This window comes from Bradyrhizobium sp. URHC0002, assembly GCF_054059515.1.
This window is the reverse complement of the sequence record NZ_JBSSCF010000001.1, coordinates 7,361,269-7,418,939: the sequence shown is the minus strand read 5'-3', so window position 1 is coordinate 7,418,939 and position 57,671 is coordinate 7,361,269. Positions and strand designations below refer to the sequence as shown.

The following is a 57,671-nucleotide window of genomic DNA, read 5'->3' as shown; positions in this document are numbered from 1 at the left end:
GCAAGGCCATGCCGCGGATTTGCGTCTTGCGCTTTGGCGCTACGGAAGGAATGCTGCTTGCCAAATCAAAGAGAATATCAGGGAGCCCGCATTCATGTCCGCAATACCGTCCACCGCCGCAAAACCCACTGAGACTTACGACGTCGTCGTGGTCGGTGCGGGCTTCGCCGGTATGTACATGCTGCATCGGCTGCGCGGGCAGGGAATGACGGCGCGGGTTTTTGAACAGGGCTCGGGCGTCGGCGGCACCTGGTATTGGAACCGCTATCCCGGTGCGCGCTGCAACGTCGAGAGCATGCAGTATTCCTACTCGTTCTCCGACGAGCTGCAGCAGGAATGGGATTGGAGCGAGCGTTACGCGCCGCAGCCGGAGATTTTGAAATACGCCAATCATGTCGCCGATCGTTTCAACCTGCGGCCCGACATCCAGTTCAACACCCGCGTCGACAGCGCCGTCTTCGACGAGCCGACTTCGCTGTGGTCGGTGACGACTTCCGACGGCAAGATGGTTGCTGCAAAATTCGTCGTGCTCGCCACCGGCTGCCTGTCCAACGCGCGGATGCCCGACATCGAGGGACTCGATCGCTTCAAGGGCAAGGTCTATCACACCGGCCATTGGCCGCATGAAGAGGTCGACTTCACCGGCCAGCGCGTCGGTGTCATCGGCACCGGATCGTCGGCGATCCAGTCAGTGCCTGTCATTGCCGGGCAGGCGAGCCAGCTGACGGTGTTCCAGCGCACCGCGAATTTTTCCATTCCCGCGCGCAATGCCGCGCTCAGCGGGCAGGAGCGGGAGAAGTTTCGCGCTAACTATCCCGAGATCAGGCGCTTTGCGCGCGAGGTGGCGAGGAACGGCATCTATACCGAGATGCCCGATCGCGGCGCGCTCGATGACGGCGACAACGAACGCCGCGCGAAATACGAGGCGCGCTGGAACCACGGCGGGCTTACCTTCATGTCGGTCTACAACAATCTCGGGCTGGATCAGGCGGCCAACGACACCGCCGCGAATTTCGTCCGCGAAAAGATCGCCGAGATCGTCAAGGACGAGGAGACCGCGAAACTATTGCAGCCGAACAGCCATCCGATCGGCTCGAAGCGCATCTGCATCGACACGGATTATTTCGCGACCTTCAACCGTCCCAACGTGACGCTGGTCGACATCAAGTCGAACCCGATCGACGAGATCACGGCGAATGCCGTGCGCGTAGCCGGCAATGACTACGAAGTCGATGCGCTGGTGCTGGCGACCGGTTTTGACGCCATGACAGGGTCGGTAGCGAAGATCGACATCAAAGGTCGTGGCGGGCAGACGCTGAATCAGAAATGGTCGGCGGGCCCACGCACCTATCTCGGCCTGATGAGTGCAGGTTTTCCCAATCTCTTTGTCATCACCGGCCCCGGCAGCCCGTCGGTGCTGTCGAACATGATCGTCTCGATCGAGCAGCATGTCGACTGGATCAGCGATTGCATGGCGTACATGCGCGATGGCGGCCTCGATACCATGGAGGCGGCTGTCGACGCCGAAGACAAATGGGTCGCGCATGTCAACGAGGTCGCCTACACCACGCTCTATCCGCAGGCCAATTCCTGGTACATGGGTGCCAACGTCCCCGGCAAGCCCCGGATCTTCATGCCCTATATCGGCGGCGTCGGCCCTTACCGGCAGATCTGCAACGACGTCGCGGCCAAGGGGTATGAGGGATTTGTGATGGAGAGAGCGGAGACGCCACGTAAGGTGGCGGCGTCCTGACGCCTTCGTAGGGTGGGCAAAGCGAAGCGTGCCCACCCTCAGCATGTTCGGATTGAAGATGGTGGGCACGCTACGCTTTGCCCACCCCACAAGTCAGCCCCGCAGCCGCCGCGTCAGCACTTCAACAAACCGGTCGGCATCGGCCTCGTCATTGTACACGTGCGGCGACACACGCATCCGTCCCAAACGCGGTGCGACATAGACGCCTTCGCTGGCCATTCCCTCGATCAATCCCGCCGGCATTCCACCCTTGAAGGCAAGGCTCAATATATGCGGCGCCCGCAGATGAGCTTCGGGAACATGGACGCCGAGGCCGCGCACGCCCGCCGCGATCCGCTCCGTCAGCATCGTAAGGCGTTGCACAATGGCCGGCGCGCCCCATTCGACCATTATTTCCATCCCGATCGAGGCCATCTCCATCGAGACGAAGTGGTCGCGCTCGCCCATGTCGAAGCGCCGCGCATCGGGAACGTAACTGACATCTGTGAAATAGACCGCGTTCTCGGCGCGCACGTTGCAGCGGCCGGCGGAAGTCTGCTCCAGCGGGATGCCACTCTGGTGTCGTTTGGCGACGTAGAGAAAAGCGCGGCCATATGGTCCGAGCAGCCATTTATAGGTTGGGAAGATCACGAAATCCGGATCGAGGCGCTGCACGTCCATTGCCAGCACGCCGGCGCCTTGCGTCGCGTCGATCAGGAAAGCCGCGCCCTGCTGCCGGAGTGCCGCGCCGACCTTGTCGACATCGATCGACCCGCCATCCGACCAATGTACCGATGAGATCGAGGCGAGGCTGACCGGCGGCGCACCGGATCGCTCGACCGCCGCGAGGACTGCCGATGTCCAGTCGCCATCGGTCGGTGGCTTGATCGTCTCGACGGTGAAGCCTTGCGCATCGGCCCGCGTTTGCCATTCCAGTACTGGAGAGGAGTGATCGTCTTCCAGCACGAGGACGCGCGTGCCGCGGCCGAGCGTCAGAAGCTTCGCTGCGGTTGCCACGCCATAGCTGATCGAAGGGATCAGCGCGATATCGGAAGGTTCGGCATGGATCAGCCGGGCGGCAGCGGTCCGCGCACGTTCATGCTGCGCGTTCGCAAAACCGGCCTCGAGCGTCCATGGCGTGCCCTTGCGTCCCACCGCGGCACGGCCGGCTTCCTGAGTCCGGAGCGGCAGCGGGCTGTAGGAAGCCGCATTCAGGTAGCAGATCTGGCGCGGTATCTCGAACAAGGCGCGCTGTGATGGGAGCATCTGACGGTCTCTTTGGTAGCGATACTTCCATTATGGCCGATCTCGACCACGCCAGCCACAGCAGCATTGCTCCGAGTACACCCGCCACGCCGTGCGGGTACGGCGAGCGCAGCATGGCGCATTCCTCCCCCGACTTTTGCGCGCTTTTTGTTTGGTTGCAGTGCTGATACGAAACCTTACATGGATTGCGCCGGCCGCCGCACGACAGATCACTTAAACCGCGAGATAGCCGAAGAAGCCTGGAGTCAACCCGAATGACCGACGCCCCCGTCACCGAACCCGCCGCTTACGAGCCGCCGAAAGTCTGGACCTGGAACAAGGAAAGCGGCGGGCGCTTTGCCAGCATCAACCGCCCGATCGCTGGCCCCACGCATGACGCCGAGCTGCCGGTCGGCCGCCATCCGTTCCAGCTCTATTCGCTGGCGACGCCGAACGGCGTCAAGGTCACGGTGATGTTCGAGGAGCTTTTGGCGGCCGGCTTTGGCGGCGCCGAGTACGATGCCTGGCTGATCAGGATCGACGGCAACCAGTTCGGCAGCGGCTTTGTCGACGTCAATCCGAACTCGAAAATTCCGGCGCTGATGGACCGCAGCGGGCCGACACCGATCCGCCTGTTCGAGTCCGGCGCGATCCTGGTGCATCTGGCTGAAAAGTTCGACGCCTTTCTGCCGGCGGGCGGGCCGGCGCGGGCCGAATGCCTGTCCTGGCTGTTCTGGCAGATGGGCAGCGCGCCGTTTCTCGGCGGTGGTTTCGGGCATTTCTACGCCTATGCGCCGACCAAGATCGAATACGCCATCGACCGCTATGCGATGGAGGTGAAGCGCCAGCTCGACGTGCTCGACCGTCGGCTGGCCGACAACGAATATCTCGCCGGCAAGGACTATACGATCGCCGATATGGCGACGTGGCCGTGGTACGGCGCGCTGGCCAAGGGTCTGGTTTACGGCGCCGGTGAATTCCTGTCGGTGCAAGAATACAAGAACGTGCAGCGCTGGACCGATGCGATCGCGAAACGCCCGGCGGTGAAGCGCGGCCGCATGGTCAACCGCGTCTCGGGCGATCCGGCGAGCCAGTTGCACGAGCGGCATGACGCCAGCGATTTCGACACCAAGACGCAGGACAAGATCGGCGAGCCCGCGAAGGCATAGGGTGCGGGCAGAGGGAACGTCATGAGCTTTTTCGAAAGGGGCGGCGTTCGCATCCATTATGAGGAAGCCGGCTCCGGCTTCCCGCTGCTCTTGATCGCCGGCGGCGGCTTGAACTCGAACATATCAGGGATTACCGGCGACTATCCGCCCTTCAACGCCATCAAGGAGTTTGGCGACGAGTACCGTTGCGTCGCCTTCGACCTGCGCAATGCCCCGCCCGGCCAATCCACCGGCCCGCTCGAGCTCGACCGCCCCTGGGATTCCCACACCGACGATCAACTTGCGCTGATGGATCATCTGGGCTTCGACAAATTCATGGTGCTGGGTTTTTGCATCGGCGGTCCCCTGATCTGGAATTTGCTCAAGCGCGCGCCGGATCGCGTGGTGGCCGGCGTGCTCGCCATGCCATCAGGCTCGCGTCCCGAAATGCGCGACCTGTTCTATGACAACAACATGAAGGGCTGGGCGCCGGAACTGACAAAACGCCGGCCCGACATCACGATGGAGCAGGCCGAGAAATTTCTGACGCGAATGTATCGCACCAATCCGGATTTCGTCTTCACGGTCACGCGCGATTTTGTGCGGAACTGCCAGACGCCGGTGCTGATCCTGCCCGATGACATCCCGGCGCATCCCTACGCCGTCGCGATGGAGAGCGCGATGCTGGCGCCGAACGCCGAAGTCAGCCTGTTTCCCTGGAAGGAGCCGAAGGAGAGGGTGCCGCTCGCGGTCCGCCAGATCCGGTCTTTCCTGCGCGCGCACCGGCCGGACGCTAATTCGTAGGGTGGGCAAAGCGAAGCGTGCCCACCATTCTATCCACGTCTCCGCTTGGAGATGGTGGGCACGGCGCAAGCGCGCCTTTGCCCACCCTACGAACTAGACCGCCGTCTTCACTCCCTCCGCCGGCGGAAACACCACGCGGTCGTCCGTCCGGCAATAGCGATCCGCGAACATGCGGCCAATCGGGTGGTAGCGATCCATATGCACGCGCATCGCGGCGTGGTCCCACAATTCGTCGCGGATGTGGAAGTGGATGCCTTCGCCCATGATCAGCAGCCGGTCGCCGTTGACGTCGATCTCCTTCCAGGTCCTGCACTCCATCGCGAACGGCGCATCCGCCAGCCGCGGCACGGCGATTTTGGTCGAGGGCGCGAGTTTGAGTTTCAAATAATCCGGCTCGCCGATCTCGGGCGGAAAGTCGCCGCTGCTCTCGTGCATCGCATGCGCCAGCGCTTCATCGGTCATGTTGACCACGAACTCATTGGTTGCGCGGATGTTGATCACCGTATCCTTGACGCGGCCGTCGGGGCGCAGATTGGCAGCGAACATGCAGAGCGGCGGATCCTCGCAGAACACGTTGAAGAAACTGAACGGCGCCGCGTTGACTACGCCGGCAGGTCCCACCGACGTCACCCACGCGATCGGCCGCGGCAGTACGAACGAGGTCAGCACCTTGTAGCGCTCGCGGGGTTTCAGGTCGCCGGGGTCGTATTGCATGGGGAGACTCGTGGTGGGGCGGGTGTATGTTCTCCGTCATGGCGAGCGAAGCGAAGCAATCCATGTCTCCGAGCAAAGAAAGAATGGATTGCTTCGTCGCTTTGCTCCTCGCAATGACGGTTGTGTCCGGCGTTACACAGATCGACGCTACGGCATGCTCAGCTCATGCCTTCCGACCACCATCCAGTGCACTTCATCGGGGCCGTCGGCGAAGCGCAGATGCCGCACGTCCTGGTACATTTCGCCGAGCGGGCTCCATTGCGAAATGCCGGTGGCACCGTGCATCTGGATCGCCTGGTCGATGATCTTGCAGGTGCGCTCCGGCACCATGGCCTTCACCATGCTGACCCAGATCCGCGCTTCCTTGTTGCCGAGCACGTCCATCGCCTTCGCCGCTTTCAGCACCATCAGCCGCATCGCCTCGATCTCGCAGCGCGCTTGGGCAATGATCTGCAGGTTGCCGCCGAGATGGGCGATTTTCTTGCCGAAGGCTTCGCGGGTCAGCCCGCGCGACACCATCAGGTCGAGCGCCTTTTCCGCCTTGCCGATCGTGCGCATGCAGTGATGGATGCGGCCCGGTCCGAGGCGGACCTGCGAGATTTCAAAGCCGCGGCCTTCGCCGAGCAGCATGTTCTCTTTCGGCACGCGGCAATTGTTGAAGCGCAGATGCATATGGCCGCGCGGCGCGTGGTCGTGGCCGAACACGTGCATCGGGCCCAGAATCTCGACGCCGGGCGTGTCGATCGGCACCAGGATTTGCGATTGCTGCTTGCTCGGCGGCGCGTCGGGATTGGTCTTCACCATCACGATCATGATCTTGCAGCGCGGATCGCCGGCGCCGGAAATGTAATATTTTTCGCCATTGATCACCCACTCGTCGCCGACGAGTTTTGCGGTGGTCGAAATGTTCTTGGCGTCGGATGAAGCGACATTCGGCTCGGTCATCGCGTAGGCCGAACGGATTTCACCCGCCAGCAGCGGCTTCAGCCACTTTTCCTTCTGCGCCTTGGTGCCGACGCGCTCCAGCACCTCCATGTTGCCGGTATCCGGCGCCGAGCAGTTCATGGTTTCGGAGGCGAGGGGATTCTTCGCGAGCTCGACCGCGATATAAGCGTAGTCCAGGTTCTTCAGGCCCTGGCCGGTCTCGTCATCGGGCAGGAAGAAGTTCCACAGGCCTTCTTCCTTGGCCTTGTCCTTGGCCTTCTGCAGCACCGCGAGCTGTTCCGGCGTAAAACTCCAGCGATCCTTCTTGTCCTGGCCGAGCCGCACGAACTCGACCGACATCGGGTCGACGGTCTCGCGGATGAATTTCTTCACGTGCTCGTACAGCGGACGGACCTCGTCCGACATGCGCAGATCGTTGAGTTCTTCGCCCGGATTGAGATTGTAGGTCGTCGTTCGCGGGATATAGGCGTGTTTCATGGATTATTTCCTCCCATTTGCGCAAGAACGTCATCTTGCGGGCGCGCACTCGGCTCGTTGGCCGGCAATGTAGACGGCGGGAAGGGGCTTGTACAAGCGCGGGCGGAAGGGCGCGATTTTCCGCCTCATGGCAAGCCGGGCCGGTGTCCCGAAATTGGCGAATTACGTTTCCGCCGCGCTCACTTCCGCCGGGCCTTCTCGAACGCACCAATTACCGCGAGCGTCATGGCGGTGACGCCGGTTTCGATGGTTGGCTTCGGCACCGGCGCAAACAGCGGTGAATGATTGGACGGTATTGGCGGGCCGCTGCCATTGCGTGCCGCGTCGATACGTTCCTGGTCATAGGCGCCGATGTTGAACATCATCGACGGCACGCCGGCGCCGGCGAATTCGGAGAAGTCCTCGCTGGCGGTGCCTGGCGGCGAAATCCTGAACCTGTCGCCGAGTGCCGCCTTCAACACATGGGCGACAGCTGTGACCACGTCGGGATCGTTCATGACGGACTTGGTGCCCTCGACGATCTTGATGTCGGGCACCGGCGCCCCCGACATCGCGGCGGCCGCCTTTGCGGTTCGTTCGATCCCGGCATGCATTTTGGCGCGGACCTCGGGCTTGAAGGAGCGAATGGTGCCGGAGAGTTGCACGGAGTCGGGAATGATATTTGGGGCGGTGCCGCCGTGAATGGCGCCGATGCTGACGACGCCGAATTCGGCCGGGTCCTTTTCCCGGCTGATCACGCTTTGCACTTCGACGATGAAACGCGCCGCAATCCCCACGGGATCGATCGTCGTGTGCGGCGCCGAGCCGTGACCGCCGCGGCCCTGGAATGTTATCTCGAGGCCGTCGGCGGCGGATGAGCCGACCCCGCTACGATAGAAGACCATGCCATGAGGACCCGGACCATCATGCAGGGCGAGGGCGATGTCGGGCTTGGGAAAGCGCGTGAAAAGTCCTTGCGCCAGCATGGCACGGGCGCCGGACACAATCTCTTCCGCCGGCTGGGCGATGAACATCAGTGTGCCACGCCACTGGTCTTTCAGGCCAAGCAGTGTCTTCGCCGTTCCGACCCAGCTCGCCATGTGGATGTCGTGGCCGCAGCTATGGGCGACGAACACCTCCCGCCCGTTCCAGTTGGTCTTGTCGCGGCTCGCATAGTCGAGGCCGGTCTTCTCCTCCATCGGCAACCCATCGAGCTCGGTGCGCACCATGATGGTGGGCCCGTCGCCGTTCCTGTAGATCGCAACCAGTCCGGTTATGCCTACGCCTTCGGTGACCTCGAAGCCGAGTGCGCGCATCTCGGCGGCGAGCCGGGCAGCGGTTTTCACTTCCTGAAAGGCAAGCTCGGGATGGGCGTGGAGTTCCTTGTAGAGCACGTCGAGCTTTGGATAGTCGCTCGCGAGCGACGTTTCGATCGCCTTCTTGAGATTGATAACGTCGAGCTCTGCGTGGGCCGGCAGCAGGCTGGCCGCAACGAGTGCGGCGGACACCGCCAGGGATTTGGCAAATCGACTCATGGCGTGGTCTCCCTTGAGTGCGTCGCAACCACTAGCTTGTCATGCCCGGCCTTGTGCCGGGCATCCACGTCTTTCCTTGGTTGCAACGAAGACGTGGATGGCCGGGACAAGCCCGGCCATGACAGAGGAAGGGAAGCTACGACACGATCCGGTGCATCGCGCAGATCTTGTTGCCGTCGAGATCGCGCAAATAGGCGAGGTACATTTTGCCGGCAGAGCCTTCGCGAATGCCCGGCGGGTTCTCGCAGGTCTTTCCGCCATTGGCGATGCCGGCCGCGTGCCAGGCGTCGGCCTGTGCGGGAGACTCGGCCGCAAAGCCGATGGTGCCGCCGTTGGCGTGTGTCGCCGGCTCGCCGTTGATCGGCTTCGACACCGAAAACACGCCGGTCTTGGTGAAGTAGAAAATACGGTGGCCATCGACCTTTGCCGGCCGGACACCCAGCGTGCCGAGCAGCGCGTCATAGAACGCCTTGGCCTTTTCGAGGTCGTTGGTGCCGATCATGATGTGCGAAAACATTTCTTCAATTCCTCCCCAGTGTTTCGGACGGGCAGCCGTGATTGCCTTTTTCGCGGAGCGGAACAACCCCGCGCGCTGCCCGTTGCCGGACAATGTAGACGGCACCCTCAGCGTTGTACAAGCAGGCCCAGGCAGGCCCACGGGCAACCGGCGGGAGGTACGGGAGCCTCCCGCCGGCGCCGGATTACGGTTCGGTAATCCGGCCCGAGAGGGTGGTTTCCGCCGGCAAACGCGGCGCCTCGACGCACCCCGGCATCTTGAAGCGCCGCCAGGGCAATTCTTACCTCTGGGATGCCAGCCTCGGCCTATCCGCCGCCGCCGGCAGGGAGACGACAATGAGCTATCTGAAGACTGCCATTCTGCTGGCCGGTCTTACCGGCCTCTTCATGGGCGTCGGCTATCTGATCGGCGGCGCCAGCGGCGCCGTGATCGCGCTCGCGGTCGCGGCCGCGACCAACCTGTTCGCCTACTGGAATTCGGACCGCATGGTGCTGTCGATGTACGGCGCCCATGAGGTTGACCGCAACAGCGCGCCCGACCTCGTCCATCTCGTGGCCGAGCTGGCCGGGCGGGCGGGCCTGCCGATGCCGCGCGTGTTCGTGATGGACGAGGCGCAGCCCAACGCGTTCGCTACCGGCCGCAATCCGCAGAATGCGGCGGTCGCCGTCACCACGGGCCTGATGCAATCGCTCAGCCGCGAGGAACTCGCCGGCGTGATCGCGCACGAGCTCGCGCACGTCAAAAACCACGACACGCTGCTGATGACCATCACCGCGACGATTGCCGGCGCGATCTCGATGCTGGCGCAGTTCGGCATGTTCTTTGGCGGCAACCGCGACAATAACCACGGCCCAGGCATCATCGGCTCGATCGCCATGATGATCCTGGCCCCGTTCGGCGCCATGCTGGTGCAGATGGCGATCAGCCGTACCCGCGAATATGCCGCCGACGATCTCGGCGCGCGGATCTGCGGCCAGCCGATGTGGCTGGCGTCGGCGCTGTCGAAAATCGCCAATGCCGCGCATCAGGTTCCGAACCCGGAAGCGGAGCGCAATCCGGCAACGGCGCACATGTTCATCATCAACCCGCTTTCGGGTCACGGCATGGATAACCTGTTCACGACGCACCCGGCGACGGAGAACCGCATCGCCGCGTTGCAGCAGCTCGCGGCGGAAATGGGTGCGAATGGCGGGACGCCTTCCGTCAACGCCCGCGGCAACTATCCGCGCCGCAGCCCGTGGGGCCGAACGTCCGCCTCGCGCGGACCGTGGGGATAAATTCGCGTAGGGTGGGCAAAGGAGCGCAAGCGACGTGCCCACTACCACAGTCAGACCTCATCCTGAGGAGCGCGTCTTCGCGCGTCTCGAAGGATGAATGGCACCGGCGGGGCCACATGGTTCGAGACGGCGCTCGCGCGCCTCCTCACCATGAGGGTCGAATGTCTAATAGTTGCGTCGCACTGTCATCACCCGCGAAGGCGGGTGATCCAGTATTCCAGAGACGCTCATGATTGAACCGATAAGCCGCGGCGTACTGGATGCCCCGCCTTCGCGGGGCATGACGGCTTGGGTGTAGCGAGACTTCTCACGCCACACCCAATCGTCAAAACGCCGTGTATCCGCCATCGATCACGAAACAATCCGCCGTATGATACGACGACGCCTTGCTCATGATGTACACGGCGATGCCGCCAAAATCCGTCGGCTCGCCGAAGCGGCGGACCGGGATGCGCGGCATCACATTGGCGACGAATTTGTCGTTGCCCATGATGCCGGCGGTCATGTCGCTCTTGATCCAGCCCGGCAGGATTGCGTTTGCGGTGACGCCGTGGCGCGCGAGCTCAACGGCGAGCGCGCGGCACAGCGCGTTCAGCGCCGCCTTGGTGCCGGCGTAATGCTCGTTACGCGCGGTGCCGAACAGCGACGCGAGGCTCGAAGTGGCGACCAGCCGGCCGAATTTGTCGCCGGCCTCGGCGCGTTCGGTCATATGGCGGGCGGCGACCTGGAACACATGGAAGACGCCATCGAGATTGGTTGCGAACATTTTTCGCCATTCCTCCTCGGTGCGGTCGATGAAGGCGCGCCGTCCACCGCCGCCGATGCCGGCATTGGCAAAGCAGCCGTCGACCCGGCCGAATGTGTCGAGGGTTGCCTGCATCGCAGCCTTGACGGAGGCGGGATCGGTGACGTCGCAGACCTGCGTATGCACCTTGCCGGGACCAGCCGACATGGTTGCCGCCGCGCGCGTGTTCTTCTCCGCGTTGCGGCCCCAGATTGAGACGTTGCAACCGGCAGCATTCAGCGCTTGCGCGATGCCAAGGCCGATACCGCCGTTGCCGCCGGTGATGACGGCCGTGCGGCCGGAGAGATCAAAAATGCTCATGGGATGTTTCCATTTCGTTTGGCGCAAGCTAAGCCGTGCGCCCAGTGGCGGGCAGATGTTCTGGTGCAACCATGGACAAGCGCCGCTGGAAAATCAAATATGGGGCGAGACATCCGATCTTCCGCGTAGCGAAATAGCGCGTAAACACAAGTCATGAGGAAGCAATGCAGTTCAAGCACGTCACGCTCGATTTCGATGGCCCGGTCGCCATTCTCAAGCTCGACCATCAGGAGGTCATGAACGCGGTCTCGATGGACATGCTGGGCGGTCTCGGCGAGGCGCTCGATGCGATCGACGACAAGCGGGAGGAGGTGCGCTGCCTGGTGCTGACCGGCGCCGGACGCGCGTTCTGTACCGGCGCCAACCTGCAGGGCCGCAACAGCCAGAAGCCCGGCAAGAGCAATGCCGGGCAATCGCTGGAGATCGGCTTTCATCCGTTCCTGCGGCGGCTGCGCCGGCTGCATTGCCCGATCGTGTCGGCGGTCAATGGCCCCGCTGCCGGCGCCGGGATGAGTTTTGCTTTGATGGGCGACATGATCGTGTGCGCGCGCTCGTCCTATTTCCTGCAGGCGTTCCGCCGCATCGGCCTGGTGCCGGATTGCGGCTCGACCTGGCTCTTGCCGCGCATGATCGGCAAGGCGCGTTCGGTCGAACTGTCGCTGATGGGCGAGCGGCTGCCGGCGGAGAAGGCGCTGGAATGGGGCCTCGTCAACCGCGTCTATGACGATGCGGTCTTGATGGAGGAGGCAATGAAGCTCGCGCACGACCTCGCCAACGGGCCGACGATCGCGCTGTCCTTGATCCGAAAACTCTATTGGGACAGCCCGGAAAATTCCTTCGAGGAGCAGCTCAACCTCGAATTCGAATCGCAACGCATCGCGGGCGCAGCGGAAGACTTCAGGGAAGGCGTCACCGCCTTCCTGGAAAAGCGCCCGGCCAAGTTCAAGGGCAAATGATCGAGGACCAACTCGGACGCTGCGTCGCCTCCTGGTATCCGGGGGCGAGCGGCGTTGCCGGGGCCGCAAAACTTTCCGGCGGCGCCAGCCAGGAGACCTGGACGTTCGACATTGTGCACCCGAGCGGCAATGTCGGGGCCATCCTGCGCCGCGCGCCGCCGGGCTATGGCGCGTCGCCGGGACGGGCCGCAGGCCTCGATGCCGAGGCGACGCTGATGCAACTCGCACATGATGCCGGCCTGCCGTCGCCGCGCGTGATGCATGTACTGAAGCCCGAGGACGAACTCGGCACCGGCTTCATCATGCAACGCATCGAGGGCGAGACCATCGCGCGCAAGATTCTGCGCGATGAGCAGTTCGCCAAGGCACGTCCGATGCTCGCGCGGCAGCTTGGCTGCGTGATATCAGGCATTCACGGCTTGCCGGCTTCGAGGCTGCCAAAACTGCGCGAGATGAGCGCGACAAAGGAAATCGCCGACCTCGAACGCGAATACCGCAGCTTCAACTGGCCGCGGCCGGTGTTCGAACTGGCGCTGCGCTGGCTGCGCGAGCACGATCCCGGACCGTCCAAGGAAGTGACGCTGGTGCACGGCGATTTCCGCCACGGCAACCTCATCATCGGTCCCGATGGCGTGCGCGCGGTGCTGGACTGGGAGCTCGCGCATTTCGGCGACCCGATGGAGGATCTCGGGTGGATCTGCGTCAATTCCTGGCGTTTCGGAGAGATCGACAAGCCGGTCGGCGGCTTTGGGTCGCGCGAGGATTTGTTCGCGGGCTACGAGGAAGCCGGCCGCAATGTCGACCCCGATCGCGTGACGTTCTGGGAAGTGATGGGCACGCTGCGCTGGGGCATCATGTGCTGCGGCATGATGCAGCGCTTCCGCTCCGGTCCCGATCATTCGATGGAGCGCGCCATGATCGGGCGGCGCTCGTCGGAGACGGAAATCGATTTGCTGAGACTGCTTGCTCCGAGAGGAGGATAAAGTGCAGGACGAACCGACACCCACCGAACTGATCAAGGCGGTCGCCGATTTCCTCCGCAACGAGATCGCCCCCGTCATCAAGGGCCATAACGCCTTCAAGCTCCGCGTCGGCATCAACGCGCTGGATCTCGTGACGCGGCAACTGGCGCTGGAGCAGGGCAACGATGCTGCGGAGGCGGCGCGGCTGAAGCAGTTGCTTGGTTCGGATGGCTCGTTGATCGAATTGAATCGCGCGCTATCGGACAAGATCGCCAAAGGCGAGGTCGATCTGCAGACGCCGGGGCTGGCAGAACATCTCTGGCAGACCACGATGGACAAACTCGCCGTCGATCAGCCGAACTATGCGTCATACAAAAGGGAGTTGGGGAATAAGTAAGTGACTCTCTCCGTCATTGCCTGCGACAAACGCGAAGCGTTTGCGCAAGGAAGCGTAGCGACGAAGCAATCCACACTTTCTTTGCGGCTCGATGGATTGCTTCGCTTCGCTCGCAATGACGGTGAGTCACCGCCCCAGCCATTTCGGCGGACGCTTCTCCGAAAACGCCTTCGGCCCCTCGATGTAGTCCTGCGAGGCCGCCATCGCCTTCACGGCCGGGTACTCGCGCTGCTCGGTGATCGCCTGTTCCAGCGAGCCTTCAAGCCCGCGCTGGATCGCCTGTTTGGAGGCACGGATCGACATCGGCGAATTCTTGGCAATCGTCTCCGCCCAGCGCTCGGCGGCGGCCAGCGCTTCGCCGGCGGGAACCACCTCGTTCACAAAGCCGAGTTCAAGGCCTTCCTTGGCCGACACGTGGCGCGCGGTGAGGATCATGCCCATGGCGCGCTTCAGCCCGATCTGGCGCGGCAGGCGATGCACGCCGCCGGCAAGCGCTGCGAGGCCGACGCGCGGCTCGGGCAGGGCGAAGGTGGCATTCTCCGAGGCGATGATGAGGTCGCAGGCCAGCGCGATTTCAAAACCGCCGCCCATCGCGACGCCGTTGACGGCGGCGATGATCGGCTTGTCGCAGTCGAACCGCGAGGTGAGGCCGGCGAAGCCGCCCTTGTCCCAGCCGCGCTTGCCGCCCGCTGCCTGCCATTTCAGGTCGTTGCCGGCGCAGAACGCCTTGTCGCCGGCGCCGGTGACGATCGCGACCCACTGCTCCGGATCGGCGGAGAAATCGTCGAACACCTTGTTGAGCTCGAAATGCGCGTCGATATGCAACGCATTGTACACTTCGGGCCGCGACAGCGTGATGATCGTGATCGGGCCCTTGCGCGTCACCTTGGAGAATTTCAGGTCCATGTTTGCTCCCGTTTCGATTTTCTGCGGCGAAGAATATTGGCTGCGATCATAGCGCCAGCGCGGCGTCCGATACCATCCAATTACGCAAGGCCCCCGCGCGTGCCAAGCCTCATTCACTTGCTTGACTTGGGCGCGGTCTTCCAACCTTAATCGATCCCTGCAGGAGCGCGGCATAGCGCCTAGACGCAAACCAAAAACAAACGACATTTCCGGGAGAGACCGCCTTGGATTTCAACCTGCCTGCCGACCTCACAGCCTATCTCGACGAACTCGACCGCTTCATCGTGCGCGAGATCAAGCCGCTGGAGGAGGCCGACGACAACATCCGCTTCTTCGATCACCGCCGCGAATGGGCGCGCACCGATTTTGAGAACGGCGGCCTGCCGCGGCACGAATGGGAGGCGCTGCTGCGCAAGGCCAAGAATCTCGCCGACGCCGCCGGCCACCTGCGGTTCGCGATTCCGAAGCGCTATGGCGGCAAGGACGGTTCCAATCTCTGGATGGCCGTGATCCGCGAGCATTTCGCGTCGAAAGGTCTCGGTCTGCACAATGATTTGCAGAACGAGCACTCGATCGTCGGCAATCTGCCCATCGTCACCATGCTCGACCGCTACGGCACCGACGATCAGAAGGCGATGATCGATGGCTCGATCACGGGCAAGTATCGCATCACGTTCGGGCTCACCGAGCCCGAGCACGGTTCCGACGCAACGCATATGGAAACCAGGGCCGTGCCGGCGACCCGCGACAACGTGAAAGGTTGGATCATCAACGGCCAGAAGATGTGGACGACCGGCATGCATGTCGCCACCCATTGCGCGCTGTTCGCGCGTACGTCGGGAAATGACGGCGACGCGCGGGGTATTACCTGCCTGCTGGTGCCGGCCAAGAGCGAAGGCGTCAAGGTCGAGGAGTATATGTGGACCTTCAACATGCCGACGGATCATCCGCGCGTCAGCTTCACGGATGTGTTCGTGCCTGACGATGCGCTGTTCGGCGAGGTCGGCCGCGGCCTGTCGCTCGCGCAATGCTTCGTGCACGAGAACCGCATCCGGCAGGCGGCGAGTTCGCTGGGCGCGGCGGTCTATTGCATTAATGAAAGCGTCAAATATGCGCGCGAGCGAAAGCCGTTCGGCAAGGCGCTGGCCGAGAACCAGGCGATCCAGTGGCCGCTGGTCGAGTTGGCGACGCAGGCCGAGATGCTGCGGCTGTTGATCCGCAAGACCGCATGGGAGATGGACCAGCTCACGCAAGCGCAGGTCGAGCACACGCTCTCCGACCGGGTGTCGATGTGTAATTTTTGGGCCAACCGCCTGTGCTGCGAAGCCGCCGACCGCGCCATGCAGGTCCATGGCGGCATGGGTTATTCACGCCACAAGCCGTTCGAACACATCTACCGCCACCACCGCCGCTACCGCATCACCGAGGGCAGCGAGGAGATCCAGAAGCGCAAGGTCGCGGGATTCCTGTTTGGGTACATGGGAGCGGGGAAGCATTAGCGATTTCGAATCGTAGGGTGGGCAAAGGCGCACTTGCGCCGTGCCCACCATCTATCCGGATCGTAACAGCGGATGGTAGGCACGCTTCGCTTTGCCCACCCTACGGAGCGAGCTCAATTCACCTGCCGGTCCTTCCCCGCCCAATACGGGTCCCGCAAATTCCGCCGCAGAATCTTTCCCGACGGATTGCGCGGCAGTGCTTCCAGAAAGTCGACCGACTTCGGCGTCTTGAAGCCGGCAATGCGTTCGCGGGCAAAATTGATGATGTCGGTGGCGGTTAACTGCTTGCCCGGCTTCATCACCACGATTGCCTTCACCGCTTCGCCCCATTTGTCGTCGGGGATGCCGATCACGGCGGCTTCGGCGACGTCAGGATGATCGCAGATCGCACTTTCGACCTCGGCCGGATAGATGTTCTCGCCGCCGGAGATGATCATGTCCTTGATGCGGTCATGGATATAGAGGTAGCCGTCCTCGTCCATGTAGCCGGCGTCGCCGGTGCGCAGCCAGCCGTCGCTGCCGAGTGTCTTCGCGGTCGCCTCGGGCAGGTTCCAGTAGCCGGCCATGTTGGAGCCGGAGCGGGTGGCGATCTCGCCGACTTCACGCGGCGGCAATCGGTTGCCGTTGGCGTCGAGGATCGCAAGCTCGATGCCGGGCAGCGCCTTGCCGGCGGAGCGCATGCGCTCCAGCCCCTCGACATGATCCTCGGGCGGCAACGCGACGATGGTGCCGGTCGTCTCGGTCATGCCATACAGCTGCACGAAGCCGCATTTGAACACCTCGATGCATTCCTTGAGCAGCGCAGCCGGAATCGGCGAGGCGCCGTAGAGCATGTATTTCAAGCGGGAGAAATCCATCTGCCGCGCCCGCGGTTGCCGCACCACGAACTGCATTGCGGCCGGCACCATGAACAGTTTGGTGATCCCGGACTGCTCGAAGAAATCCAAAATCCTGGTCGGATCGAACTCGCGCGCGATCACGCCCCTGGCGCCGTGGTAGAGGCTCATGACGCCCCAGCCGGAGCCGCCGATATGAAAGATCGGCATCGCCACCAGCGAGACGTCGTCGCTGGTCCATATGTTCCACTCGGGCTTCTCGGCCTCGTTGCCAGCGTGCACCAGATTGAGGAAGTTGGCGTGCGACAGCATCGCGCCCTTGGGCTTGCCCGTAGTGCCCGACGTATAGAGCTGGATCGCGATGTCCTTCGGGCTGATCGGCACCTTCGGGTCGCTGCCGTCGGCCGCGTCGCGCCAGGCCGCAAAATCCTGCCATTCCGGGGCGCCGCCTTCGGTGGTGATCACGTGCCGTACGTCAGGCAGTTGCGCCTTGATGTTGCGGGCCTGGGTGATGAATTCGGGGCCTACGAACAGCACCGGCGCCTTGCAGTCGGCGACGATGAAGGCGACCTCGGGGCCGGCGAGGCGCCAGTTGACCGGCGCCATCACCACATTGGCCTTCATCGCGCCCATCAGCAGCTCGAAATAGAAGTCGCTGTTCTTGCCGAGATAAGCGATGCGCTCGCCCGGCTTGACGCCAAGCCCGATCAGCGCGTTGGCAACACGGTTGGTGTTGATGTCGAATTCGGCGAAGCTGGTCTGGCGTCCCTCGAATTCATAGGCCAGCGCATTGCCGAGCGTCTTGGCGCGATCACGCACCATGTCGGCAAGGTTGGTCAGTTGCTGCGAAGCGGACATGTCTCTCCCGTGGCGTCTTGTTTTCGTTACGCGGAGTTTGGCGTCATCCGGCAACAAAGACAATACGGCACTGTCGTCCCTGCGTTCGCAGGAACGACGGCAGAGGTCACCCCCTTGCGGCGCGATCCTTCTCGTTCTGTGCCTTGATCGAGTCGCGCGCCGTGTTCCAGTCGTCGTCGCTCCAGTCGCGCAATTGATAGAAATTGCCGCCCATCGCGAGTGCCTGCGCGCCGTCCATGGCGATGGTTTCGCCGTTGATCCAGTCGCAGCCGCCGGAGATCAGGAACACCGCAAGGTTCTGCAATTCCTCCATGGTGCCGACCCGGCCCATCGGGTTCTGCGCCCGGGTGCGCGCGCCGGCCTCGTCGCCGGGCTTGATGCGCTTGCTCATGCCCTCGGTCGGGATTTCGCCCGGCGCGATGGTGTTGAGACGGATGCCGTGCTTGCCCCATTCGACCGCCAACGACATGGTCATGGCGTGGATCGCCGATTTGCTCATCGCCGACGGCACCACGTAAGGAGAGCCGTTGCGCACCCAGGTCACGGTGATCGACACCACGTTGCCGGGCAGCTTGGCGGCGATCCAGCGCCGTCCTACCGCGTGTGTCACATAGAATGTTCCATGCATCACGATGTTGGCGACGGCATCGAAGCCGCGCGGCGACAGCTCTTCCGAGCGCGAGATAAAATTGCCGGCCGCATTGTTGATGAGATCGGTGAGGGGACCTTCGGTCCAGATCGCTTCGATCATCTCGTCGACGGCCATCGCATTGCGGATGTCGACGCCGTGGCTGATCACACGCCCGCCATGAAGGTCCATCAATTCAGTCGCAGTCTCGTCGCAGACGATCTTGCGGCGGCCGCAGATGTGGACCTCAGCTCCCAGTTGGAGAAACCGTGCGGCCATGGACTTGCCGAGGCCGGTGCCGCCTCCGGTCACGAGAATGCGCCGCCCGGCGAGAAGCTGATCGTTGAACATCGTTTCCACCCAGGGGATTGTCTGTTAATTGGTCGATTGACTAAAACCGGCAACGGCCGTTCTGTAAAGCGCCAAGAAGGAAGTGTGGAGGAGAATTCTCATGGAACAACGCGTCTCGATATCGATTTCGGACGGCATCGCTGACGTCCGGCTGGTGCGGGCGGACAAGATGAACGCGCTCGATGCCGCGATGTTCGAGGCGCTGGTGGCCGCGACCGAGCGGCTTGCCCATGAAAAAGGCGTCCGGGTGGTAGTATTGTCCGGGGAGGGGCGGGCGTTCTGCGCCGGCCTCGATATGGGGCGTTTTGCTGCGATGAAGGAGAGCGGCGGTAACGGGATCGCCGGTGGCGAGAAACGGGACCTCGCTGCACGCACGCATGGGCTGGCGAACTTTCCGCAGCAGGCGGTATGGGGCTGGCGTCAGCTCCCGGTGCCGGTCATCGCCGCGATCCAGGGCGTGGCCTTTGGCGGCGGCTTTCAGCTCGCACTCGGCGCCGACATGCGTTTCCTGACGCCCGACGCGCGGATGTCGATCATGGAGATCAAATGGGGGCTGGTGCCCGATATGGCCGGCACGCCGATCCTCGCGAGCCTGGTCCGCGACGATATCCTGCGCGATCTGACCTACACCGGGCGCATCTTCTCGGCGCAGGAAGCCATGAGCTACGGTCTCGCGACGCGGATCTGCGACGATCCACTTGCTGCGGCCTTCGAGGTCGCGCGCGAAATCGCCGGCAAGAGCCCGGACGCGATCCGCGCCGCCAAGCGCATGCTGAACAATTTGTCCGTCGACCCGGGTCCGGCGCTGCTTGCCGAATCCGTCGAGCAGCAGAAGTTGCTCGGCAGCCCCAACCAGACCGAAGCCGTGCGCGCCAATATGGAAAAGCGCGCGCCGCGGTTTGCGGAGGCGGGATAATTTGCCGTCATCACCGGGCTTGTCCCGGTGATCCACGTCCTTTGTAACCCGAGCAAGATCGTGGATGGCCGGGTCACCTAGCGCGAAGACGCGCTTCGCGCTTTTGCCCGGCCATGACGATCTGAGAAGTCCTCGTAAGAAAAAGAAGGCAATGACCGAAACCTCATCCCCCTTCCTCGGCATCATCAGTGGCCCGCGCAGGCGCGGCCACGACGAGATCGCCGATCGCGCCGACCGCATCGCCAGCGGCTTGCAAAAACTCGGCGTCAAGCAGGGCGACAGCGTCGCCATGCTGATGCGCAACGACATCGCCTTCATCGAGGCGGCCTATGCCGCGATGCGGCTCGGCGCCTATGGCGTGCCGGTCAACTGGCATTTCAAGCCGGAGGAGATCAATTATGTGCTGAAGGATTCCGGCACTTCGGTACTGATCGGACATGCCGACATGCTGCATCAGTTGCGCGAGGCGATACCGCAAGGCGTCACTGCGCTCAGCGTGCCGACGCCGCCGGAGATCCTTGCCAACTACAAGATCAATCCGGATCACCTTGCCACGCCCGATTTTGCGATCGACTTCGAATCCTGGCTCCTGCAGCACCCGCGCTATGACGGGCCGGCGGTGCCGCAGCCGCAGAACATGATCTATACCTCGGGCACGACAGGCCATCCCAAGGGTGTTCGTCGTTTCGCCCCGACGCCGGACCAGACCGCCAACGCCGAACGCATGCGAAGCCTGATCTACGGCCTAAAGCCGGGCGCCCGCGCGCTGCTTCCGGGGCCGCTGTATCATTCCGCGCCGAACTCATTCGGCCTGCGCGCCGGCCGACTTGGCGGCGCGCTGGTGATTCAGCCGCGCTTCGATGCGGAAGAATTTTTGCGTGTGGTCGAGACCGAGAAGATCGACACCATCTTCATGGTGCCGACCATGTTCATCCGGCTGATGAAGCTGCCGGAAGAGGTCCGCAGGAAGTACGACATGTCCTCGCTGCGCCACATCATCCATGCCGCTGCGCCATGTCCGGCCGACGTCAAGCGCGCGATGATCGAATGGTGGGGGCCGATCATTTACGAATTCTACGGCTCGACCGAATCCGGCGCCGTCACCTTCGCCACTTCCGAAGATGCGCTGAACAAGCCCGGCACGGTCGGCAAGATTTCGCCCGGCGCGGAGCTGCGTTTCATCGGCGACGACGGCAAGGAATTGCCGCAGGGCGAGATCGGCGAAATCTATTCGCGGATCGCGGGCAATCCTGATTTCACCTATCACAACAAGCCGGAAAAACGCACCGAGATCGATCGCGAGGGGTTCATTACCTCGGGCGACGTCGGTTACATCGATGCCGACGGCTATGTCTTCATCTGCGACCGCAAGCGCGACATGGTGATTTCGGGCGGCGTCAATATTTATCCCGCTGAAATCGAGGCCGCGCTGCATGCTATCCCCGGCGTGCATGATTGCGCGGTGTTCGGCATTCCCGACGCGGAGTTTGGCGAGGCGCTGATGGCGGTAGTGGAGCCGCAGCCAGGCGTGACGCTCGACCTGGTTTCGATCCGCGGTCAGCTCAGGGTGTCGCTCGCCGACTACAAGGTGCCAAAACACATCGAAATCCAGGCCAACCTGCCGCGGGAAGATTCCGGCAAGATCTTCAAGCGCCGTCTGCGCGATCCCTATTGGGAGCGGGCAGGGCGGAGGATTTAGGTAGGTTCAGCCGTCATGCCCGGCCTTGTGCCGGGCATCCACGTCCTTGCTTGCCGAGCGAAAGACGTGGATGGCCGGGACAAGCCCGGCCATGACGGATTCATCGAAATCATCGCTGTCCCATCTTTATCTTGCACTGCGGCAAAAAACTTGCACACTCGGAATTGCCGGGCAATTTCTGAGGTAGCCAGCCATGTCTTCCCAGATAGTGTCTTCCCAGACCATGCCTTCCGAGACCGAGGCCCGGCCCAATCGCAGCGACGAGGCGCTGGCGCTGGAGGAAGACGCGCAGCTGCGGACGGATATCCGACTGCTCGGGCGAATTCTCGGCGATACCGTGCGCGACCAAGAGGGCGCCGACGTGTTCGACCTGGTCGAGCGCATCCGGCAGACCTCGATCCGGTTCCACCGCGACGAGGACAAGCTGGCGCGGCGGGAACTCGAGACCATCCTCGATAGCATGTCGACCAGCGACACCGTGCGGATCGTCCGCGCCTTCAGCTATTTCTCGCATCTCGCCAACATCGCCGAGGACCAGAACAACATCCGCCAGATGCGCGGCCGTGGCCCCGGCGGGCCGCGGCCTAACGCGCTCACCCAGACCTTGGCGCACGCAAAGGCGGCCGGCTTCAGCGCCGCCGACCTGGGCCGCTTTTTCAGGGAGGCGCAGGTCAGCCCGGTGCTGACCGCGCACCCGACGGAGGTTCGCCGCAAGAGCACGATCGACCGCGAGATGGAAATCGCCGCGCTGCTCGACCGCCGCGAGCGGGTGCAGCTCACGCCGGATGAGGTTGAGGCCAGCGACGAGCAGTTGCGCCGTGCCGTGCTGACGCTGTGGCAGACCAACCTGCTGCGCCGGACCAAGCTGACCGTGCTGGACGAGGTTTCGAACGGCCTGTCATTCTACGACTACACGTTCCTGCACGAGGTGCCCCGGCTGCATTGCGAGCTGGAAGACCGGCTCAACCGGGAGGAGGGCGGCACATCCGGCGAGCTGGCATCGTTCCTGACCATGGGAAGCTGGATCGGCGGCGACCGCGACGGCAATCCGTTCGTCACGTCGGACGTGATGCGCGGCACGCTGCGGCTGCAGTCGAGCCGGGTGATGAACTTCTATCTGGAGGAGTTGCACGTCCTCGGTTCGGAACTGTCGCTGGCCGCGCATCTTGCCGACGTCTCCGACGAATTGCGCGCGCTGGCCGGGCGCTCGCCCGACACCTCGCCGCATCGAAGCGGCGAACCGTATCGCCTCGCGGTATCCGGCATCTATGCCCGCCTGACGGCGACTGCGGTGCGGCTGGAGGTCGAGACCACCCGCCGGCCGGTCGGCGAGGCCGCGCCCTATGCGAGCGTGAAGGAATTCAAGGCCGATCTCGACGTGCTCGAGCGTTCGTTGATTGCGAACAATTCCGGCGTGATCGCGCGCGGCCGGCTGCGGTCGTTGCGCCGGGCCGTGGATTGTTTCGGCTTCCATCTCGCCCGGCTCGATATCAGGCAGAATTCCGCGGTGCATGAGCGCACGGTGGCGGAACTGTTCGACGCGGCGATCCCCGGGATGTCCTATCTGGACCTCAACGAAGAAGCCCGCATCAATCTACTGCTGAGCGAGCTGCGCAGCGCAAGGCCGCTCACCTCGGCCTTCGTCAAGTACAGCGAGGAGACGCTGGACGAACTCGCGGTGTTCCGCGCCGCCGCCGAGGCCCATGCCAGGTTTGGCACCGACGTGATCCACCAATGCATCATCTCCATGTGCAAGGGGATGTCGGACATGCTGGAGGTGGCGGTGCTGCTGAAGGAGGTCGGCCTCATCAACCCGTCCGGCCGCAGCGCCATCAACATCGTGCCGCTGTTCGAGACCATCGAGGATTTGCAGGCCTCATCCGGCATCATGGACCGGATGCTGTCGCTGCATGATTACCGCCGGCTGGTGGACAGCCGCGGCGGCATCCAGGAAGTGATGCTCGGCTATTCCGACAGCAACAAGGATGGCGGCTTCGTCACCTCGGGCTGGGAGCTCTACAAGGCCGAAATCGAGCTGGTTGAGGTGTTCGAACGCCACCATGTGCGCTTGCGGTTGTTTCACGGCCGTGGCGGATCGGTCGGTCGCGGCGGCGGTCCGAGCTATGACGCTATCATTGCACAGCCGGGCGGGGCGGTGAACGGCCAGATCCGCATCACCGAGCAGGGCGAGATCATCTCCAGCAAATATTCCAACCCGGAAGTCGGCCGCAGCAATCTGGAAATCCTGGCCGCGGCGACGCTGGAGGCGAGTCTCTTGCATCCCCGGCAGAGCGCGCCGCGCAAGGAATATCTGACCGCGATGGAGCAGGTCTCCGCGCTGGCCTTCAAGGCGTATCGCGGGCTGGTCTACGAGACCGAGGGTTTTGCCGATTATTTCTGGGGCTCCACCGTCATCACCGAAATCTCGACGCTCAACATCGGCAGCCGCCCGGCGTCGCGCAAGAAGACCCGCGAGATCGAAGACCTCCGCGCCATTCCCTGGGTATTCAGCTGGGCGCAGTGCCGGCTGATGCTGCCGGGCTGGTACGGATTCGGCTCTGCGGTCGAGACCTGGATCGCGGAACATCCGGAGCAGGGCATGCCGTTCCTGCAGGAGCTCTACCGCGAATGGCCGTTCTTCCGCACGCTATTGTCCAACATGGACATGGTGCTGGCCAAGAGCTCGATCGCGATCGCCTCGCGCTACGCCGAACTGGTGCCCGACGTGAAATTGCGCGAAAGCATTTTTGGCCGCATCCGGCGCGAATGGCATTCGTCGATCGAGACGCTGCTCGACATCATGGGACATGAACGTCTTTTGCAGGGCAACCCGCTGCTGGAACGCTCGATCCGCAACCGCTTCCCTTATCTCGACCCGCTCAACCACGTGCAGGTGGAATTGCTAAAGGAGCACCGCGGGCACAGTCCGGACGAACAGGTGCTGCGCGGGATTCAGCTCACGATCAACGGGATTTCGGCGGGGTTACGGAACAGCGGGTGAGGGGTCCCAAACTCAGCCGTCGTCCCGGCGAAAGCCGGGACCCATACCGCGTGATCTGTCGATAAGGCAGGATGGGAGACATCCTTCTCCAGCACGACGCCCTGCGGTTATGGATCCCCGCGCCGGTGCGCAATTGCGCGGGGACGACGAGTGGTGATGATGCGCTTCAACAATTATGCGCGCCCTGCGTCTCCACATAGACCGCGTACAGCGACTGGCTTGCCGTCATGAACAGCCGGTTTCGCTTCTTGCCGCCGAAGCAGACATTGGCGCAGGTCTCGGGCAGTTTGATCTGGCCAATGCGCGCGCCGTCGGGGGCGAAAATGTGCACGCCGTCGTAGCCGTCGCCGACCCAGCCGGCGCCGACCCAGGCATTGCCGTCGGTATCGACACGAAGGCCATCCGGAAAACCTGATTTGCCGTCGAGCGTCATGTCAGCGAACATGCGTGGATTGGAAAGCTTGTCGCCGTTGAGATCGTATTGCCAGACGATGTTCTTGGCGTTCGGGTAGTGGGTGATGCCGGTATCGCAGACATAGACCTTCTTGTAGTCGTGGCTGAAGGCGATGCCGTTCGGCTTGAACGGGTCGTCGGCAACCTTGGTCACCTGGCCGGTCTGCGCGTCGACACGGTACACCGCCTCCTTCTGGAAGGGTTGGTTCGAGCCGTTTTTAACGTTCTGCCCCTCATAGAGGTTGATCGAGCCGTAACCGGGATCGGTGAACCAGATCGACTTGTCATTGGGGTGAACGACCATGTCGTTGGGCCCGTTGAGCGGCTTGCCGTTGGCCTGTTCGGCGAGCACCGTGAGCGAACCGTTATGTTCGAAGCGGACCAGGCGGGTCCGCTCGGCGGTGATCTGCCGGCTCTCGAAATCGAAGGTGTTGCCGTTGCTTTCGTTGGATGGTTTGCGGAACTGCTGCGAGATATGGCCGTCATCGTCGAGGTAACGAAGCTGACGATTGTTGGGAATGTCGCTCCATACGAGGTATTGGCCAACCGTGTTCCAGGCTGGACCTTCGGCCCACAGACACCCCGTAAACAAGCGCTTGATCGTGGTGTTGCCGACCTTGGCTTTGAAGCGCTTCTCGTCGATCACGACAATATCGGGATCAGGGTAGCGCTGTGGTTCGGTGCCGGGCCCGTAATTGCGGGCGAGTGCTTCCGGCGCGGCGATCGCGGTTGCCGCGAGCGCGGTTGCACCGCGCAACAGCTTGCGGCGGTCGAGTCCGCTCGCGCCGCCGTCCTGGTGGTCGGGTGAGATGGTCAGACGCGTCATGATTTCCTCCCACGTTTTTATTGTTGGGAGGCAATCCTGTGCCTGCATTCAGGCATAAAGCGGGCGAGTTGCGATGGAACCGGCGGCCGGCACGGCTCCATCCGGATTACGAGATCCTCAAATCGGATCCCAGGGGAAAATGTCCGCGGAGCGGTCGAGCTTGTAGAACGATCCCTTGAGCGCCGGCATGCCGTGCTCGGCGATGGTCTGTGGCGTCCAGCCTTCGCTCCGCTGCACTGAGCGCAGCGGACGGTTCTGGCTGAACAGGAAGATCTCGTTCATCCGCACACCGAAGATCTGCCCGGTGACGTCCTTGGCGGCATCGGAAAGCAGATAGGCGCACACCGGCGCGATCTTCTCCGGGCCCATCTGCTTGATCTTCTCGACGCGCGCCTTCTCCGCATCGGTCTCGGTCGGGATGGTGCCGATCATGCGGGTCCAGGCGAATGGCGAGACGCAGTTCGAGCGCACATTGAAGCGGCCCATGTCGAGCGCGATCGACTTCGACAGGCCGACGATGCCGAGCTTCGCTGCGGCGTAGTTGGCCTGGCCGAAATTGCCGATCAGGCCCGAGGTCGAGGTGAAGTGCACGAAGGAGCCGCTCTCCTGTTCGCGATATATCCGCGCCGCGGCGTGAGAGACGTAGAACGAGCCCATCAGATGCACCTTGATGACGGCTTCGAACGCTTCCACGCTCATCTTGTGGAAGATCATGTCGCGCAAAATGCCGGCATTGTTGACGACGCCGTCGAGCCGGCCGAAATGATCGGTCGCGGTCTTCACGATCTTGCTCGCGGGGATCGCTTCCGCCACCGACTCGAAGTTGGCAACTGCAGTCCCGCCGCGCTTCTTGATCTCCTCGACCACTTCCTCGGCGGGTGCCGCGTTCGAACCGGCGCCATCAGCGGCAACGCCGGGATCGTTGACCACGACCTTGGCGCCTTCGGCGGCGCAGAGCAGCGCGATCTCGCGCCCGATGCCGCGGCCCGCGCCGGTGACGATGATGACCTTGTCTTGCAGTGATTTTGTCATGGGGAGTTCTCCTGTTGTCCTTGATTATTCCGGGGCGCGCGGAGCGCGAACTACGATGCGCAATTGCGCATCTGAGAATCGAGATTCCGGTCTGGTCCTTCGGACCATCCCGGAATGACGGAGGTTGTTACTTCTCGTTCGTAAAAATAATCGTACCACTTGCCGCGAACATGCCGCCGACACCATGGCAGACCGAAATTTTCGCGTCCTTGACCTGCGCCGGCGCGATGCCGCGCATTTGCCGCACGCTCTCCTGCAGCGCGTACATGCCGTACATGCCGGAATGCATATAGCTCAATCCGCCGCCATTGGTATTGAGCGGCAGCTTGCCGCCGGGGCGGGTGTTGCCGTCGGCGATGAACTTGCCGGTTTCCTCGTGCGGCATGAAGCCGAGATCGCCGAGGCCGAACAGCGGCAGATGCGCAAAGGCGTCGTAGATCATCAGGTGATCGACGTCCTTGTGGGCGATGCCGGCCTCGCGGAACGCGGTGGGACCCGCGACCTTGAAGGCCCGCGAGGAGTTGAACGTCTCCATCTGGCTGACCATCGGCGTTTCCACGCTCTCGCCGGTGCCAAGGATATAGACCGGCTTGTTCGGAAAGTCCTTGGCGCGATCGGCAGAGGTGAGGATCAGCGCGCCGCCGCCGTCGGTAACGAGGCAGCATTGCAGGATGCGGAACGGATAGGCGATCATCCTTGAATTCAGGACGTCCTCGACCGTGATCGGCGCCTTCATGGTGGCGCGCGGATTCTTCGCGGCCCATTCCCGCTGCACCACGGCGACCATGGCGATCTGCTCATGGGTGATGCCGTAGGTCTTCATGTAGCGCAGCACCGGGATCGGGAACATGCTGGGCGGGCCGTAGACGCCGAATGGCGACTCGAACTGGCCGTTCAAACTGTCAGGCGGCGTCGAGCGCGGCAGTTTGCCGATCATCGACTTGCCGCTTTCGGCGTGCGTGATCAGCACGGTCTTGCAGAGGCCGGCCTCGATCGCGGCTGCGGCATGGCGGACGTGCAGCATGAACGAGCAGCCGCCGACGGAGGTGCCGTCCACCCAGGTCGGCGTGATGCCGAGGTAGTGGGCGATCTGCTGCGGGGTTTCGACCGCAGTGGCGATGCCGTCGATGTCGGAGAGTTTCAGCCCGGCATCGGCGATGGCGTTGAGCGCCGCATCCGCGTGCAACTGGATCTGCGACATGTTCGGGATGACGCCGAGCTCGGTGGTCTCGGCTGCGCCGACGACGGCGACTGCATTTTTGCGCATGGTGCTTAGCCCTTCGCCGGACGGAACAAGGGAAGGGTGATCTTGTCGTCGAGTTTCTCGAATGCGACTTCGAGCTTCATATCGAGCTCGAGCGCCTCCGGCGTCTGCGGGCAGTCGATGATGTTGCTCATCATGCGCGGGCCTTCGTCGAGTTCGACGACCGCGATCGCGTATGGTGGGGTGAAGCCGGGCGCTGCCGGGCGATGGTTGATGACGTAGCTGTAGAGCGTTCCCTTGCCGCTGGCCTTGAACACGCTGACCTTGCGCGAGGCGCAGGAGGGGCAGAACGGGCGCGGGGGAAAATAGACATTGGCGCAGGCGTCGCAACGCTGCAGGCGCAATTCACCGGCCTGCGTTCCATCCCAGAAATGTTGGGTTTCAGGCGTGGATTTTGGTTTTGCGCGCGCGGGCTCCGCCATATCGGCTATTCTCCTTGGGCGCGGGCGTCCACCCGCTTGTTGCGGTCTTGATGCGATATTGACCGATCTCCGTCAACGGTCCCAGCAGCGGTGCTGTCGCATGGCCGCATTCCCTGCGCGTGAGAGCGCTTGTATGCCAGCCCGTCATCGGAGATAGTCCGCGCCACGGTAAATCGAACAGGTAATCAAGAACGCCATGCCGAACCATCCGACACTCGCCAGCCTTGCCGCCGACCTCGCCACTGGGCGCACCACCGCGCGCAAACTGGTCGATGAATGTCTCGCAAGGATTGCCGATCCCGCCGGCGAGGGCGTGCGGACCTTTATCCACGTCGACAAGGCCGCAGCGATCGCAGCGGCCGATGCGATGGACCATCTGCGTAAAGCCAACGCGGCGCCGTCGCCTTACGCCGGCATTCCCGTCTCGATAAAAGACCTGTTCGACATCAAGGGGCAGGTGACACGCGCCGGCTCGCGCGCGCTGGAGGAGGATTGCACGCCGGCCGAGGCCGATGCACCCGTTGTGGCGCGGCTGCGCCGGGCCGGCTTCATCGTGATCGGCCGCACCAACATGACCGAATTCGCCTATTCCGGCATCGGCATCAATCCGCATTACGGCACGCCGAAAAGCGTCTGGAATCGGAGTGTCGGCCACGTGCCCGGCGGCTCGTCCTCGGGCGCGGCAGTGTCGGTCGCCGATCGTATGGCGCATGGGGCGCTCGGCACCGACACCGGCGGCTCCTGCCGGATTCCGGCAGCCTTTAACGGCATCGTCGGCTTCAAGCCGACGCAGGCCCGTGTGCCGCTCGACGGCGGCGTGCCGCTGTCGTCTTCGCTCGACAGCTTTGGGCCGCTGGCGCGCACCGTTGGCTGCTGCGCCGTGCTCGACGCCGTGCTAGCGGATGAGGCCATGCAGCCGTTGCAGCCGCGCCCGGTCAAGGGCATGCGGCTGGCGGTCCCGACCACGATCGCGCTGGACGATCTCGACGACGAGGTCGCGACGACGTTCGAGCGCGCATTGGAAACGCTGTCGCGGCAGGGCGCGTCGATCGAGCGGATCGAGGTGCCGGAATTCCACGACGTCGCCGTGATGAACAGCAAGGGCGGATTTGCCGCTGCGGAAAGCTACGCCTGGCATCGCTACCTGATCGTCAGCCATGGCGACGTCTATGATCCCCGCGTCCACGTCCGCATCCTGCGCGGCGAGGGCATTAGCGCTGCCGACTATATCGATATCCTCAACGCGCGCCGCTCGTTCATCGCCCGCACCGAAGCGCGCATCGCGCCCTACGATGCGCTGGTGCTGCCGACCACGGCGAATGCGCCACCCAGAATCGCCGATCTTGCCGATGACAAGGCCTTCGCCACGCAAAATCTGCGCGCCTTGCGCAACTGCACGCTGATCAACATGCTCGACGGCTGCGCGATCTCGCTGCCGGCGCATCGCGAAGGCGAGATGCCGGTCGGGCTGATGCTGGCGGCGGCCGGCGGATCGGACCGCCGCATCTTCGAACTGGCCGCCGGAATGGAGAACATCATCCGTGTTTGATCTGACCTTCAATGTCGACGACAAGGGCATGTTGACGCCGCTGACGCTTGCGATCGATCAGGCCGTCATCGCCGGCTGGACCGGCCGCGATCCGGTGGCGCGCGACAAGCACATCGCCGAACTCGAAGCGATCGGCATCGCGCGGCCAGCGTCGACTCCGATCTATTACCGCTGCTCGGCGCGGCGCATTACACAGGCCGACCGCATCGAGGTTTCGGGCGAAAACTCCAGCGGCGAGGTCGAGTTCGTGCTGATCGGCTGGCAGGGCCGCATCTTCGTCGGCTGCGGCTCCGACCATACCGACCGCAAGGTGGAAGCCTACAGCGTCACGGTCTCAAAGCAGATGTGCGACAAGCCGGTGGCCTCGGTGCTGTGGGAACTCGAGGACGTCATCGCTCACTGGGACAAGATGGTCCTGCGCTCCTGGGCCGTCATCGACGGCGCGCGCGTGCTTTATCAGGAGGGCACGCTCGATGCCATGTTGCCGGTCAAGGACCTGATCGACCGCGGCTTCGGGGGGAAGGGACTGCCCGACGGCTGCGCCATGTTCGGTGGCACCTTCGCCGCCAAAGGCGGCATTCGCCCGGCTGATCGCTTCGAGTTCGAGCTGGAAGATCCCGTGCTGAAGCGGAAGATCAGTCATGTGTATGATGTGATTACGATGCCGGTGCTGGGCTGATCCTGTCGTCCCTGCGAACGCAGGGACCCATTCGCCGCGGCACCAATTGTTTTGGAAGACGTTAGCCATCTCGCTTTTATCGATAGGACAACGCGGTATGGGTCCCTGCGTTCGCAGGGACGACGTGGTAAGGGCCTGCCGGAAATCGGGTGGCGAATGTCCGGGTGGTTTGCGAGACTGCCAGCATGAAAGCAACCGCAAGAAATATCGACCGTTCGACCGACGTCGCCGCCCGCGTCGATGCCATCGACTGGACGCAGGCGACCGCCGACCTCGACGCGCAGGGCTGCGCGGTCCTGAAGGGACTGCTGTCGCCGGAAGAGTGCGCCGCGCTGGCCGCGCTCTATCCCGACGACAAGAATTTCCGCAGCAAGATCGTGATGGGGCGTCACGGCTTTGGCCGCGGCGAATACAAATATTTCGCCTATCCGCTGCCCGATCCGATCGCAGAGTTGCGGCCCGCGCTCTATGCGCGGCTTTGCGGCACAGCCAATCGCTGGAACGAGACGATGGGGATCGACATCCGCTATCCCGACCGGCACGAGGCGTTCCTGAAACGCTGCCACGACGCCGGACAGACGCGGCCGACGCCGCTGCTGCTGCAATATGGCGAGGGCGATTACAATTGCCTGCATCAGGATCTCTATGGCGAGCATGTGTTTCCGCTGCAGGTCGCGATCCTGCTGTCGGAACCGGGGCGCGATTTCGAAGGCGGCGAATTCGTGCTGACGGAGCAGCGGCCGCGGATGCAGTCGCGGCCCGAGGTGGTTCCGCTGAAGCAGGGCGACGCGGTTGCCTTTGCTGTGCATCACCGGCCGGTGCAGGGGACGCGCGGGCCCTATCGCGTTAACCTGCGCCATGGCGTGAGCCGGATCCGCTCCGGCCACCGCCATACCGTCGGCGTGATCTTTCACGACGCCAAATGAAGAAGTGAGTGCAGGCTGCATTGACGGCTGATCTGTTCGAAACCGTTCCCGATGTGCGTCCGTCGCGCGAAGCGATGGCCGATGGCGCCGTGTTGCTGCGCGGTTTTGCGCGATCGTTCGAAGCCGAACTGCTTCCGGCACTTCGTGCGATCGTCAAACAGGCGCCGTTCCGGCATCTGATTACGCCGGGCGGCCACCGTATGTCGGTCGCGATGACCAATTGCGGCAGTGTCGGCTGGGTGTCGGACAGCACCGGCTATCGCTATGACGCCATCGACCCCGAGTCCAGACAGCCATGGCCGGCGATGCCGACCGTGCTGCGCAGACTAGCGGCCGACGCTGCGTTGGACGCCGGGTTCAACGTGTTCGAGCCGGAAGCCTGCCTCATCAACCGCTATGTGCCTGGCGCGAAGCTGTCGCTGCATCAGGACAAGGACGAACTGGACCTTGCCGCGCCCATCGTCTCGGTCTCGCTGGGGTTGCCGGCTATCTTCCTGTTCGGCGGCGCAAAGCGCGCCGACAAGCCGAACCGTTACCGGCTGGAGCATGGCGACGTCGTGGTGTGGGGCGGCCCGTCACGGCTGTTCTTTCACGGCGTGGCGCCGCTTGCAGACGGCGAGCACGCCGTGATGGGCCGCCAACGCATCAACCTGACTTTTCGCAAAGCGCGGTGACTTGGCTTCCATTCCTGCGGAAAGGCCGATGAAGGATTTCCGCTGCGCAACATTCATTGGCCGGCTCTGACCAATGTTGCGCGCTTGATGTGTGAGCTAACTCATACGACCGCCACCCTATTCAGCCTACCGTTGCAATGGGAAATCGTAGCTACCGCAAAAGATTTGGAGGTGACGGAAAGTCGATTCCTCCGACTTGGGGTAACGGCCTTCTTCACCTCGGATGCGTGCGACAATCTCTGGTTACAGAGGTAAGCCCATGGCAGAGAGCGGCTGGAAGGGTCTGACGGTTAACGCCCCCGCAGAGCCCGTGCACCTGAATAAAGTGCTTGAGGACGAATTTCGTGAGCTCCACGGGAGTGAGGAAATGTCCTCCGCGCCTCCCGAGAACGGAAAGCCACAGATACTTTGGGATAGGGTACACAACCTGCCGTGCGACGGCCGCACTGCCCTGTGCCTTTCAGGTGGTGGGGTGCGAAGTGCTGCATTTAATCTGGGCGTCCTTCAGGGCTTGGCCCGACTGGAACTGCTGAACCGCTTTCATTATCTATCGACTGTATCTGGCGGGGGTTACATTGGATGTTGGTTGAGCGCATGGCGTCGTCGCTCCGACGACGGAATTGCAGAAGTAGTCCGCGGCCTCTCCTGGCCTGATCGCATTGACGATGCGGAAGTGTCTCCGCGAGTCCCGGATGCAATAGGAAATCTGCGGTGCTTTACCAACTATCTAACTCCCACCGCGGGACTTCTGTCAGGCGATAGTTGGGCATCCATCGTCATTGTCGGCAGAAATCTCATCCTCAATCACATTGTCATCGTGCCTCTGATTGCCGCGCTTTTGGTGCTCGCCAAGCTCTTTGGTGCTGTTGCCCACGAACATTGTGTTGTGAGCTTGTGGGAGTGGTGGAACGCGAATATTCCGACCTTGTTCGAATGGTTCCTTGCGGTCATCTTCGCTGGCAATTTTCCTATACCGGGAACGTTTGCCAGCTATATCGGCAGCTTCTTCATACCGGGTGTGTTCGCAGCTTTTGGCTGGATCATTCTTTCGATCGCGCGTCCATCATGGGACGGCCGGCGCTGCTTCGTGGCGAGGCAGTCACGCGCTCGCCTGGCTGAACTCTGGCCACCTCGCGTGGGCATCGTGTTGGTGCTGGTTGGAGCAATCCTGTTCGGACTGATCGCTTCCAAAAACTTTCCAATAGGGCCCGGCTACTCCTGGGACCGCGGCCGATTCTGGGCCTTTCCGATCGGAGGTCTTGCAGGCGCCCTTGTTGGTTTTGGGTGCGCCGTCGGAATTGCAATGCTCAAGCTTGCCCTCTGCAGAACGCCGAGTGTTGCCCATCGCGCGGCGCGCATTCTCGGGTATATACCCAGGGATCAGGTGACGGTTCCAACGGCCGGCTTTTGGGCGATCACGATGCTTGCTGTTGCAGCCGGCGCGTCCGGCTTTGCTGGAGGACTGGTCCTTGGAGCAGGCGAGGAGCTGGCTGCGCATCTCCCGGCCGAAAACCCCGTCAGCACCGCCCTTGTGCTATCGATTGCGCCTCTTTGGTTTGTGATCAGCTACAACGCGGGCGACGCCGTCTTTCTGGGTTTGACGGCCCGCAGGCCAAAGCCGAGGCCTCCCGTATTGGGCGAAAAAAAGCGCGAATGGGCTGACAAATGGGGCGACGAAGAGCGCGAATGGGTAGCGCGTACCGCTGGCTGTCTCACGTTGAGTGCGATCAGCATCAGCATTCTTCTGCTCCTCTCGCTCTTCGGTGCGTACCTGTTCGACGTGGTGATGAGCGGTGAGTGGAAAGGACTGGTGCTTGGAACGGCTGTCATATTATCGGCCGTCGCATCAGTTGGCCTTGCAGCAAGTCCTTTCAGTAGCCATTTCGGAACCGCCCTGCATGGTGCTCGCCTGCCTGTGCGAACGATCCTGGTGGTCGCTACTCCGATCTTTGCTGGCCTGTTGGCGTCCTTGCTTTCCAGCGCCATTGACCTGATCCTGTTTACAAAGCCGCTCTTGATACTCCTTCAGGAGCCGGAACGGAGAGCACAACTGCACCTCTGGTTCGATCCCACGACGGGGTTCGGTCAAGGATCGCTCGTCGCGCTATGTGCTATTTTGGTGATCTTCAGCTGCTGCGCGGCCCTTTTCGTCAACATCAATCGCTTTTCGTTGTACGACCTTTATCGAATGCGTCTGACGCGCGAATTTCTGGGAGCATCCAACGGAAAACACAGGCCGGAGGTCTGGACCGGGTTTGACGAAAGAGACGACATCCCGCTCGCTCAGCTTTGGCCGTCAGGAGGTCCAAAAGACAATCAGAGACGGCTTTACCCGGTCATCAATGCCACCCTGAACATGGCCGCTACAAAGAGATTGGATTGGCAGGAGCGGAAAGCGGTTTCCTTTGTCTTCACGCCGCACTATTGCGGAAGCGGGGCAACGGCCGAGCTGGGTTTCCGCCCAACGCAGGACTACGCCGGCGGGATCAATCTCGGCTGGGCGATGAGCGTATCCGGAGCGGCAGTATCACCGAACGCCGGGTACTCGACGCTGCCTGGCCTCGCTCTTTTGATGACGCTGTTCAACCTGCGCCTCGGCGTTTGGTCGGGAAATCCCGGCAGCGCCGGTCATGACAGCTGGCAACTGCGCGGCCCGCGCTTCGGCTTGCGGCCATTGTTAAGCGAGGCGCTTGCGCGGACCAATGATCAGTCCAAATATGTCTACCTCTCTGACGGCGGACATTTTGACAATTTGGGTCTCTATGAGATGCTTCGGCGGCGTTGCCGTTTTATCGTCGTGAGCGACGCGACCTCCGATCCGGACTACATCTACGCCGATCTTGGCAGCGTGATGCGCAAGGCCGCCATTGATTTTGGCATTCGTATCACCTTCAGGCACCTCGACATGGGGCGCCCCGATAACACCGTAGTGAAGGGCGCCTACAGCGCTTTGGCCGTTATCGAGTACCCCGAGAAGAAACCTGATCGGGAACGGAAACCTGACCCGAAACGGAAATCTGACGCGGAACGCCAGTGCGGCTATTTGCTCTACGTCAAATCCTATTGTGGGGGTCTGCAGGAGCCCGCCGACGTACGAGCTTACGGGCACGCAAACCCGGCTTTTCCGCACGATACGACCTTCGATCAGTTCTTCGGCGAGGCGCAGTTCGAAAGTTACCGCGCGCTAGGGTGCTACACGATGATGGAACTCGGTCGGCGTGCGGGGTTTGCCGCAATGTCTTCGGATGGGAAGCCTGCCAGCCTGCGTGATTTTTTTGATGGGGCGCGAGAGGGGCTTGGCGACGGCGTACCAGAGGACAAGCCTTACCAGTCCGCGCTGAGGTTTCGTCAGCTTAGCGAGGCCAATTCTATTCACACAAGCTATTGTTTGAAGGTTTACCCCGCAGTTGGTCGCGAGACGAACAGCGGGCAAGCCGCCGCGGCTTCGGCTGTCAGCGATGTACCGGGCACGGCATGCCCGGCTTCGGCTCATATCGGGAACGGGCAACGGGATTCCGGGTTCAGTCCGGCGAACCGCCACGAAATGACCGGGGGGCCTACGGCTTCGCCGGATGGATGAACGCCCACGGGCTCACTTCCGAATCCGTCGGCACCTCTACCGAAATCACGTAAGGCCCGCCATCGGCCAGCGCCTTTTCCAGTGCGGGGCGGAAATGATCCGGCGAGGTGACGCGCGCCGCGCCAACGCCGAAGGATTCCGCGAGCTTGACGAAATCCGGATTGACGAGGTCCGACGCCACGACGCGGCCGTCGAAGCGTTCGCGCTGGTCGCGGCGGACATTGCCATAGGCGTTGTTGTTGAACACCAGCGTCACCACGCCGATCTTGAACTGCACGGCCGTCGAGAGCTCCTGCACCGCGAACATGAAGCCGCCATCGCCGGTGATGGCGACCACCGGCCGGTCCGGATTGGCGACCTTGGCGCCGAGCGCGGTCGGAAAGCCCGACCCGAGCGTGCCCTGATAGCCCGAGGTAATGAAGGTGCGCGGCTCGTAGATCGGAAAGCCGTACCAGGAGGCGAAGCCGACCTGTGACAGCTCGTCGGTGACGATCGCGTTTGCCGGCAGCACCTCGCGCAGAATGTTCAGGTAGGCCATCTGCGGCTGCACCTTCTGGATCTCCTGCTGCGCCGCCGCCGTCGCCTCGCGGATCTCGCCGCGTCGGCCGCTGCTCCTGCTGTAACCGGCCTTTTTCACGGCCGCCACGAGATCGGCGGTGCCGGCCCTGGCGTCCGCGATCACGGCCGTGTCGGGCACGTAGCGTCGCATCTCGACGGGATCGATGTCGATGCGGATGGACCTCAGCCCATCCGGGCGATAGGGCCAGCGCGACATCGTCGGCAATTCCAGCCGGGTGCCGATCCCGATCATCAGATCGGTGGTCGGCCACAGCCGGTAGGCCGCCGCCATGGTCAGGCCGAGCTCGTGCGCATTGGAGACGATGCCGCGGCCGCTGCGGAACGCCACCACGGGCGCGTCGATCATTTCCGCCAGCTCGAGGATTTCCTCGCGCGCGTGGATCGCGCCGCTGCCGACGAAGATCATCGGCCGCTTGCTGCCCTTGATGAGATCGGCGGCGGCCTTGATGCGGTCAGGGTCGGGCTGCGGGGCGGGAAGGGTGTCGAACACCTTTGAAGCGCCGACCTCGGCACGCTGGGTGAAAACGTCCCACGGCATTTCCAGCGACACCGGCCCGCGGCGGCCCGACATCATTTCCTGAAACGCGCGCGACACCATCGCCGGTGCGACATCGGGATATTCGATGCGGTCGGCCCATTTCACAAACGTGCGGAGCGTCGCGATCTGGTCCGGCATCTCGTGCAGATGGCCGCGGCCCTTGCCGAGGAACTGGGTCGGCACCTGGCCGGTGAGGCAGAGCACCGGCTCATTGCACCCGAACGCGGTCAACAGCGCCGCGCCCGCATTGAGCACGCCCGGGCCGGGCACCACGCTGAACACCCCAGGGCGCCCCGAGGATCGCGCATAACCAAAGGCCATGTAGCCGCAGGCCTGCTCATGGCGAGCCCCGATCACTTTCAACTGCGCCTGATGGAAGGCATCGAACAGGCCATAGGTTTGCGCGCCGGGCAGGCCGAACACGGTGTCGACGCCATGCGCGACGAGGCCATTGACGATCGCTTCGCCGCCGGAAGTTGATTTCATTGCTCTTTCCACTCGCTTCTCAGGATTCATCAGGCTTCGTCGGCCACGCCGTTCTTCAGCACGCCGACACCCTCGGCTTCAACCTCGATGACGTCCCCGGGCTTGAGATAGCGCGGCGGGTCGAACCGCGCACCGGCGCCGGTTGGCGTTCCCGTCACGATGACGTCGCCGGGCACCAGCGTGGTGAAGGTCGAGAGGTAGTTGATGAGGTAGCGGAAGCCGAAGATCAATCGTCCCGTGCGGTCGTCCTGCCGCGTCTCGCCATTGACCCGCGTGGTCAGGCGGATGTCGGCGATCTGGCTTTCATCGGTGTAGGGCACGAGCCACGGGCCGAGGCTGCCGGTGGAATCGAAATTCTTGCCCTGGGTGACGTTGAACTTGGCGTGCCGAACCCAGTCGCGGATGGTGCCTTCGTTGCAAAGCGTGACCGCGGCGATGTGGTCCAGCGCGTCGCTCTCCTTGATGTGTCGTCCGGCCTTGCCGATGACAAGCACCAGTTCGCCCTCGTAGTCGAGCTGCGCGGAGGCGCGCGGGCGGACCAGTGGCGCGTTGTGACCGACGAACGAGCGCGGCGTCCGCATGAACATGCTCGGATATTTCGGCGCGTCCTGGCCATCCTTGTATTCGGCGTTGCGGTCCGGATAGTTCACGCCGATGCAGATGATCTTTTCGGGCGAGGGGATCGGCGGCTGCCAACTGATCGCACTGAGCGCGTGGTCCGGCGAGCGCTTCGCGGCGTCTTCGGCGAGTTTCATCAACGCGCCGGCGGCGATGGCTTCGCGCAGCGTCGGATAGTCCTTTCCGAAACGTGCCGAGAGATCGACGATGCCGGCATCGGTCACGGCGCCGTATCGGGTGACGCCGCCGATGGAATAGGTCGCGAGGCGAGGTGAGGTCATGAAATGTCCTGTCAGCGAGTCTCTTTTTAACCGGGCGTCATGCCGGCGGCTTTGATGAGGGCCGTGGCGGCCGGCGTCCGGAGGTAGTCGATCAATGCTTTCGCCGCTTCCGCTTCCTTGGTGTCAGCCGCAACCGCCGAGGTGAAGACCAGCTCCTGTTGCAGATCGCCCGGGAACGGGCCGACGAGTTCGACGCCCGGCGCGATCAGGACGTTGGTCAGGAACACACCCAGCTCGGCTTCGCCCTTGGCGATGGCCGGCGCGATCTGCGCAGGCGTGGCCTGCACCTTGGTCTTGGCCTTCATTTCCTCTGATATGCCGAGGCGGTCGAACACTTTCAATACGTAGGCGCCGGCAGCGCTTGCTGGCAGGAAGGTGATCGACGGCGATGCTAGCAGGGCCGTCTTGAATGCATCCGGTGTCGAGATGTCGGGCTTCGGCGCTCCCGCACGGACGATGACGCCATAGCCGACGCGGGCGATATCGATGGTGGGCCCGGGTGCAAAGCGGGCCTTTGCGGCGGCATCCTTGAAGACATCGACCGGTACGACGACCACATCGAACGGTGTACCTGCGTTCACGCGCGCAATGATGTTAGGCGTGGAATCGAAATGGCTGACGAGCTTGTGGCCGGTCGCCTTCTCGAATTCCGGGGCAATCGCATTCAATGAGGCGGTCATCGAGCCGCCGCCAATCACCTTGAGTTCGGCGGCTCCAAGCGAAGTTGCGGCGGCCATGACGAGGATCCCGGATAGGACTGTTGTGACCGATAACAGCGACTTGCTCATGACACCCTCCCGGTGGTTTCCGGCGTGGTCTAATCCGCAATCGTGACGTCGGCGACGAAGGCCGGCTCGCGCACCGCCTGGCCGGCGAAGGGTGTACCTTCCTCGAACCAGGAGCGCGGCGCGGGCGCGCCCCACAGTGTCTGCCGGCGCGGGTCCTTCAGCGACCAGCGCAGCGGCTCATGGTCGTGATCGCCGGTGAAGTAGTCGCTGGTGTAGAGCTCAAGGCGGTGGCCGTCGGGATCCCGGACATACAGAAAGAACGCGTTCGAAATGCCGTGGCGGCCGGGGCCGCGTTCGATGTTCTTCAGATAGCCGCTGGAAGCCATGACGTCGCAGAGATGCAGGATGTTCATCGCCGTCGGCGTCCAATAGGCAAAATGGTGCAGGCGAGGGCCACGGCCGTTGGTGATGGCGAAGTCGTGGACGTTGCCCTTGCGGTGCATCCAGGCGGCGGCGATGCGCCCGTTCGGGCCGTCTTCCTCGCCATATTCGGTCAGGCGGAAGCCGAGCCGGGCGTAGAAATCGACGGTGTTTTGCACTTCAGGCGCGAACACGTTGAAATGGTCGAGCCGCTGCGGATGACAGCCTTTATATAGGTCGTAGCGCCGCAGCAGGTGCGGGCGCTTGTCCATCGTCGCGTAGAGCTCGAGCTGGAAGCCGGCCGGATCGGTGAATTGCAGCGTGCGGCCCTGGAACGGCTGCTCGGCGAAGGCGTAGCTAATGCCGTTCTCGGAAAAGAAGCTGGCGGCCTTGTCGAGGTCGCCGTCATTGCCGACCTTGAAGCCGAGCCGGCTGCAGGCCGCAACGGGGGCCTTCCGCAGCACCAGCGAGTGATGCTGATGCTCCTCGCTGCCGCGCAAATACACCGCCTTGTCGTCGGCATCCTCGACATGGAGGCCGACGGTGTTCTCGTAAAAGGCGCGGCTCTTGTTGAGATCGACGACATCGAGCACGGCATGGCTGCAGCGGATGATGTTGAACGGCGGATCGAAGATGTGTGTCGGAACGGGCATCTACTTTTTCCACTCCCTGATTTGTTGATCCTCATGGCGAGGAGGCGCGCAAGCGCCGTCTCGAACCATGTGGCCCGTGGCCCATCCTGAGAGACGCGGGCTTGCGCCCGCTGCTCAGGATGGGGGCTGGCCGAGTTTCTGAATTTTGTGCGTCCCGCGCGCGAGCGAGACGTGCTTGGTCTCCATGTAGAAGTCGAACGAGTAATCGCCGCCGTCGCGGCCGATGCCTGACGATTTCATGCCGCCGAACGGCGTCGGCAGATGCCGGACGTTTTCGGAGTTGAGCCAGATCATGCCGGCTTCCAGCGCATCCGCCACCCGCAGCGCGCGGCCCATATCGCCGGTCCAGACATAGCCGGTCAGGCCGTACTGGACGCCGTTGGCGATCTCGATCGCGTCCTTCTCGTCCTTGAACGGGATTACGGTCAGGAACGGGCCGAACACTTCCTCCTGCGCCACCCGCATTTTTGAATGCGCGTCAGTGACCAGCGTCGGCTGCACATAATGCCCGCCGCCGGGGCCGTCATGCGGCTTGCCCCCCACGGCAATGGTGGCGCCGTCCTTCTTGGCGACGTCGAAATAACTGCAGACTTTTGCCAGATGCCGCTCGTGGATCAGCGGCCCGATTTCGGTGGCGGGATCGAGGGGGTGGCCGACCTTCAGCGCCTTCACCCAGGCAGTGAGCTTTTCGATGAATTTTCCGGCGATGCCTTCCTGGACCAGCAGCCGGCTGGAGGAGGTGCAGCGCTCGCCATTGAGCGAGTAGATCATGAAGACGACCGCATCAAGCGCGCGGTCCAAATCCGCGTCGTCGAATACGATGACGGGATTCTTGCCGCCGAGCTCGAAATGCACCCGTTTCAGGGTGGGGGCGCCCTGCGCCATGATCGCGGAGCCGGTCGAGCTTTCGCCGACAAAGCCGATCGCCTTGATCGCGGGATGTTCGGTCAGCGCCTTGCCGGCCTCCTCGCCCATGCCGTGGACGGTGTTGAGCACGCCATCGGGGAGGCCCGCCTGTTTCGCAAGCTTTGACAGGAGGTCGGCGGTCACCGGCGACCATTCCGCCGGCTTGTGCACGACGGTGCAGCCCGCGGCCAGGGCAGGGGCGATCTTCCAGGTCGACAGCATGAACGGGGTGTTCCATGGCGTGATCACGCCGACCGGGCCGATCGGCACCCGGGTCGAGATGTTCCAGTGCTCCTCGCTCGGCATGTTGAGCCCGTCCCGGGCCTCGGCGCATCTGTCGGCGAAGAAGCGGAAGTTCTCCGCCGACCGGATCGCGGCCTTGGCCATGAAGCGGTGGGCCTGGCCGGTGTCGATGCATTCGAGTACCGCGATGTCGTCGGCGTGGTCTTCGATCGCGTCCGCCACGCGATGCAGCAGCTTCTTACGCGCCGTCGCAGCCATCTCGCGCCAGGATTTGAAGGCGGTTGCGGCGGCCGTTGCGGCGCGGTCGATGTCTTCGGCATTGCCGCGGGCGACGGATGCCAGTACCGCGCCGTCCACCGGGGACTTCGTCTCGAACGTCTGGCCCGAAGTCGACGGGACCGTCTTGCCGTCGATCATATGCCCGATGCCGTCGCTCTTCAGCTTGGCGAGCAGGGGGGCGACGCGGTCCCGGTTGGCTTGAAACACATCGGATGATTTCGGCGTGACTTTATCCATGAGCAGCCTCCACTTTCAGGCGCGATGCGTAGCGGGCGGGCGTGCCCCGAAGGGCGGTGCGTGAATGTTGTTGCGCTTCCAGCTGGTTTCCTTGTCGTTGATCTGCATGTCGAACGACAGCGCGAATTTGCCGTTGGCAAAGACCGGATCAAGATAAGCGGACAGCGCTTGGAAGATATGTTCGCCGGCCTTCTTGCGGGTCGCGAGATCGCGCCCCTCGCCGAGCCGCAGCACCATGTCAAGAAAGCCGAGGTTCGGCGCGCCGTCTGCGATTGCATAGTACTCGCATTTGATGGCGCGGACGCGAATGCCGCCGAGCGGGAAGATGCCGGTTTCGATCGCGGCCACGCGGACCACTTCGACGACTTCGCTCATGTCGACCAGCACATCGATGTTGGCTGAATATTCGATCGTGAAATGCGGCATAGCCAGATCACTCCTGCGATTTGGTCTCAAGACGTCAAGCGAAGTAGCAGCTCACGGAACCGTAAGGTCCATAGTCGGCCTGGATCGTGTCGCCCTTGCGGGTCTCGATCGGGCGGATGAACGACCCCGCTAGCACCACTTGCCCCGCTTCCAGCGCCAGCCCGTTCGGCGCGATCTTGTTGGCAAGCCAGGCCACGGAGGTGGCGGGATGATTGAGAACGCCGGCCGCCAGCCCGGTCTCTTCCAGCTGGCCGTTGCGAAAACACAGTGCGCCGATCCAGCGTAAATCGGCATCCATCGGCCGGATTGGACGGCCGCCGAGCACGATGCCGGCATTCGCGGCGTTGTCGGCGATCGTGTCGTAGATCTTTCGGGTTGCCTTGGTCTGCGGATCGACCCGCTCGACCCGCGTATCCAGGATCTCCAGCGCCGGCACCACGAAATCAGTGGCGTTCAGCACGTCGAACATCGTGCAGTCCGGCCCCGAAAGCCGCGACTTCATCACGAAGGCGAGTTCGGCCTCGACGCGGGTGGCGATGAAGCGGGCGGACGGGACCAGCCCGCCATCGGCAAAGAACATGTCGTCGAGCAGGATGCCGGAGTCCGGCTCGTCGATGTTAAGTGCGCTCTGCATCGCCTTCGAGGTCAGGCCGATCTTGTGGCCCTTCACGGTGCGGCCGCCGGCGACTTTCATCTCGACCCAGGCTTTCTGAATAGCGTAGGCGTCTTCGATCGTTATGCCGGGATGTTCGAGCGAAAGCTGCCGGATCTGCGTGCGGGTCTTCTCGGCCTGATCGAGCCGTTCGGCGGACTTGCGGATGTCGTCCTGGGAAAGGGCCATATGCGTTCGCAAAAAGAGGGTGCTGAAATATGTTTAACATGTTAAGTGATATCGCGCAAACTGATTTGGTGCTTGTTGCAACGCAAAACTTTATCCTTCTCCCGATCAACGATTCCTGATGGCGGACGATTGAAGATGGCAGCCAAGAAATCGCCGGACGGATCGCACGGGGGTGCCGGCAAGGCGGGCGAGATGCGTGGCCTGCCGATGCGCGAATTCTCCCGTTCGCTACCGATGTCGCTGTTGCGCGCGCGTGAAGCCGTGATGCGCCAGTTCCGTCCCTCCTTGCGCAACCACGGCCTGACCGAGCAGCAGTGGCGGATCCTGCGCGCGCTGACGGCAGTGGATACCATCGAGGTGACCGAACTGGCTCGCGTCGCGTTCTTGCTGGGGCCGAGCCTGTCGCGAATCCTGCGCGACCTCGAAGCGCGCGATCTGATCGAGCGGCGAACCGCCAAGGCCGATCTGCGCCGCGGCGAGGTGTCGATCTCCCCCAAGGGGTTGAAACTGATCGAGGCCGTCGCGCCGACCTCGGAGGCGATCTACGCCGAAATCACCAACCGCTACGGTGCGCGCAAGCTCGCTGAACTGCAGGACATGCTGGCCGAGCTCGAGCGCGGCCTTGCGGAAATGGAAGTGGCCGGTGAGGGCGACGCCGAGGCCGACGAGTAAGCGCAAATTTGCATGAAGCTAGCGGCCCGATGCATAACGGCCGCGCAAATGATTGCAATCATTTGTCTAATGGTAGACACGCGCGCGATTTTTCGCTCAAAGTGCCGGCCAAGCCGGTCATCAAAACCGGTGTGGGAGTTCCAGGGTTTGCCGCTGATTTTGCCGGCTTTCCCGGTGCAAGGTCAGGGCTGAAAATCCAAAAATGGTCACCATCCAACTCAACAATCTGATCGATTTTGTCGCCGAGGTTTTTTCGCATTCGGAATCCTCGCCCGAGGAAGCCAGACGCATCGCGACCTATCTCACGACAGCCAATCTCACCGGCCATGACAGCCACGGCGTGATCCGGGTTCCGGTCTATATCCGCTGGAAGAAGACGGGCAACGTCATTCCCAACCAGACGCCCGAGATTGTCGTCGATACCCCTTCGCTCGCCGTGGTCGATGGCAAGTTCGGCTATGGCCAGACCGTGACGCCGTTCGCGGTGCGGACCGGCATTGAGAAGTGCAAGAAGGCCGGACTAGCCGCGGTCGCTTTGCGCAACGCCGGGCACATCGGCCGCGTCGGCGACTGGGCCGAAATGGCAGCCGCCGAAGGGTTGGTGTCGGTGCACTTCGTCAACGCCGCGGGCTCGCTCTTGGTCGCACCGTTCGGCGGCGTGCAGAAGCGGCTCTCGACCGCGCCTTATTGTGTCGGCATTCCGCGCCGGGGGCAGGACCCGATCGTGCTCGATTTCGCCACCTCGATCGTCGCCGAAGGCAAGGTGCTGGTGGCAAGCCGCGGCGGCAAGAAACTGCCCACGGGCGCATTGGTCGATGCTGACGGCACGCTGAGCGAGAAGCCGTCGGTACTCTACGGGCCGTACACGCCGGACGGGCCGCGCGACCACACCAAGGGGACAGGCGCGATCCGCGCGTTCGGCGAGCACAAGGGCTCGGGGCTTGCGTTCATCTGCGAGCTGCTCGGCGGCGCGCTGACTGGCACTGGCGCCACCTCGGGCGGCCGGCAGTTCGCCAACGGGATGCTCGCCTTCTATGTCGACCCCAAGGTGATCGACACCAGCAATTACTTTGACGACGAAATCTCGCGCTATACCGATTTCATCCGCCAGACCAAGCCAATCGGCGGGGTCGAGAGCGTGCTGGTCCCGGGCGACCCCGAACGCAAGACGCGGGCCGAGCGCACCAGGAACGGCGTGCCGCTGCCTGACGATACCTGGGCTGCGATCGTCAACACCGCCCGCGAGGTCGGCGTCAGCGAAGCCACCATTCAGCGCGCGACCAGTTAATCAACTCCGTGAACTCCAACAATTGTAACGATCACAAAGGGAAAGCGATCAATGGCTAAAAACAACGTCAAGAAGGTATGGGCCTCGGGCAAGGCCGTGGTGAACGCGTGGCTCGCGACCCCGTCCGGTTTCTCTGCCGAGGTGATCGCGCAATGCGGCTTCGACAGCGTTACTGTCGACATGCAGCACGGCGTGCAGGATTACCTCTCGATGGTGCAATGCTTTCAGGCCATGAACGGCCATCCGGTGACGCCAATGGTCCGCGTGCCCTGGAACGAGCCCGGCATCGTCGGCAAGGTGCTCGACGGCGGCGCCTATGGCGTGATCTGCCCGATGATCAATACCCCGCAGGAAGCCAAGAACCTGGTCCAGTACGCCAAGTACCCGCCGAAGGGTACGCGCTCTAACGGTCCGATCCGCGCCGGCATGTACGGCACGGCCGGCACCTATCAGCAGACGGCGAACGACGAGATCGTGCTGCTGCCGATGATGGAGACCAAGACCGCGGTCGAGAACATGGAATCGATCCTCGACGTCGAGGGCATCGACGGCGTCTACATCGGCCCCTCCGATCTCGGCTTCTCCTATGGCCTGGTGCCGAAGCTCGACCGCGACGAGCCGGAGATCCTCAAGATCTACGAGAAGATCGTCAAGGAATGCGGCAAGCGGGGCCTCAATCCGGGCATCCACTGCTCCGGCGCCGATGGCGCGGTGCGCGCCATCAACATGGGCTTCAAACTGGTGACGCTGTCGAACGAAGTCGGGCTGATGTCGACCTACGCCAAGATGCAGGTGAACCAGACCCGCAAGGATTCCGCCGGCAAGGCGTAAGAAGCGAAGCCACGAATAGAGAGTGGCGAGTAGGGGATCGTTCAATTCGCCACTCGCTACTCGCCAACCCTGAGGAGGTACCCAAATGACCCCGGCACCCGTGATCCGCCTGCATCCTGACGACGGCGTGCTGATCGCGCGCGCGAGTTTGCCGCAGGGCTTAGTGGTGGCCGACGGCGTCACCACGGTCGAGCGGATTCCGGCCGGCCACAAGGTCGCGATCAAGCCGATCGCCGTGGGCGAGCCGGTGCGCCGCTACGGCCAGATCATCGGCTTTGCGACAGCGCCGATTGCGCCGGGTCAGCATGTGCATACCCAGAACTGCGGCATGGGCGATTTCGCCAAGGACTATGCCTATGGCGTCGACGTCAAGCCGGTGCCGAATTTCGATCTGCCGGCGACCTTCGAGGGCATTCGCCGCGCCGACGGACGCGTCGCGACGCGCAACTATATCGGCATTCTCACCTCGGTGAATTGCAGCGCCCATGTCGCCGGCATCGTCGCCGACATGTTCAAGAAGAATCCATTCACCGGCGATAATCCGCTGGCCGATTTCCCCAATGTCGACGGCGTGGTCGCGCTGACCCACAAGACCGGCTGTGGCATGACGCAGGACGAACCGCTGGCGCTGCTGCGGCGGACGCTCGGCGGCTATGCCCGGCATGTGAACTTTTCCGCCGTCGTGGTGCTCGGGCTCGGCTGCGAGGTCAACCAGATCGGCGGTCTGATGCAGGAACAGAAACTCGCCGGCCGCCTGCGCGCGATGGACATCCAGGAAGTCGGCGGCACCCGCAAGACGGTGGAGGCCGGCATCGCCTTCGTGAAGGAGGCGCTGACCGACGCCAACAAGGTAAAGCGCGAGCCCGTGCCGGCCAGTGAATTGACGGTGGCCCTGCAATGCGGCGGCTCCGATGGTTACTCAGGCGTGTCGGCCAATCCAGCGCTCGGCGTGGCGAGCGACCTCCTGGTTGCCCATGGCGGCACCGTGATCCTGTCGGAGACGCCGGAGACTTATGGCGCCGAACATCTCCTGACCCGGCGCGCGGTCAGCCGCGAGGTCGGCGAAAAGCTGGTCGGTCTGATGCGCTGGTGGGAGGAATACACCAAGCGCGAGGGCGCCGAGATGAACGCCAATCCGAGCCCCGGCAACAAGGCCGGCGGCCTCACCACGATTCTTGAGAAATCACTGGGCGCAATGGCCAAGGCCGGCAGCACCAATCTGGTCGACGTGCTCAACTACGCCGAGCCCGTCACCAAGAAGGGTTTTGTCTTCATGGACACGCCCGGCTACGACCCGGTTGCGGCGACCGGGCAGGTGGCCGGCGGCGCCAACATGGTCTGCTTCACCACCGGACGCGGCAGCGTGTTCGGCTGCAAGCCAGCGCCCTCGATCAAGCTCGCGACCAACACGCCGATGTACCAGCGCATGGAAGACGACATGGACGTCAATTGCGGCACCATCCTCGACGGCGAGGAAACCGTGCAGCAATGCGGCCAGCGCATTTTCGAGCTGATGCTGAAAACGGCATCGGGCCAGCCGACCAAGAGCGAGAGTTTTGATTTCGGCGGCGCCGAGTTCGCGCCGTGGGTGCTTGGGGCGACGATGTAGTCGGGATCGTGCTGCGCGCCGTCCGGCTTACTGGGGTGCGCTGCCTGGCATCTGTTTCAACGGGATCGACAGCGCCTTAAAATAGCTTGCCGGGATGTGATCGCGTATCGTCGGCGGCAGCGCTTCTGTTGGTGGCGCGAGAAGCCTGGCAAGGAGGCCGGCAAATAACCCACGCTCTCGCAGTGCCTTGATTTTGGCGATGACGGTGTCGAGATCGCTGCGGGCAGTGTCAGTAATGAAGCCGCCGTTGAAGTCTGGCTGATTTTCATTTGATGGCGCAGGCGTCAGCCCGGCAAACTCTTCCTCGTGTCCGCAACGAAGCAATCGTCCGACATGACGAAAATTGCCGTTCGCGCTAGGCGGGACAGTCGCAACAATATCGTTGCCGTGGACAAGGCGGAATGTCTTATCACCAAGCTTCTCATAGCTGGTGAAGAAGTCCAAGCCGCCTGTTCGCGGAGTTCCGTAGGTGTAGACGGCGGTCGGCGTGATGCCAGCCTTGTTGAGCGCATGCTCCGCACCGAGCAGGGCCAGTGCGGCGCCCATACTATGCCCGGTGAAGAACAATGGCTGTTTGGAACGCGGCCTGATCACGTCTTCGATGGTAGGCCAAACCGCATCGAGGGCGGTTTTGAACCCGAGATGGAGAACGTTCGGCTCCGGTGCAAGGGTGAAGTCCTTTATCCAGTCTTCGATCTTGAGTGGATCGGTGCCGGCAAAGGAGACGATCGTTGCGCCGCGTCTCTCGGCCACGACGAAACAGGCGCTTTTGGGCGGCAGACTCGTGACGGGTGCGCCGGCGCCAAAGGCAAGCCTCGTCATGTTCCAGGTCTTCAGGATGTCATTGACCTTGCCTTCGTGCGCCGTCTCGTAAGCGAGCTGCGACATCCACATCAAGGCCTGCGCGTTTTCCATCTTGAAAGTCGTCGCGTCCGGATCGAGACCGTCCAGTGCATTGGCAGGGAATAGTTCTTGGGGCAGTTCGACGAGGAAACTCATTGCAAATGTCTCCTGTTTCAGTCCGCGCGTTGGACCAGTCCGATGCGCGGCAATCATTGACGAACGGGAGGGAGTGTTATGCGCAAGGCGGGGCATCGCGCTCGGCCTGCGCAGGCAATGCGTCATTCGACCACAGGTAGATCGGTCCCGCAAGCGTATCGCGAAATTAGCCTTTAGCTTAGGCATCCCATGCCCGTTGTTAATGCTTGATCCCACCCGGAACCGGTGTTCTGCTTAAAAAAGCCGCTGGAGTCTCCGGTCCGTGTCGATCTTCGTCGCACTACATCATGTCACGCATTACAAGTACGACCGACCGATCGATCTCGGCCCGCAAACCGTTCGCCTGCGTCCGGCGCCGCATACGCGCACGCCGATCCTGAGCTATTCGCTCAAGGTCACACCGACAAATCATTTCGTGAACTGGCAGCAGGATCCGCAGGGCAACTGGCTCGCGCGGTTCGTGTTTCCGGAGAAGGCGACCGAACTCAAGATCGAAGTCGACTTCTCCGCGCAAATGACGGTGGTCAATCCCTTCGACTTCTTTGTCGAGGGTTACGCCAGCAGTTTTCCGTTCCAGTACACCAACGATCTCAAGACCGAGCTTGCGCCCTATCTTGCCACGGGCGAGCAGGGGCCGCTGTTCGCGGCGTACTTGAAGGATATTCCGCGCGAGGCCGACAGCACCGTCAATTTCCTGGTCGAGCTCAACGCGCAACTGCAGAAAAAGATCAGCTACGTCATCCGGATGGAGCCGGGCATTCAGACGCCGGAGGAGACGCTGGCTGCCGGCTCCGGCTCGTGCCGCGACTCGGCGTGGCTGTTGATCCATATCTTCCGTCACCTCGGGCTCGCCGCGCGCTTCGTCTCCGGTTATCTCATTCAGTTGCGCCCCGACATCGATCCGGTCGAGGGGCCGCGCGAGGTCGAGAGCGATTTCACCGACCTGCACGCCTGGGCCGAAGTCTATCTTCCCGGCGCCGGCTGGATCGGGTTCGACGTCACCTCGGGCATGCTGACGGGCGAGGGGCATATCCCCGTCGCCGCCACGCCGCATTACCGTTCGGCGGCGCCGATCTCGGGCAGTGCCGGCTTCGCCAATGTCGATTTCGGCTTCGAGATGAGCGTCCGGCGCATCCGCGAGGCGCCGCGGATCACGCGGCCGTTCTCCGATGAATCCTGGACGCGTCTCGATGCGCTCGGCGAACAGGTCGACGCCGATCTTAGGGCTGGTGACGTGCGGCTGACCATGGGCGGCGAGCCAACCTTCGTCTCCATCGACGATCTGGAATCGCCGGAATGGAACATCGCCGCGGTCGGCCCTACCAAGCAGGCGCTGGCTGACGAACTGATCCGCAAGCTGCATGCGCGTTTCGCGCCGGGCGGGCTTTTGCATTACGGGCAGGGCAAATGGTATCCGGGCGAAAGCCTGCCGCGCTGGGCGTTCGGCCTCTATTGGCGCAAGGACGGCGTGCCGATCTGGAAGAATGCCGACCTGGTCGCGAAGATCGAGAATCCGCGCAAGGGGAAAATAGAAGACGCCAAAGCCTTTATGGAAGGCACCGCGAAGCGGCTCGGTCTCGCCGCCGAATACGTGATGCCGGCTTATGAAGATCCCGCGCACTGGCTGCAAAAGGAAGCCGCGTTGCCGGTCAATGTCGATCCCAACGACTCCAAACTCGCCGATGCGGAAGAGCGCGCGCGCATGGCGCGGGTGTTCGATGAGGGGTTGAACAAGCCGAGGGGTTTCGTGCTGCCGATCCAGCATACGGACGCTGATGCCCAAAGATCGATGAAGGGCTGGTTGAGCGAACGCTGGCAGCTCAAGCGTGGCCATCTGTTCCTGATACCGGGTGATTCGCCACTCGGGCTGCGGCTGCCGATGGCGTCGCTGCCGCATATCCCTCCCGAAGAGTATCCGTACGTCGTCGAGCAGGACCCGATGGAGCCGCGGCTCGAACTCGCGGTTGAAGACGAGGACGCGGCGGCAGGCAGCCTGCCCGAAAGGCTGGCGGAGAAGCCGAAACCCAAGCCAAAGCCGGTGCGGACGGCGATCTCAGTCGAAATCCGCGACGGCGTCCTGTGCGCATTCATGCCGCCGGTGGAGAAGCTTGAAGATTATCTCGAACTGATCGCCGCGGTGGAGGCGACCGCCGAGGAAATGCAGCTCCAGGTTCACGTCGAGGGCTATGGGCCGCCCTACGACCCGCGCGTCGAGGTCATCAAGGTGACGCCCGATCCCGGTGTCATCGAGATCAACGTCCAGCCGGCGCAGAGCTGGCGCGAGGCGGTCGATATCACCTTCGGCCTGTATGAAGACGCGGCCAAAGTCCGGCTCGGCGCCAACCGTTTCCTGGTCGACGGCCGCCACACCGGCACGGGTGGCGGCAATCATGTCGTGGTCGGCGGCTCGACGCCGCAGGATTCGCCGTTCCTGCGCCGCCCCGATCTGCTCAAAAGCCTCGTGCTGTACTGGCAGCGCCATCCGTCGCTGTCGTATTTGTTCTCCGGCATGTTCATCGGCCCGACCAGCCAGGCCCCGCGCATCGATGAGGCGCGACACGACGGGCTCTATGAACTGGAAGTCGCGCTGGCGCACGTGCCGCCGCCTGATGTCGAGGCACCGCTGTGGCTGGTCGACCGCCTGTTCAGGCACATTCTCGTCGACATAACCGGCAATACCCACCGCGCCGAAATCTGCATCGACAAGCTCTATTCGCCCGACGGGCCGACCGGCCGCCTCGGGCTGGTCGAATTCCGCGCGCTCGAAATGCCGCCCGATCCCAGGATGTCGCTGGCGCAGCAACTCCTGATCCGCGCGCTGATCGCAAAGCTCTGGCGCGAACCGCAGCAGGGCAAGTTCGTGCGCTGGGGCACGGCGCTGCACGATCGCTTCATGCTGCCGCATTTCCTCTGGGAGGATTTTCTGGGTGTGCTCGAAGAGCTCCGGCAATCCGGCTACGAATTCTCGCCGGAATGGTATTCGGCACAGCTCGAGTTTCGTTTTCCGGTGTTCGGCCGCGTCCATCATGGCGGCGTCGCGCTCGAATTGCGGCAGGCGCTGGAGCCCTGGCACGTGCTCGGCGAAGAGGGATCGGCCGGCGGCACCGTGCGCTATGTCGATTCTTCGGTGGAGCGGCTGCAGGTCAAGGCGACCGGCTTCGTCGAAGGCCGTCATGTCGTGACCTGCAACGGCAGGCGGATGCCGATGACGGCAACCGGCCGCTCCGGCGAGGCGGTCGCCGCGGTCCGCTTCAAGGCCTGGCAGCCGGCCTCGGGGCTGCACCCAACCATCCCGGTTCACGCACCGCTGACATTTGACTTAATTGATACCTGGAATGGCCGCTCGCTCGGCGGCTGCGTCTACCACGTCGCCCATCCCGGCGGCCGTAGCTACGATACCAAGCCGGTCAATTCCTATGAGGCGGAAGCAAGGCGGCTGGCCCGGTTTCAGGATCACGGCCACACCCCGGGCAGGATCGAGCCTGCGCCCGAAGAACGCACAAATGAATTCCCTTTGACGCTCGACTTGAGGACGCCGCTCCTGATCTAATCGGGAGCGACCGTCTTTAGGGAATCGGAATGGCAGACCAAGGCAGCAATCAGGAAAGCAAGGCCCGTCCGGGCCAGCGCCGGATTGCGCAATGGACGCGCGACTATGCGCGGCTGCCCGGGATCCCCGACGAATATATCGGTCCGGACGGCGCACCCCGTGCGGCGTGGAGCCGGTTTTTCGATGCCTTCGCCGCATTGTCGCCAGCCGATATCGAGCGGCGTTTTGCCTCCGCCGACCGGCATCTGCGCGAGGCCGGCGTCACCTACCGCGCGCCCCGGCGAGACCGCCGACCGGCTGTGGCCGCTCAGCCATCTGCCGCTGATCATCGACGAGGCCGATTGGCAGCAACTGACCACGGGCATCGCCCAGCGCGCCCAATTGTTCGAAATGGTGCTGCGCGATCTCTATGGCGAGGGACGGCTGGTCATCGATGGCGCGGTGCCTGCGGCCGCGATCGCCGGTAGCACCGAATATCTGCGCGCGGTTTGCGGCGTCAAACCGCCGGGCAACCGTTATTTGCATTTCTATGCGGCCGATGTCGGCCGCGGCCCTGATGGGCGCTGGTGGGTGCTCAACGACCGCACGCAGGCGCCGTCGGGTGCCGGCTACGCGCTGGAAAATCGCCTGGTGCTGTCGCGCGCCTTTTCCAACCTCTACAAGTCGATGAATGTCGAGCGCGTGGCGCCGTTCTTCGAGGCATTCCGGGATTCACTGCGCGCCAGCGCCGACCGCGACGAGCCGCGGATCGGCTTGCTGACACCGGGCGCCTTCAGTGAGACCTATTTCGAACACGCCACGCTGGCGCGCTATCTCGGCTTCCTGCTGGTCGAGGGCGACGATCTCGCCGTCAGCGGCGACCGCATCTACATCCGCACCGTCGCCGGGCTGAAACGGCTCGACGTGCTGCTGCGCCGGGTCGATTCGAATTTTCTCGATCCGCTCGAACTCGATGCGTCGTCGCATCTCGGCGTGCCCGGCCTGATCGACGTGCTGCGCAAGAACGGCGTCGTCGTCGCCAACATGCCGGGCTCCGGCGTATTGGAGGCGAGGGCGCTGCTCGGGTTCCTGCCGAGCCTGTGCCGGCGGCTGCTTAGCGAGAATCTGATCATGCCGCACATCGCGACGTGGTGGTGCGGGCAGAAAGCCGCGCGCGAGGAAGTGCTGTCGCGGCTGGAGGATTTTGCGATCGAGGGCGCCTATGGCCGGGCCGTTCCCGGCTTTTCCAGCCACGGGCCGGTGCTCGCCGGCGAGTTGGAGCCCACCGAGCGCGACCGGCTCCGGCAGGCGATCACCGATCGCGGCATCGACTATGTCGGCCAGGAGCTGGTGCGGCTGTCGACGACGCCGGTGTGGGAGCAGGGCCGGATCACGGCGCGCCCGTTCGTGCTGCGGGTGTTCGCCGCGGCAACGCCCCACGGCTGGACCATCCTGCCCGGCGGCTTCTGCCGGATCGCTGACGAGCCCGATGCCCGTGCAGTATCGATGGGCGATGGCGCGCGGTCGGCGGATGTCTGGGTGGTGTCTGACAAGGCGGTATCGGCTTCGACGCTGCTGCCCGGGGCTGACACCGTGCGGATCAGGCGGATCGCGGGCGTCGTGCCCAGCCGGGCTGCGGACAATCTGTTCTGGCTCGGCCGCTATCTCGAGCGCGCCGAGGCGACGCTGCGGCTGATCCGTGCGCTCGGTGCGCCGATGCGCGACCCCGTCAAGGGATCGTCGACCGCGCTGCCCTCGGTCGAGCGCATCCAGCGGCTGCTGGTGACCTGGGGCGCGGCCTCGCAGGCGACGCGAACCAACCCCGCAAGGGTGGTCGCCGAGGCGCTGCAGAGCCCGGACAAATTCGGCTCGGCTTTGTCATTGGCAAAATCGGCGCAGCGTACCGCGAGCTCGTTGCGCGAGCGGCTTTCGCCCGACGCCTGGCAGATTATCACCGAGATGGTGGAGCGCCTCTCGTTGCAGGTCGACGACGATGACAGCGTGGTCAGCGCCGCCGAACTGACGTTGCAGGAACTGGCTAGTCTCGCCGGCCTGGCGCAGGAGAACATGAATCGCGCCGCCGGCTGGCGCTTCCTCGACATGGGCCGCCGTGCCGAGCGCGCCATCAACACCGCCCGGTTCGCGCGGCAGTTCGCCTATGACGAAGCCGGCGAAGAAGACCTCGACGTGCTGCTGACGCTGGTGGATTGCCAGATCACCTATCGTTCGCGCTATCTGGTCGGCCCGGCGCTGGCGCCGGTACGCGATCTCGCGGTGCTCGATCCCTATAATCCGCGCTCGGTCGCGTTTCAGGTGGCGACGTTGAATGATCACATCGCCGCACTCCCGAGCCTGAAGGAGCACGGTTTGATCGAGCGGCCGCAGCGGCTGGCGGTGGCTTTGCAGGCGATGTTGACGACAGCCGAAGCCGCGACGCTGGATGTCAAAACCCTGTTCGCGCTGGAGCAGGACCTGCTCAATCTCGCCGACGCCATCGGCCTGCATTACTTCCCGCACGGGCCCAATGCGAGCCGGCCGGAGAAGCTCACGGGCCTCGCGTGATCTACGACATCCGTCATGTGACGACCTACGCTTACGAAAGCCAGGTGAGTTTTGCGCGGTGCTCGCTGCGGCTGGAGCCTCGGAGCGCAGACGGACAGCAATTGATTTCCCATTCGGTCGAGATCCGGCCGCGGCCGGCCGAACGCACGGTGCGGCGCGATTTTTTCGGCACCCATACCGAGAGCATCCTGATCGAAACCGCGCATCGCAATTTGCGGATCGATTCCCGCTCGCGTGTTTCGGTGTCGCGCAAGGCGCTTGACCGTGCCGCGCCGAGCCCGTCATGGGATGATCTCCGCGACGTGGCGTTCGAGGCCACCAGTCTCGGCCCCGCTTCGCCGGTCGGCTATGTCTTTGCGAGCGCGCTGGTGCCGGTGCAGGCGCCGGTCACCGCCTATGCCGCGACAAGTTTCCCGCCGGGCGGCGGCATTCTTTCAGGCGCCGCCGATTTGATGCGCCGCATCCGCCACGATTTCAGGTACGACCCGAAGGCCACGGTGATCTCGACGCCGCTCCGGGAGGTGTTCGAGAAACGCCACGGCGTGTGCCAGGATTTTGCCCATGTGATGATTGCGGGTTTGCGCGGGCTCGGTCTGCCTGCAGCCTATGTCAGCGGTTACTTGCGCACCATTCCGGCGCCCGGGCAGCCGCGCCTGCAGGGCGCCGACGCCACCCATGCCTGGGTGTCAGTGTGGTGCGGCGCCGAGCTCGGCTGGATCGGTTTCGATCCGACCAACGACCTCATGATCGAGAACGATCACATCATCCTGGCGGTGGGCCGGGACTTCTCCGATGTCTCGCCGGTCGACGGCATCATTGTCGGCTCGCGCAAGCAGAAGCTTGGCGTGGCCGTGGACGTGGTTCCGGTGGAGTAATCCAGCATCGCCGCCAGCGTGTTTCACGCGCGTCTGCGACGCGCTATGGGCGGCATGCCGACGGCCGGACTCAAAATCTCGAAAACAACCCCATGCAAAGTAGAATGGGGCCGCCCCGCAGCCATTGGCTCCTCACCATGTCCGCTTGCCCCAGACATGCTCAGGCCACGCATCACGTCTTCCACTTGATCATCGTCTGCAGGACGCTCATTGGGCGGCCGGAGTAGGGCGGCTGAAATAGCATTTGGATCGGCGAGAGAGGGCCCTGGTAGAAGACCGGGCGCAATTTTGAAAAGGTGTTGAACCCCTCGCGCGCGTGGTAATGGCCCATGCCGCTCGCGCCGACCCCACCGAATGGCAGGTCGTGCTGGCCGACGTGCAGGAGAGCTTCATTGACCGATACGCCACCCGACATGACCCGCGAGATGTAGAAGTCGCGCAGCTCGGCATTGTGAGTGAATGGATAGATTGCCAACGGGCGGTCGTGACTATTGATATAGTCGGCGACCTCCTGCCGATCTGCATACGTCTTGATCGGCAAGATCGGGCCAAAGATCTCGCGCTGCATGACAATCATGTCTTCCGTTGGATTTAGCACGAGATGCGGTGCAAATTTGCGACGCTTCGCGTCCGGAATCTGCTGTTCCGCGAGATTGACCAGGACCGCGCCCTTTGTACGGGCATCCTCCAGCGTCGCCTGCAGCCGCGTGAAAGACCGTTCATCGATGATCGACGTGTAGTCCTGGCCGTTGATGTCCGGGAAGCGGTCGGCAAACAGTCGCCGGCAATGGCGGACGAACTCATCCTCACTTCCTTTGGGCAGAAACATGTAGTCGACATTCGTACAGATCTGACCGGCATTGAACATCTTCACCCAGAGAATGCGCTCCGCCGCTGTTTTGACCGGGAAGTCAGGCCCAACAATCGCAGGTGCCTTGCCGCCCAGTTCAAGCGTGACAGGGGTGAGGTTGCGGGCCGCGTTGGCCATGACCGAGCGGCCGGTAGCACCGGATCCCGTGAACAGCAGATGGTCGAAAGGCAACGACGAGAATCCCGGTCCTCGTCCGCCGCCATCCTCGAAAAAGGCAAGCTTCTCGATCGGAAAATACTTTGGGGAAACGCGCATCAGAACCTGGGCGAGCGCTTTTGAATTTTCCGACATCTTGACCATCGCTCGATTGCCGGCCGCCAGAATCGCTGCGAGCGGGCAGAAGCTGAGGTTGAGCGGGAAATTCCAGGGGACGATGACCCCGACGACGCCGAGCGGTTGCGGGATGACACGATTGCGCGCGAGCGGATAGGTCATGAAATCGACGTGTCTGCGTTGCGGCTTCATCCACTTCTTCAAATTCTTGGCGGCGTCGGCGATTGTTTCGAGGACAACGAAGTATTCGGCGAACAGGGTCTCGAATTCAGACCGGTTGCCGTAGTCAGCGTTTATCGCTGCGACCAACTCATCCTTGTTGTCTTTCAGGAGCTGCGCGAGCGCTTTCAAGTCGGCCATGCGCTGATCGTAGGATGGCTCCGGCGCCGCCAGATAAGCCGCACGCTGCTTGTCAAAGCAGGACTGAAATTCAGCGGGAATGTCGATCGAACGGGAATTGACAGGCACGTTCATGATGTTCCCTTTCTCCTGGTTTTTCGCGTGTCCTCCACGCGAAATAACGAGGGCGCGCGCGTGACCGTGACTTTGTCGACTCCAAGTTAGTGCATGCTTGCGTTCGCATGAACGGAGCCGGGCCTTTCATCCATGATCCGCTTGATAGCGTGAGTGCAGCGGCCGCACAGGGCGCTGCATCCGAGGCAGGCATACACCTCACTCATACGGGGCCGTCGCTCCTCTTTTGCGACCACTGACCGCACCTGATGGTCGCTGAACACATTGCAAGAACAGACGATCATCGCCTTCTCCTAACCAATACCAATGAGTCGGATGAAGACCGCCACAAGCGCGGTGCTCCACCCAGCCGCAAGCATGATAGTTTCCATTCGGGTCATCTCGGCGTGGCCAAGAGGCCGCTCGCGGACTAGAGGCATCGCGAACGCCTGCTGCTGCGCCTCGATTACGCTACCCACACGGGGGGGCAACCAGCACGTCGAACCTGGCGCGGTCGTTCATGCGGCCTCCTGTTTAGCTTCGGTCTGCAGGTCGGCTTCGGTGAAGCCATAGCCGCCGGGG

46 protein-coding genes and 1 pseudogene (1 of these 47 running past the window's edge) are annotated in these 57,671 nt (G+C 63.1%); 23 read left to right on the top strand and 24 right to left on the bottom strand.

The annotated features are described in order from the left end of the window. Positions 1-94 precede the first annotated feature (94 nt). On the top strand, positions 95-1,753 hold the full coding sequence (locus tag ACVWVY_RS35985) for a flavin-containing monooxygenase (RefSeq protein WP_456630841.1): 1,659 nt from the start codon (positions 95-97) through the stop codon (positions 1,751-1,753). 93 nt (positions 1,754-1,846) lie between these two features. On the opposite strand, the gene ACVWVY_RS35980 is transcribed toward ACVWVY_RS35985, so the two are convergent. Next, the gene (locus ACVWVY_RS35980) at positions 1,847-2,998 is read right to left on the bottom strand and encodes an aminotransferase class V-fold PLP-dependent enzyme (protein WP_456630840.1); all 1,152 of its coding nucleotides are present in this window, start codon (positions 2,996-2,998) and stop codon (positions 1,847-1,849) included. 254 nt (positions 2,999-3,252) lie between these two features. On the opposite strand from ACVWVY_RS35980, the gene yghU reads away from it, so the two are divergent. Then, complete coding sequence (yghU, locus tag ACVWVY_RS35975; RefSeq protein WP_456630839.1) at positions 3,253-4,146, top strand: glutathione-dependent disulfide-bond oxidoreductase; 894 nt, start codon at positions 3,253-3,255, stop codon at positions 4,144-4,146. Between the two features lie 21 nt (positions 4,147-4,167). Continuing rightward, complete coding sequence (locus ACVWVY_RS35970; protein WP_456630838.1) at positions 4,168-4,929, top strand: alpha/beta fold hydrolase; 762 nt, start codon at positions 4,168-4,170, stop codon at positions 4,927-4,929. A gap of 93 nt (positions 4,930-5,022) precedes the next feature. Here the strand turns inward: ACVWVY_RS35970 and ACVWVY_RS35965 are convergent, their stop codons facing one another. The 4 genes from ACVWVY_RS35965 to ACVWVY_RS35950 all read right to left on the bottom strand — a co-directional run bounded on the left by ACVWVY_RS35965 (position 5,023) and on the right by ACVWVY_RS35950 (position 9,096). Beyond that, entirely contained in the window at positions 5,023-5,643 is a 621-nt protein-coding gene (locus tag ACVWVY_RS35965; RefSeq protein WP_456630837.1) for a flavin reductase family protein, read from the bottom strand. 147 nt (positions 5,644-5,790) lie between these two features. Continuing rightward, on the bottom strand, positions 5,791-7,065 hold the full coding sequence (locus tag ACVWVY_RS35960) for an acyl-CoA dehydrogenase family protein (protein ID WP_456630836.1): 1,275 nt from the start codon (positions 7,063-7,065) through the stop codon (positions 5,791-5,793). Positions 7,066-7,244: 179 nt separating this feature from the next. Continuing rightward, positions 7,245-8,579, bottom strand: a complete 1,335-nt coding sequence (locus tag ACVWVY_RS35955; protein ID WP_456630835.1) for an amidohydrolase — start codon at positions 8,577-8,579, stop codon at positions 7,245-7,247. Between the two features lie 136 nt (positions 8,580-8,715). Continuing rightward, entirely contained in the window at positions 8,716-9,096 is a 381-nt protein-coding gene (locus ACVWVY_RS35950) for a VOC family protein (protein WP_456630834.1), read from the bottom strand. Between the two features lie 335 nt (positions 9,097-9,431). Between ACVWVY_RS35950 and htpX the strand changes: the two genes are divergently transcribed. Next, a complete protein-coding gene (gene htpX, locus ACVWVY_RS35945) occupies positions 9,432-10,373 on the top strand; it encodes a zinc metalloprotease HtpX (RefSeq protein ID WP_456630833.1) in 942 nt (313 codons plus the stop codon). 325 nt (positions 10,374-10,698) lie between these two features. Here htpX and ACVWVY_RS35940 read toward each other — a convergent pair whose 3' ends face one another. Further along, entirely contained in the window at positions 10,699-11,478 is a 780-nt protein-coding gene (locus tag ACVWVY_RS35940; protein WP_456630832.1) for an SDR family NAD(P)-dependent oxidoreductase, read from the bottom strand. A gap of 164 nt (positions 11,479-11,642) precedes the next feature. On the opposite strand from ACVWVY_RS35940, the gene ACVWVY_RS35935 reads away from it, so the two are divergent. From ACVWVY_RS35935 to ACVWVY_RS35925, 3 genes are read left to right on the top strand one after another with little or no spacing between them, the layout of a single operon-like run. Beyond that, positions 11,643-12,434, top strand: a complete 792-nt coding sequence (locus ACVWVY_RS35935) for an enoyl-CoA hydratase/isomerase (RefSeq protein ID WP_456630831.1) — start codon at positions 11,643-11,645, stop codon at positions 12,432-12,434. Beyond that, complete coding sequence (locus ACVWVY_RS35930; RefSeq protein ID WP_456630830.1) at positions 12,431-13,417, top strand: phosphotransferase family protein; 987 nt, start codon at positions 12,431-12,433, stop codon at positions 13,415-13,417. Before ACVWVY_RS35935 ends, ACVWVY_RS35930 begins: the two co-directional genes overlap by 4 nt. A gap of 1 nt (position 13,418) precedes the next feature. Beyond that, positions 13,419-13,793: a DUF6285 domain-containing protein gene (locus ACVWVY_RS35925; RefSeq protein WP_456630829.1), complete on the top strand. Its 375-nt coding sequence runs from the start codon at positions 13,419-13,421 to the stop codon at positions 13,791-13,793. 126 nt (positions 13,794-13,919) lie between these two features. Here the strand turns inward: ACVWVY_RS35925 and ACVWVY_RS35920 are convergent, their stop codons facing one another. After that, complete coding sequence (locus ACVWVY_RS35920) at positions 13,920-14,699, bottom strand: enoyl-CoA hydratase-related protein (RefSeq protein ID WP_456630828.1); 780 nt, start codon at positions 14,697-14,699, stop codon at positions 13,920-13,922. Positions 14,700-14,923: 224 nt separating this feature from the next. Here ACVWVY_RS35920 and ACVWVY_RS35915 point away from each other — a divergent pair, with 224 nt between their 5' ends. Next, positions 14,924-16,198 (top strand): acyl-CoA dehydrogenase family protein, encoded by a 1,275-nt coding sequence (locus ACVWVY_RS35915; protein ID WP_456630827.1) that lies wholly within the window; start codon positions 14,924-14,926, stop codon positions 16,196-16,198. A 113-nt stretch (positions 16,199-16,311) separates the two neighbouring features. On the opposite strand, the gene ACVWVY_RS35910 is transcribed toward ACVWVY_RS35915, so the two are convergent. Beyond that, entirely contained in the window at positions 16,312-17,892 is a 1,581-nt protein-coding gene (locus ACVWVY_RS35910; RefSeq protein WP_456630826.1) for a fatty acid--CoA ligase, read from the bottom strand. Between the two features lie 106 nt (positions 17,893-17,998). Next, positions 17,999-18,871 carry an SDR family oxidoreductase gene (locus tag ACVWVY_RS35905; protein WP_456630825.1) on the bottom strand — a complete coding sequence of 291 codons (873 nt, stop codon included), beginning with the start codon at positions 18,869-18,871 and terminating at the stop codon, positions 17,999-18,001. A gap of 100 nt (positions 18,872-18,971) precedes the next feature. On the opposite strand from ACVWVY_RS35905, the gene ACVWVY_RS35900 reads away from it, so the two are divergent. The 3 genes from ACVWVY_RS35900 (at position 18,972) to ppc (ending at position 24,487) form a co-directional block, all read left to right on the top strand. Continuing rightward, positions 18,972-19,787, top strand: a complete 816-nt coding sequence (locus ACVWVY_RS35900; protein ID WP_456630824.1) for a crotonase/enoyl-CoA hydratase family protein — start codon at positions 18,972-18,974, stop codon at positions 19,785-19,787. Positions 19,788-19,938: 151 nt separating this feature from the next. Next, complete coding sequence (locus ACVWVY_RS35895) at positions 19,939-21,486, top strand: acyl-CoA synthetase (protein WP_456630823.1); 1,548 nt, start codon at positions 19,939-19,941, stop codon at positions 21,484-21,486. 208 nt (positions 21,487-21,694) lie between these two features. Then, positions 21,695-24,487, top strand: a complete 2,793-nt coding sequence (gene ppc / locus ACVWVY_RS35890; protein WP_456632395.1) for a phosphoenolpyruvate carboxylase — start codon at positions 21,695-21,697, stop codon at positions 24,485-24,487. A gap of 166 nt (positions 24,488-24,653) precedes the next feature. Here ppc and ACVWVY_RS35885 read toward each other — a convergent pair whose 3' ends face one another. The 4 genes from ACVWVY_RS35885 to ACVWVY_RS35870 form a co-directional block, all read right to left on the bottom strand. Further along, a complete protein-coding gene (locus tag ACVWVY_RS35885) occupies positions 24,654-25,766 on the bottom strand; it encodes an SMP-30/gluconolactonase/LRE family protein (RefSeq protein WP_456630822.1) in 1,113 nt (370 codons plus the stop codon). A gap of 117 nt (positions 25,767-25,883) precedes the next feature. Next, complete coding sequence (locus ACVWVY_RS35880; protein ID WP_456630821.1) at positions 25,884-26,798, bottom strand: SDR family oxidoreductase; 915 nt, start codon at positions 26,796-26,798, stop codon at positions 25,884-25,886. 127 nt (positions 26,799-26,925) lie between these two features. Next, a complete protein-coding gene (locus ACVWVY_RS35875) occupies positions 26,926-28,065 on the bottom strand; it encodes a thiolase C-terminal domain-containing protein (protein WP_456630820.1) in 1,140 nt (379 codons plus the stop codon). Between the two features lie 5 nt (positions 28,066-28,070). Continuing rightward, on the bottom strand, positions 28,071-28,484 hold the full coding sequence (locus ACVWVY_RS35870; RefSeq protein ID WP_456630819.1) for a Zn-ribbon domain-containing OB-fold protein: 414 nt from the start codon (positions 28,482-28,484) through the stop codon (positions 28,071-28,073). Positions 28,485-28,680: 196 nt separating this feature from the next. On the opposite strand from ACVWVY_RS35870, the gene ACVWVY_RS35865 reads away from it, so the two are divergent. The 5 genes from ACVWVY_RS35865 (at position 28,681) to ACVWVY_RS35845 (ending at position 35,892) form a co-directional block, all read left to right on the top strand. Beyond that, positions 28,681-30,033, top strand: coding sequence for an amidase (locus ACVWVY_RS35865; RefSeq protein WP_456630818.1), 1,353 nt, complete (start codon positions 28,681-28,683; stop codon positions 30,031-30,033). Continuing rightward, on the top strand, positions 30,026-30,712 hold the full coding sequence (locus ACVWVY_RS35860; protein WP_456630817.1) for a DUF2848 domain-containing protein: 687 nt from the start codon (positions 30,026-30,028) through the stop codon (positions 30,710-30,712). Before ACVWVY_RS35865 ends, ACVWVY_RS35860 begins: the two co-directional genes overlap by 8 nt. A gap of 185 nt (positions 30,713-30,897) precedes the next feature. Continuing rightward, positions 30,898-31,638, top strand: a complete 741-nt coding sequence (locus tag ACVWVY_RS35855) for a 2OG-Fe(II) oxygenase (protein ID WP_456630816.1) — start codon at positions 30,898-30,900, stop codon at positions 31,636-31,638. A gap of 20 nt (positions 31,639-31,658) precedes the next feature. Beyond that, entirely contained in the window at positions 31,659-32,312 is a 654-nt protein-coding gene (gene alkB, locus ACVWVY_RS35850; protein WP_456632394.1) for a DNA oxidative demethylase AlkB, read from the top strand. 259 nt (positions 32,313-32,571) lie between these two features. Next, complete coding sequence (locus ACVWVY_RS35845) at positions 32,572-35,892, top strand: patatin-like phospholipase family protein (protein WP_456630815.1); 3,321 nt, start codon at positions 32,572-32,574, stop codon at positions 35,890-35,892. Here the strand turns inward: ACVWVY_RS35845 and ACVWVY_RS35840 are convergent. From ACVWVY_RS35840 to hpaH, 7 genes are all read right to left on the bottom strand, one after another. Further along, positions 35,870-37,495, bottom strand: coding sequence for a thiamine pyrophosphate-dependent enzyme (locus tag ACVWVY_RS35840; RefSeq protein ID WP_456630814.1), 1,626 nt, complete (start codon positions 37,493-37,495; stop codon positions 35,870-35,872). The two genes, ACVWVY_RS35845 and ACVWVY_RS35840, sit on opposite strands and share 23 nt — an antisense overlap. Positions 37,496-37,524: 29 nt before the next feature. After that, complete coding sequence (locus tag ACVWVY_RS35835) at positions 37,525-38,394, bottom strand: fumarylacetoacetate hydrolase family protein (protein ID WP_456630813.1); 870 nt, start codon at positions 38,392-38,394, stop codon at positions 37,525-37,527. Between the two features lie 26 nt (positions 38,395-38,420). Continuing rightward, positions 38,421-39,182 carry a molybdate ABC transporter substrate-binding protein gene (modA, locus tag ACVWVY_RS35830; protein WP_456630812.1) on the bottom strand — a complete coding sequence of 254 codons (762 nt, stop codon included), beginning with the start codon at positions 39,180-39,182 and terminating at the stop codon, positions 38,421-38,423. Positions 39,183-39,211: 29 nt separating this feature from the next. Then, entirely contained in the window at positions 39,212-40,195 is a 984-nt protein-coding gene (hpaD, locus tag ACVWVY_RS35825; protein ID WP_456630811.1) for a 3,4-dihydroxyphenylacetate 2,3-dioxygenase, read from the bottom strand. 114 nt (positions 40,196-40,309) lie between these two features. Next, a complete protein-coding gene (hpaE, locus tag ACVWVY_RS35820) occupies positions 40,310-41,860 on the bottom strand; it encodes a 5-carboxymethyl-2-hydroxymuconate semialdehyde dehydrogenase (protein ID WP_456630810.1) in 1,551 nt (516 codons plus the stop codon). Positions 41,861-41,875: 15 nt separating this feature from the next. After that, entirely contained in the window at positions 41,876-42,286 is a 411-nt protein-coding gene (locus tag ACVWVY_RS35815) for a 5-carboxymethyl-2-hydroxymuconate isomerase (protein WP_456630809.1), read from the bottom strand. A gap of 34 nt (positions 42,287-42,320) precedes the next feature. Continuing rightward, positions 42,321-43,127 carry a 2-oxo-hept-4-ene-1,7-dioate hydratase gene (hpaH, locus tag ACVWVY_RS35810; protein WP_456630808.1) on the bottom strand — a complete coding sequence of 269 codons (807 nt, stop codon included), beginning with the start codon at positions 43,125-43,127 and terminating at the stop codon, positions 42,321-42,323. A 135-nt stretch (positions 43,128-43,262) separates the two neighbouring features. On the opposite strand from hpaH, the gene hpaR reads away from it, so the two are divergent. The 4 genes from hpaR to ACVWVY_RS35790 all read left to right on the top strand — a co-directional run bounded on the left by hpaR (position 43,263) and on the right by ACVWVY_RS35790 (position 47,527). Then, a complete protein-coding gene (hpaR, locus tag ACVWVY_RS35805) occupies positions 43,263-43,799 on the top strand; it encodes a homoprotocatechuate degradation operon regulator HpaR (protein ID WP_456630807.1) in 537 nt (178 codons plus the stop codon). A 202-nt stretch (positions 43,800-44,001) separates the two neighbouring features. Then, positions 44,002-45,087, top strand: coding sequence for a malate/lactate/ureidoglycolate dehydrogenase (locus ACVWVY_RS35800; protein ID WP_456630806.1), 1,086 nt, complete (start codon positions 44,002-44,004; stop codon positions 45,085-45,087). Between the two features lie 51 nt (positions 45,088-45,138). Further along, complete coding sequence (locus ACVWVY_RS35795; protein ID WP_456630805.1) at positions 45,139-45,918, top strand: HpcH/HpaI aldolase family protein; 780 nt, start codon at positions 45,139-45,141, stop codon at positions 45,916-45,918. Positions 45,919-46,003: 85 nt separating this feature from the next. Next, a complete protein-coding gene (locus tag ACVWVY_RS35790; RefSeq protein ID WP_456630804.1) occupies positions 46,004-47,527 on the top strand; it encodes a UxaA family hydrolase in 1,524 nt (507 codons plus the stop codon). A 27-nt stretch (positions 47,528-47,554) separates the two neighbouring features. Here the strand turns inward: ACVWVY_RS35790 and ACVWVY_RS35785 are convergent, their stop codons facing one another. Beyond that, positions 47,555-48,526 carry a lipase family protein gene (locus ACVWVY_RS35785; protein WP_456630803.1) on the bottom strand — a complete coding sequence of 324 codons (972 nt, stop codon included), beginning with the start codon at positions 48,524-48,526 and terminating at the stop codon, positions 47,555-47,557. A gap of 262 nt (positions 48,527-48,788) precedes the next feature. Between ACVWVY_RS35785 and ACVWVY_RS35780 the strand changes: the two genes are divergently transcribed. From ACVWVY_RS35780 to ACVWVY_RS35770, 3 genes and pseudogenes are all read left to right on the top strand, one after another. Beyond that, on the top strand, positions 48,789-52,076 hold the full coding sequence (locus ACVWVY_RS35780; RefSeq protein WP_456630802.1) for a transglutaminase family protein: 3,288 nt from the start codon (positions 48,789-48,791) through the stop codon (positions 52,074-52,076). A gap of 29 nt (positions 52,077-52,105) precedes the next feature. Beyond that, positions 52,106-54,617: pseudogene (locus tag ACVWVY_RS35775) on the top strand (circularly permuted type 2 ATP-grasp protein). Then, the gene (locus tag ACVWVY_RS35770) at positions 54,614-55,492 is read left to right on the top strand and encodes a transglutaminase family protein (protein ID WP_456630801.1); all 879 of its coding nucleotides are present in this window, start codon (positions 54,614-54,616) and stop codon (positions 55,490-55,492) included. Before ACVWVY_RS35775 ends, ACVWVY_RS35770 begins: the two are co-directional and overlap by 4 nt. A gap of 172 nt (positions 55,493-55,664) precedes the next feature. Here ACVWVY_RS35770 and ACVWVY_RS35765 read toward each other — a convergent pair whose 3' ends face one another. The 3 genes from ACVWVY_RS35765 to ACVWVY_RS35755 all read right to left on the bottom strand — a co-directional run. Beyond that, positions 55,665-57,110, bottom strand: a complete 1,446-nt coding sequence (locus ACVWVY_RS35765) for a coniferyl aldehyde dehydrogenase (protein WP_456630800.1) — start codon at positions 57,108-57,110, stop codon at positions 55,665-55,667. A gap of 86 nt (positions 57,111-57,196) precedes the next feature. Beyond that, on the bottom strand, positions 57,197-57,394 hold the full coding sequence (locus ACVWVY_RS35760) for a (2Fe-2S)-binding protein (RefSeq protein WP_456630799.1): 198 nt from the start codon (positions 57,392-57,394) through the stop codon (positions 57,197-57,199). Positions 57,395-57,607: 213 nt separating this feature from the next. Continuing rightward, positions 57,608-57,671, bottom strand: partial view of a sterol desaturase family protein gene (locus ACVWVY_RS35755; protein ID WP_456630798.1) — the end only. Its footprint extends 833 nt past the window's final position; 64 of the gene's 897 nt are visible here — the last part of the coding sequence; its start codon lies beyond the right edge, outside the window; the stop codon is at positions 57,608-57,610.

What these genes read in the sequence shown, in the direction of transcription:
- ACVWVY_RS35785 (WP_456630803.1), bottom strand. Translation starts at nt 48,526, where the DNA reads ATGAGTTTCCTCGTCGAACTGCCCCAAGAACTATTCCCTGCCAATGCA.
- ACVWVY_RS35865 (WP_456630818.1), top strand. Translation starts at nt 28,681, where the DNA reads ATGCCGAACCATCCGACACTCGCCAGCCTTGCCGCCGACCTCGCCACT.
- hpaR (WP_456630807.1), top strand. Translation starts at nt 43,263, where the DNA reads ATGGCAGCCAAGAAATCGCCGGACGGATCGCACGGGGGTGCCGGCAAG.
- ACVWVY_RS35980 (WP_456630840.1), bottom strand. Translation starts at nt 2,998, where the DNA reads ATGCTCCCATCACAGCGCGCCTTGTTCGAGATACCGCGCCAGATCTGC.
- ACVWVY_RS35895 (WP_456630823.1), top strand. Translation starts at nt 19,939, where the DNA reads ATGACCGAAACCTCATCCCCCTTCCTCGGCATCATCAGTGGCCCGCGC.
- ACVWVY_RS35965 (WP_456630837.1), bottom strand. Translation starts at nt 5,643, where the DNA reads ATGCAATACGACCCCGGCGACCTGAAACCCCGCGAGCGCTACAAGGTG.
- hpaH (WP_456630808.1), bottom strand. Translation starts at nt 43,127, where the DNA reads ATGGCCCTTTCCCAGGACGACATCCGCAAGTCCGCCGAACGGCTCGAT.
- ACVWVY_RS35845 (WP_456630815.1), top strand. Translation starts at nt 32,572, where the DNA reads ATGGCAGAGAGCGGCTGGAAGGGTCTGACGGTTAACGCCCCCGCAGAG.
- ACVWVY_RS35855 (WP_456630816.1), top strand. Translation starts at nt 30,898, where the DNA reads ATGAAAGCAACCGCAAGAAATATCGACCGTTCGACCGACGTCGCCGCC.
- ACVWVY_RS35930 (WP_456630830.1), top strand. Translation starts at nt 12,431, where the DNA reads ATGATCGAGGACCAACTCGGACGCTGCGTCGCCTCCTGGTATCCGGGG.
- ACVWVY_RS35795 (WP_456630805.1), top strand. Translation starts at nt 45,139, where the DNA reads ATGGCTAAAAACAACGTCAAGAAGGTATGGGCCTCGGGCAAGGCCGTG.
- ACVWVY_RS35900 (WP_456630824.1), top strand. Translation starts at nt 18,972, where the DNA reads ATGGAACAACGCGTCTCGATATCGATTTCGGACGGCATCGCTGACGTC.
- ACVWVY_RS35815 (WP_456630809.1), bottom strand. Translation starts at nt 42,286, where the DNA reads ATGCCGCATTTCACGATCGAATATTCAGCCAACATCGATGTGCTGGTC.
- ACVWVY_RS35985 (WP_456630841.1), top strand. Translation starts at nt 95, where the DNA reads ATGTCCGCAATACCGTCCACCGCCGCAAAACCCACTGAGACTTACGAC.
- ACVWVY_RS35765 (WP_456630800.1), bottom strand. Translation starts at nt 57,110, where the DNA reads ATGAACGTGCCTGTCAATTCCCGTTCGATCGACATTCCCGCTGAATTT.
- ACVWVY_RS35905 (WP_456630825.1), bottom strand. Translation starts at nt 18,871, where the DNA reads ATGTTCAACGATCAGCTTCTCGCCGGGCGGCGCATTCTCGTGACCGGA.
- ACVWVY_RS35800 (WP_456630806.1), top strand. Translation starts at nt 44,002, where the DNA reads ATGGTCACCATCCAACTCAACAATCTGATCGATTTTGTCGCCGAGGTT.
- ACVWVY_RS35880 (WP_456630821.1), bottom strand. Translation starts at nt 26,798, where the DNA reads ATGACAAAATCACTGCAAGACAAGGTCATCATCGTCACCGGCGCGGGC.
- ACVWVY_RS35790 (WP_456630804.1), top strand. Translation starts at nt 46,004, where the DNA reads ATGACCCCGGCACCCGTGATCCGCCTGCATCCTGACGACGGCGTGCTG.
- yghU (WP_456630839.1), top strand. Translation starts at nt 3,253, where the DNA reads ATGACCGACGCCCCCGTCACCGAACCCGCCGCTTACGAGCCGCCGAAA.
- ACVWVY_RS35960 (WP_456630836.1), bottom strand. Translation starts at nt 7,065, where the DNA reads ATGAAACACGCCTATATCCCGCGAACGACGACCTACAATCTCAATCCG.
- ACVWVY_RS35835 (WP_456630813.1), bottom strand. Translation starts at nt 38,394, where the DNA reads ATGACCTCACCTCGCCTCGCGACCTATTCCATCGGCGGCGTCACCCGA.
- ACVWVY_RS35955 (WP_456630835.1), bottom strand. Translation starts at nt 8,579, where the DNA reads ATGAGTCGATTTGCCAAATCCCTGGCGGTGTCCGCCGCACTCGTTGCG.
- ACVWVY_RS35935 (WP_456630831.1), top strand. Translation starts at nt 11,643, where the DNA reads ATGCAGTTCAAGCACGTCACGCTCGATTTCGATGGCCCGGTCGCCATT.
- ACVWVY_RS35910 (WP_456630826.1), bottom strand. Translation starts at nt 17,892, where the DNA reads ATGTCCGCTTCGCAGCAACTGACCAACCTTGCCGACATGGTGCGTGAT.
- ACVWVY_RS35950 (WP_456630834.1), bottom strand. Translation starts at nt 9,096, where the DNA reads ATGTTTTCGCACATCATGATCGGCACCAACGACCTCGAAAAGGCCAAG.
- modA (WP_456630812.1), bottom strand. Translation starts at nt 39,182, where the DNA reads ATGAGCAAGTCGCTGTTATCGGTCACAACAGTCCTATCCGGGATCCTC.
- htpX (WP_456630833.1), top strand. Translation starts at nt 9,432, where the DNA reads ATGAGCTATCTGAAGACTGCCATTCTGCTGGCCGGTCTTACCGGCCTC.
- ACVWVY_RS35760 (WP_456630799.1), bottom strand. Translation starts at nt 57,394, where the DNA reads ATGATCGTCTGTTCTTGCAATGTGTTCAGCGACCATCAGGTGCGGTCA.
- ACVWVY_RS35940 (WP_456630832.1), bottom strand. Translation starts at nt 11,478, where the DNA reads ATGAGCATTTTTGATCTCTCCGGCCGCACGGCCGTCATCACCGGCGGC.
- hpaD (WP_456630811.1), bottom strand. Translation starts at nt 40,195, where the DNA reads ATGCCCGTTCCGACACACATCTTCGATCCGCCGTTCAACATCATCCGC.
- ACVWVY_RS35870 (WP_456630819.1), bottom strand. Translation starts at nt 28,484, where the DNA reads ATGGCGGAGCCCGCGCGCGCAAAACCAAAATCCACGCCTGAAACCCAA.
- ACVWVY_RS35885 (WP_456630822.1), bottom strand. Translation starts at nt 25,766, where the DNA reads ATGACGCGTCTGACCATCTCACCCGACCACCAGGACGGCGGCGCGAGC.
- ACVWVY_RS35875 (WP_456630820.1), bottom strand. Translation starts at nt 28,065, where the DNA reads ATGCGCAAAAATGCAGTCGCCGTCGTCGGCGCAGCCGAGACCACCGAG.
- ACVWVY_RS35920 (WP_456630828.1), bottom strand. Translation starts at nt 14,699, where the DNA reads ATGGACCTGAAATTCTCCAAGGTGACGCGCAAGGGCCCGATCACGATC.
- hpaE (WP_456630810.1), bottom strand. Translation starts at nt 41,860, where the DNA reads ATGGATAAAGTCACGCCGAAATCATCCGATGTGTTTCAAGCCAACCGG.
- ACVWVY_RS35970 (WP_456630838.1), top strand. Translation starts at nt 4,168, where the DNA reads ATGAGCTTTTTCGAAAGGGGCGGCGTTCGCATCCATTATGAGGAAGCC.
- ACVWVY_RS35840 (WP_456630814.1), bottom strand. Translation starts at nt 37,495, where the DNA reads ATGAAATCAACTTCCGGCGGCGAAGCGATCGTCAATGGCCTCGTCGCG.